The organism is Holophagaceae bacterium (assembly GCA_016720465.1).
Taxonomy (GTDB): Bacteria; Acidobacteriota; Holophagae; order Holophagales; family Holophagaceae; genus JANXPB01.
Window position 1 is genome coordinate 1,716,843 of the sequence record JADKKO010000004.1, and the last position, 56,630, is coordinate 1,773,472.

The window sequence follows — 56,630 nt, forward strand, 5'->3', positions numbered from 1 at the left end:
GTCAAGACTCGTCAAACAGCCACGACAGAGCTGGATTTCAAATGGTTGGTGCCCCCCGGCGGATGGGCGTTCCCGGGGTGGCGGCATTGGTGGGGATTTTTTCCGCAGGCGCCGGAACCACCGGGCCATCCGGGCGCCTCCAGAGGCGCCAGCCAGCCTTCCCCTCCAACCCCTTTCCATCCACGAGGTCACCATGTCCCTTGTCCTGAAACAGCGCCCCAAGAATGTCGGGATGGCGCGAGAATCGCTTTTCGAGGACCCCCTCCGCATGCTGAGGGAGGCCAACCGCTGGGATCCATTCCAGGATCTCGGCCTGCGCACCAGCAATAAAATGGAAACCTTCCTGCCCGCCTTCGACTTGAAGGAGACTCCCAACGAGTTTTCCCTGAAGGCCGATCTTCCGGGGATGAAGGAAAACGATATTGAGATCTCCGTCTCCGGCAACCGCCTGACCATCAGCGGGAAGCGCGAGGAAGAAATCACGCGGGACGACGAGGTCTGCTACGCCTATGAGCGCACCTTCGGCAGCTTCAGCCGCGCCATCGCCCTTCCGGAGGATGTCGACGCCAACAAGGTGAAGGCCGAATTGAAAAATGGCGTGCTCTCAGTGACCGTGCCCAAGAGTCCCGAGATCCGTCCCAAGAAGGTGGAAGTGAAGACATCATGAATTCCCTAGCGCCGTTTCTGAATGAATCCGCGCACCCGTTTCTCCGGGATTCGGCGAATCCCCAGGCGCGGCGGGTGCGCATCAAAACCACCGCCAGGATCGACCGCAACCGGTTCAGGGGGATGGTCGCCTCCGCCAGGGCGATCCGGTCCGCCAAGCGGAAGCGCTCCGTGAGCGGTCACTGACAAACCACGCATCCATTCCATAGTCTGGAATCCTTCGCCCGCACTTGATTCCTCCGCGCCGTCCCAACGGGCGGAGGGCATCGAGGCGGGCGAAGCAGCGCAGGCGCGCAGGCTTTTTTAGGAAAAATCCCCGTGCTTGAGAGTTGTGATCTCGGACACGCGGATTTCGGACCACATTCTAGGAACGAACAAGGGGGACCAGGATGCTCTGGATGGCTGCTGCTTTGGTGATGACCCTTTCCGGAGCCGGGGCACTGGGGACCGGCACTCCGCCCGCCCAGCCCGCCAGAGCCCAAAAGAAGGAGCAACTGGTGGAGGCCAAGGCGCCGCCCCTCACGGACGGGATCTTCCCTTGCAGCCAGTGCCACAACGAAAAAGTGAACGGGAAACTCAACCCCGCGCGCCGGGAACTCCAGTTCCACGACGACATCCAGGCGGAATTCCACCACGACAGCGAAAACCGCTGGTGCCTGGACTGCCACGACGCGAAGAACCGCGATGTGCTCCATCTCACCAGCGGCGCGCCGGTGGCGTTCAGCGAGTCCTACAAGCTTTGCGGCCAGTGCCACGGGGACAAGTACCGGGACTGGAAACGGGGCGTCCACGGCAAGCGCATCGGCCAATGGAACGGAGAGAAGACCTACCTGCTGTGTGTCCATTGCCACAATCCCCACACCCCGCGATTCAAGCCCATCAAGCCACTTCCCCCACCCGTCCGCCCCAGTGAGATGAAGCGAGGAGCCCGATGAATCCTTCCAGCAAATCCGGCGGGTGCGGTTCCGGGGCGATGGACCCCGGACGCCGCGATGTCTTGAAATTCCTGGCCGTCGGCGCCACCGTCGCCTCCGGCGCAGCCTGCGACCTGGAAGGGTTCTTCCGGAAGTCCTTCCGGGAACTCTCCCCGGCGGATGTCCGGCGGATGGTCACGAGCTGGGAGCGGAAGTATTCCCGGCAATACGGGAAGTCGGTCACCGTGAGCGAAGCTGGCCCCATGGACGGCGTCAAGTTCGGGTACGGCCTCGACCTTTCCCGCTGCGTGGGCTGCCGGCGCTGCGTCTACGCCTGCGTCGAAGAGAACAACCAGTCCCGGAAGGAGCCGCAGATCCAATGGATCCGGGTGCTGGAGATGGACAAGGCCCACGGCATCGACATCAATCATTCCGATGTCTATTACGACGCGGCGGAGGTGCCCCGCCCGGGCAAGTTCTACATGCCGGTGCAGTGCCAGCAATGCGATGATCCGCCCTGCGTGAAAACCTGCCCGGTCGGCGCCACCTGGAAGGAAAAGGACGGCATCGTGGTCGTGGACTACGACTGGTGCATCGGCTGCCGCTGCTGCATGTCCGCCTGCCCCTACGGCGCCCGCCATTTCAATTGGGCCGAGCCGAGCCTTCCGGCGGAGGAAATGAACCCCAAGACGCATGTGCTGGGCAACCGCCCGCGGCCCAAGGGCGTGGTGGAAAAGTGCACCTTCTGCATCCAGCGCACCCGTGAAGGCCTTTATCCAGCCTGCGTGGAAATCTGCCCCGTGGGGGCGCGCAAATTCGGCAATCTCCTGGATCCTGATAGCGAGATCCGCCAGGCCATGGACACCAAGCGCGTGTTCATCCTGAAAGAGGAACTTGCCACCCACCCGAGCTTTTTCTACTTCTACGCGACTTAGGGCGGAACCATGGCCATCTCCTTCCTCCGCGGCTCCGGCCGCATCATCGCTTCGGGCGACCGGGCCTACAAAATCTGGGTGGGCGCCCTCCTGACCCTCATCGCCATCGGCCTTTTCGCCTATTCCTTCCAGCTGCGCCACGGGCTCATCGCCACCAATATGCGGGACCAGGTCTCCTGGGCCTTCTACGTGGGCAATTTCACCTTCCTGGTGGGCATCGCCGCCGCGGCCGTGATGCTGGTGATCCCGGCCTACGTCTACAACTGGGGCCCGATCAAAGAGGTGGCCATCCTGGGCGAACTGCTGGCCATCTCGGCCATCATCATGTGCCTTCTTTTCGTGCTGGTGGACATGGGGCGTCCGGACCGGTTCCTCCACATCGCGCCACTGCTCGGCAGCCCGAATTTCCCGATATCCATCATGGCCTGGGATGCCCTGGTGCTGAACGTGTACCTGGGCGTGAACCTGGCCGTGGTGGGCCACATCCTTTTCAAGGGATTCCACGGCAAGGACTACAACAAGAAGATCGTCATCCCGCTGGTGCTTTTCTCCATTCCCATGGCGGTCTCCATCCACACGGTGACGGCGTTCCTTTACAACGGCATGGCTTCCCGCCCCTACTGGAACACCGCGATACTGGCGCCCAGGTTCATCGCCTCGGCCTTCTGCTCCGGGCCCGCGGTCCTGCTGGTCCTCTTCCAGGTGCTGCGCAAGCGGACTGGGCTTCCCATCAAGGACGAGGCAATCCAGAAGGTGGCGGAACTCATGGCCTACACCATGTTCCTGAACCTCTTCCTGCTGGGCGCCGAACTGTTCAAGGAGTACTACTCCGCCACGGAGCATCTGCTTTACACCCAATATTTTTGGAGCGGCATCGGCCCGCACAAGGCCCTGGTGCCCTATGCCTGGGGCGGTCTGGTGGCAACAGTCATCGCCTTCTTCATCTTCCTGGTGCCCCGGTGGCGCCGGAACATGACGCTCCTGAATATCGGCTGCGGCCTCATCTATTTCGGCGTCTACATCGAGAAGGGCATGGGGCTCGTCATGCCGGGCATGACGCCGGACACGCTGGGCGAGATCTATGAATACCGGCCGACCTTCGTGGAATGGGGCGTCACCGCTGGGATTTACGGCATCGGATTCCTGGTGTTCACCTTCCTGGTCAAACTGGCCGTGCCCATCATGTCGGGCCATTTCAGCGCGGGCCATCTCGAACCTGCCACGCCGGCTCCCGATGGACTAGAGGCGGAAGCCCACTGAGACTGGAGCCTGGGAGCCAAACTTGCGCGTCCTCGTGACCGGAGCCACGGGATACATCGGTGGGAGGTTGGTGCCGAGACTGATGGCCAAGGGGCATCAGGTGCGTTGCATCGCCCGGAACCCCGCCCGGCTGCAAGGACACCCCTGGCCGGGTGTGGAAATCGTCCAGGGGGATCTGGGGGACCCGGCTGCCTCGTCAGATGCGCTCCAAGGCATCGAAGTGGCTTACTACCTGGTGCATTCGATGGCCGCGGGCCAAGCCTTCAGCGAGCGGGACCGCCTCATGGCCTTGGCCTTCGGCGAAGCCGCCGCCAGCGCCGGCGTGAAGCGGATCATCTATCTGGGGGGGCTGGGGGATCCCGAGATCGTCCGCAGCAAGCATCTTGTGTCCCGGCAGGAGGTGGGCCGCTGCCTGGCGGAGGGCGGGGTTCCCGTGATCGAGTTCCGCGCCGCGGTGATTGTGGGCTCCGGCAGCGCCAGCTTTGAAATGATCCGCCACCTCACCGAACGGCTGCCCATCATGATCACGCCGAAGTGGGTGGATACCCGCTGCCAGCCCATCGGCATCCGGTCGGTGCTGGAATACCTGGTGGAGGCCCTGGACCATCCGGACGCGGCAGGCATCTACGAGATCGGCGGCCAGGACATCCTGAGCTACCGGGAGATGATGCTGCGCTATGCCCGGATCCGGGGGCTGCGCCGCATCATCCTGTCCCTGCCGGTGCCGAAGCCGGAACTCAGCAGCCGTTGGGTGGACCTGGTCACGCCCATCCCCTTCCGCATCGCGCATCCGCTGGTGGAAAGCCTGCAGACGGAGGTGGTGGTGCGGGACGACCGGGCGTTGCGAGTTTTCGGCGTGCGGCCCACCGGCTACGACGAGGCCGTCCACCGGGCCCTGGCGCGCATGGCCTACGACGATGTGGTGACGACCTGGGCCTCCAGCCTGTCCAGTCTTTCCCTCGATAAGCCCGAGGCGGACCAGCTGGGCGCCCATGAGGGCATGCTGCTGGATCGCCGCCGACGGCGCATCAGGGCCGATCCCGCGTGGGTCTTCGACGTGATCTGCGGCCTGGGAGGGGAGGAAGGGTGGCCTGCGGGCAACGCGCTCTGGCAGTTGAGGGGCTTCATGGACCGCCTCGCGGGCGGGGTGGGGATGCGCCGCGGCCGCCGCCATCCCCGGGAGTTGCGGGTCGGGGATCCCTTGGATTTTTGGCGGGTGGAGGCCTTGGAACCCTCGCATCTGCTGCGCCTCCGGGCCGAGATGAAACTGCCCGGCCGGGCCTGGCTGCAATTCGAAGTGCTGCCCGACCCCGAGGGCGCGCGGGTGGAGCAGACCGCCTTCTTCGAGCCACGCGGGGTCCTGGGCTACCTGTACTGGTACTCCGTGCTCCCCTTCCACCGCTTCCTCTTCCCTGGCCTGATCGGCGCTGTCAAGGACAAGGCGGAGGCCTCGGAGAGTGAATAGGAAGTCAGGAGATCACATCGCCGCTGCTGGTGAGCACCGATTTCACCCGCGCCCATTCGGCATCCAGCTCAGGGAGCCTGGCGCGGACGGCGCGGAGGTCGCTCTGTGCCGATTGCTCCAGGTCGTCGCACAGGGCGGCTAGGCTTTTGGCGCCCACGGTGCCGCTGTTGGACTTCAGGTTATGGAGCTGGCGGATGACTTGGGGCGCGTCATCGGAGGCCAGGGCGGCGTGGATGGCCTGGATCCGCCTGGGGCCATCCTCCAGGTATTCACTCAGCAGGGAAGCCACCCAGCCGTCCGAGCCATCCGGATCCAGGGTTTGCAGCGCTCCCAAAGCGGCCGTGTCGACGGCGATGCCTGGACCTTCCGGCGCCGGCAGCCAGGTGGCCAGGACGGCCCGCAGGGCATCCGGGCGCAGGGGCTTGGCCAGATAGTCATCCATGCCTGCCGCCAGGCATTTTTCACGGGTGCCGCCCATGGCGCTGGCGGTCAGCGCGATGATGGGCAGGGGATCGCCGTGCCGGTCCTTCAAGGCCCGTTTGCGGATTTCCGCGGTCGTCTCGAAGCCGTCCATGCCCGGCATGTTGCAGTCCAGCAGCACCAGGTCGAAGCCCCGCCTTTCAAGCGATTCGATGGCCTGGCTGCCGCTTGGAACCACTTCGCATTCGAAGCCGAGGGATCCCACCATGGCGCGAGCCACCTTCTGGTTCATGGCATTGTCATCGGCGATGAGAATGCGGTGGCACTGGGCTCCGGGAATGGGCAAGGCCACCGCCGGAGCCGGTTCCGTGGATTGGGTCGCCAAGCCCAGCACCTTCAGCAAGGCGTCTTTCAGGCGCCGCCGACGCAGGGGCTTGGTGACAAGCACCGTATGCGGATCCTGGAGGAATTCCGAGATTCCAGCCGAGTCATGGCCGGGAGCCAACAGGACCACGGGCAGCGTGCGGGTGAGAGGTTCCAGCCGCAGAGCCTTCAATTGGGTTTGGGCCGAAGCCATCGGCAGGTCCTGCAGGAGCAGCAGGGATTGGCCCTGACCCGCCAGGGTCCGCAGATGCACCACGGCGTGTTCCCCTGGATCCAGGGGTTCCAGGTTCAGCCCCATGGATTCCATGGTCCAGGCGAGGCCTTGCAGGGTGGCCGCCCGGGCTCCCGTGCCGAACACGCGCAGTTCCTCCGGCAGGGCCGGGCCGGTCGGCTCGGCTGGCAGCATGCCGGGTTTGGCCTCGCTGAATCCCAGTTCCATCCAGAACGTTGCGCCTTTGCCGGGATCGCTCTTCACGCCGATCCGGCCGCCCATGAGTTCCACCAGCCGGTGTGAGATGGCCAGGCCCAACCCCGTGCCGCCATAGCGCCGGCTGGTGGAGCTGTCCGCCTGGTTGAAGGCCTTGAACAACCGGCCCTGGACCTCCAGCGGGATGCCGATGCCCGTATCGCGGACCTCAAACCGCAATTCCGGCCTGCCGGCGGTGCCGATAGACGTGATGGAGAGCGTGATACCGCCTTCGTGGGTGAATTTGATGGCATTGCCCAGCAGGTTGGTGAGGACCTGGCGCAACCTGCCGGGATCGCCGACCAGGGCGTCCGGGACTTCCGGCGGAATCAGGGAACAGAGTTCAAGCCCCTTGGCGCGCGCAGGCTCATAGAGGAGACCGAGGATCTCCTCCGCCGAATCCCTCAGGCTGAACGGCACCGATTCGATCTGGATCTTCCCGGCTTCGATCTTGGAGAAGTCCAGGATGTCGTTCAGGATGCCCAGCAGGTTGTCCGCAGAATGGTGGACCGTTTCGGCGTAATCCCGCTGCTGGGGCGTCAGGCCCGTATCCAACAGCAGCCCGGACATGCCGATGATGCCATTCATGGGCGTGCGGATCTCATGGCTCATGGTGGCCAGGAATTCCGATTTCATGCGCGTGGCGGTGAGGGCTTCGTCCCTGGCTTCGGCCAATTCGGAGGTGCGGGCCTCCACAGTGGCTTCCAGTGCCTCTTTTTGCGTTTGAAGGTAATGCAGCCGGACTTTGAGATAGAACCAGACGCCCCCGCCCAGCAGCAGCGCATAACTTAGATACGCCCACCAGGTGGACCAGGGCGCGCTGCGGATGCTGAACGGGAACAGCGTCGGGCCGCTGACGTTTCCGAAGTAATCCTTGGCCCACACCTTGAACACGTAGTCGCCCTTGGGCAGCGTCGGGTATTCCATCTTGGCGTCCCGGCTCCATTCCGATGGGCGGGCGTCCAACCCTTCCAGTTGCGTGCGGAAGACCGTGTCTCCCTCCCGGAAATAGCTCAACAGCGCGTAATCGAAGCGCACACGGTTCTGGTTGTAGGGCAGGGAAGCCCCCTCGCGCAGAGGCTGGCCCGTGCCCATGATGCGGGCGGATTCGAAGTGGAGCGGCTTGATCGTCCGGTCCTCGACGACGTGCCTCGGATCGAACATCGCCACGCCCAGCACGGTGCCGGTCCAGATGCGCCCCCGGGAATCGAGGATGGAGGAGCCTTGCGTGCAGCCATTGCTGGGAAGACCGTCGCCGGTCGTGAAGGTGAATGATTCATATTCCTGGCCGCTGCTTCCGAGGTCCCGGCTGGGCTGGAACCGGGTCACGCCTCCCACCGTCGTGAAATAAAGCTGCCCGACCGCATTCTGCTCCACGCGGTAGACCGTGTTGCTTCCCAAGGGCGGATGGCTCTGGGTATCGAACAGGGACCAGCCGCGTTCCGGGTGGTCGAGGTCCAGGCGGGAAGCGCCGCCGCCCATGGAGACGACCCAGAGGTGCCGCTCGCCTTTGGGTCCGCGCAGTTCCTGGATATGGCTGGCCCGGAGGCCCGGCAGCTTCTCGGAGGCAGGGTAGGGGCGCCACTTCCCGGTGGATTCTTCCAGGCAAGCGATTCCGCCCCCCCGGGTGCCCACCCAAAGTTCCGGGGCTCCCCCGGCGCTCCGGGCTTCGTGGATGGTGGTCACGAAGTTGTGGGGCAGCCCGTCGGCGGTGGTGTGGACCTTCCAGTTCCCTGCTTCGATCCGCACCAGCCCCTGGCGCGTGCCAAACCACATCACCGGTTTCCCAGCGGATGACAGGGTCTCGACCATGGCGTAGATCCAGGGATCCGGAAAACGGTTGGCGGGTTCAAATACCTTCCACTTCCCCCCCTTCAGCGTGAAGACGCCCTGCCCCCGGGTTCCCACCCATAGGGTTTCAGCTCCATCCGGGTCTTTGGTTTTGCAGAGGCTCATGATGGCGGTGACCGGTCTGCCCTCGATGTGGTCCAGGGTGGTCCAGGTCTTGCCCTGAAGCCGCGCAAGGCCTCCGCCCAGGGTTCCGAACCACATGGTTCCATCCGCCATTTCCTGGGTGGCGAAGACCACATTTTCAGGCAGTCCGGAAAGCGTGGTGTAGCTCAGCCAGCCTCCGATCGGCAGCCTCGTGAGGCCCCCGAAGGTGCCGATCCACAAGGTCGCCGACTCGCCGGGCATCTGCCTGGCTTCCAAGGACCGCACCACATTGCTGGGCATTCCGGCCCTGGTGTCGTAGGTGGTCCATTGACCATTTTCGAACCGGGCCAGGCCGCCTTCGGTGCCCGCCCAGATTTCCTGCTGGCCCAAATAATTCTTAGTCTGGGCCAGGCGGTAGAAATAGGAGCTGGAGAGCCCAGGCGCCGTGGCGGTGGGGTGCCAGGAGGCGCCATCGAAGATCGAATAGCCATGATCGGTCCCGGCCCACAGCTCCGCCATGTTGTTGCTTCGATTGTGGGTGTCGAGCAGGCAGAGGGTCAGGGGGCTCGTCAGCCCCATCTCCCGGGCGCCCCAATGGCTCCATTGGCCCTCGTGCAGCCGGTAGACGCCTTTGTCGGTGGCCATCCAAAGTTCCGAGCCGCCATCCGGGCCCTGCCGCTCCAGCAGATCGAAGACGGTATTGAATGGATCCGGGGGAACGACGGCCTGCCAGGTCCCTTTTTCAAGACGCCAGAGCCCGTGGTCCTGGGTACCGGCCCAGATGATCGACTGTTCCCCGTCGAAGGTCTCCAGCAGGCTGATGACCTGCCCATCTGGAAAATGTTCGCTAGGCCCGAAACTGGTCCACCGGCCATCCTCCAGGCGGTGGACGCCGTCGCCCCGGGTGCCGAACCAGATGCTGCCATCCCGGGCAGGGAGCACCGCTACGACCCAGGTGGATGCCTTGGGCCTGGGCATGGACACCGTGGTCCACTCCCGGCCGTTGAAGCGCACCGCCCCGTCCTGGGTGGCGATCCAGAGGTAGCCCTTGGCATCGAAGGCGACGGCTTCGACGGAATTCTGAGGTAGGCCGTCCTTGTCGGTATAGGTGCGGATGGGCAGCCGGCCCGCGGAGGCCGCATCGTAGACGGGCTTGGCCTGGGGCCAGGCCTGGGAAGGCGCGGCCGCCAGCAGGGCCAGGCAGGCGAATCGCCTGAATAGCCAAGCCCACCTGTGCAATTGGAACTTCACCGCCGGCCCTTCATTTGTGGAGTGAAGGCCAGCATAAATCAAGAATGGCTTGTGGCTAGAAGAATCCCGCTGGTCCTGGCTAGTTCACGCCGCCCATCATCCGCTTGATGCGCGGCGTCAAGGCCACCAGCACAATGGCCATGACTGTCGTAATGGCGAACAGGCCGCCGAAAAGGGTGGCGGGTTTCAAGCTTTCGCTGAATCCGCCCGCGAGTCCCGCGAGCATGTTGCCCATGCCGATGGCGAAGAAGAAAACCCCCATCATCACCCCCGAATAGCGTGCCGGGGCCAACTTCGATACGGTGGACAGGCCCACCGGACTCAAGCAGAGCTCGCCGATGGTGTGCAGGCCATAGGTTCCGATGAGCCAGTAGGGCGCGACTTTAAGGGTGGGGTCCGCCGTGTAGGCTTGGCTGGGGAGCACCAGCAGCAGCATCCCGGCTCCCACGAAGAAAAGACCCAGGGTGAATTTGATGGGGCTGCTGGGTTCCTTCTCTTTGAGGGCGATCCAAAGCCAGCTGAATATCGGCGCCAGGAAGAGCAGCCAGATGGAGTTCACGCTCTGGAACCAGGTGGAACGGATGGTGAACCCGAAGATCTCCATGCGCGTGTGCTCGTCGGCGAAGAGGTTCAGGGTGGTGCCCGCCTGCTCGAAGACGAAGAAGAAGATCATGATGAAGAAGACCAGGATCACGACCACCCACATGCGGCTGCGTTCCTCAGGGGTCAGGGGCTCGTGGACGATCTGCTCGCCATGCTCGGAGATTCCTCCGGGTTTCATGCCCACGTTCCCCAGGGAGCTCTGCCGCAGGGAGTACTGGACCAGTCCGGCCACCATGGCCAGGCCCGCGAACCCGAAGGCCCAGCGCCAGCCATTGGCTGAGGCCAGGCCCACTTTGCCCAGGGCGGCCACGAACACCGGGTCCTGGGCCATGAACCCCAGGATCAGCGGGGCGATGAGGGCGCCGATGTTGATTCCCATGTAGTAGATGGTGTAGCCGCCGTCCTGCCGTGGATCATTCTTGTCGTACAGCATTCCGACGATGGAGGTGCAATTGGTCTTCAGCAGGCCGGTGCCGACGGCGATCACGGCGAGTCCCAGGTAGAACATGGCCAGCGGGCCCGAGGCCAGGGAGAACTCGCCCAACGCGATGAGCACGCCCCCGACCAGGACGGCTTTCCGGTATCCCAGGAACCGGTCCGCGATCCATCCTCCCGGAACGCTCAGGGCATAGACGAAGAACGTATAGAGGCCGTAAAGGAGGCCGGCGAATTTGAGCGACAGCCCAAGGCCGCCCGCGGAGGCAGGCGCCGTCATGTAGAGCAACAGCAAGGCCCGCATGCCGTAGTAGCTGAACCGCTCCCACATCTCGGTGAAGAATAGGGGATTCAGGCCTTTGGGGTGGTTGCGCAGGGAGAAGAGGCCATAGCCCACGAAGCCCACCCAGAGGGCCAAAGCCACGGCCAGGGGTGTGAACGCGCTTAAGGTCACAGGGGTGGCTTGGATGGCCAGCGGAAGCAGATTCATGGGTTGATCCGGAAAAAGTCAGTATGAGTCAAAAGGGCGCTTACAGATTCTTCTGAATGAATTCCCACATGGCCTGCATGCGGGCGTAGACGTGCTGCGGGGCGCTGGGACCGTGGGCGGAGCCCGGCAGCAGCACCGCATCCGCGGTGTGGCCGGCTTTCTGCAAGGCATCCAGGAACTGGATGGTGTTCTGCGGATGCACGTTGTCGTCCAGCGTCCCGTGGAAGATCAGTGCCTTGCCGTGGAGATTATTCGCCGCCTTCAGGACCGAGGTGGCGTCATAGCCCGCCGCGTTCTCGCTGGGCAGGCCCATGAAGCGCTCGGTGTAGATGCTGTCATAGAGCCGCCAATCGGTGACAGGCGCGCCCACCAGGCCGAGCTTGTAATTTGAGCAATGCGTCAGCGCATAGGCCGTCATGAATCCGCCGTAGCTCCAGCCTTCCAGCGCCACGCGGCCCATGTCCGCCCAGGGTCTCCGGCCCAGCCACTCCAGGCCCTCCAGTTGATCCTTGAGCTCCTGTTCGCCCAGGCGCTTGTAGATGCCCTCCGCGCTGCTGAGCCCCTTGCCCGAAGCGCTGCGGTTGTCGCAGACCCACACCACATAGCCCTGCTGCGCCAGGAAGTGGTACCAGAGCATGGAAGCGGAAAAGGCATCCAGCACCTGCGGGGCCTGCGGCCCGCCATAGATGTGCTGGAAGATGGGGTACTTTTTCTTCGCATCGAAATCCGGGGGCAGCACCAACATGGTCGGCATGGGGAAACCGTCCTTGGTGAGCACCGTCTGGAAGGCCACGCGCCCGAAACGGATGTCCTTGAAGGCCTGGGTCACGCGGCCCTCCAGGGCCTTCACCACCCGGCCATCCATATCCACCAGGCCGACTTGGGTAGGGCTGTGGGCATCGCTCCAGCTATCCACCCCGAGCTGGAAATCAGGGCTGATTTTCATTCGGTGGGTCCCGCCCCGGAGGGTGTGCCGCGCCAACAGGCCATTGGGCAGGGCCCCGTCGAGATCCGCGCTGTAGCTGTCGAGGCCTGCGGGGTTGTTTTCCGTGGCGCTGAAATAGACGCGTTTCGATTTTTCATCCACGCCGTAAAAATCGCGCACCTCCCAGGTGCCCGCGGTGACGGCCCTCATCGGCTTGCCCTTCTTGTCGTAGCGGTAGAGATGGCGGTGGCCGGTGCGGTCGGACTCCCAGATGAATCCGCCGTCCTTCAGGAAGACCGGCAAGGGAAGGCGTTCCTGCCAGGCTTTTCCGCTCTCCTTGACCATCACGGAGCTGGCGGTGCCTTCGAAGCGGCGCAGTTCCAGCCAGGTCTGGAGGCGATCCTGGTAGCTGGCCAGCAACAGCCCCTTCGGATCCCAGCCCACCTGGACCAGCAAGGTCTCCTTGCCGGGGTAAGGGTCCTCCATCCAGGTCGTCTGGCCCACTAGGTCCACCACGCCGAGGCGTGCGATTGGATTGGGATCGCCGGCTTTCGGGTAGCGGGCGGTTAGCACTTTCTGGGGTTGGCTGCGGTCATCCACCAGCGTGTAAACCGGCACTTTTGATTCATCTAGACTCAGGTACGCGATCCGCTGGCTGTCCGGCGACCACCAGAAAGCGCGGAAGGTGCCGCGGCCATAGATCTCCTCCTGGTAGACCCAATCCAGGCGGCCGTTGAACAGCGTTGCGGATCCGCCGCGGGTGAGCTGGGTCTCCTTGCCCGTTGCGAGGTCCACCGCGTACAAGTCATTGCCCCGGAGATAGGCGACCTTTTTTCCGTCGGGGCTGAAGGTCGGATCGTCCTTGGGTTCCTTGGAGGAAGTGAGCCGTTGGGCCCTGGGGCCATCTTTTCCCAGCTCGATAGCGTAGAGGTCCGCATCCACCGCCACGATGAACTGGCGGAAATCCTTGTCCCAGGTGAAATTTCCGCGATTGACCGCACGCTTGGCGAGGTCCTGATCCACGCCGAGTTTCACCAGTTCCGCCACGACCTGGTCGGGCTCGACATGGGCGGAGCTCGAATTTTTTTTCAGGTCGATGCGCGTGGCGCTGAGTTTCCCCTCTTCGGTCTTGGTCGCGAGCAACGCTCCGTCCGGCATCCAATCGAAATGTGTCTTCGGCCTTTCCAGGAAGGGCAGCTTTTTCGTCGGGTGGTACAGGCTTTCAAGGCTCAGCACGGTGCTGCCTGTCAGCCTAGGCTCGCCTTGCTGGGGCGCGGTGGCTGGCATCTGGGCCGCGAGGGCTGTTGTGAAGAGCAACGTAAGCAGTCGATGGTTCATTGGTTGGTCCTAATAAAATTTCAGAATGAAATTTTAATCACTCGGGCAGATGCATCCGCGTCAGGTTCCGGTGGCCGTCCTTGGTCACCAGCACGTTGTCTTCGATTCGGATGCCTCCGAAGGGCGTGAGGGCATCAATGAGCGTCCAATTGAATTTGGCGGAATGCTGGGTTTTATCGCCGGTCCGGAAGGGGCGCAGGAGCATGGGGATGAAGTAGAGGCCTGGCTCCACGGTGAAGACGTTGCCTTCCTCGATCATGCGGGTGGTGCGCAGGAAAGGGTGTTCCGGCGGCTGCGGAGCCGGGGCGCCGTCGGGTCCCAACTGCTTGCCAGCGACATCGTGGACCTGGATTCCCAGGTGATGGCCGAGCCCGTGCGGGAAGAATGGCTTGGTATAGCCGTTGGCCACGGCGTCATCGCGATCCGTGTCCCGCAGGAAGCCCTGGTCCAGCAGGATGTCGGCGATCTTGAAATGGGCCTGGTGGTGGAATTCGCCGTAGTGCAGGCCCGGCTTCACCAGGGCGCACAGCTCCTGCTGCATTCTTTCCATCGAAGCCAGCAGGTCCACGAAACGCGGGTCGCAGCGGGGCGCGGCAAAGGTGCGCGTGATGTCGGAGGCGTAGGCCTGGTGGCGGGCGCCGGCGTCCAGAAGCAGGGTGGCGCCGTCCCGCGGCGTTTTTCGCTTGCCGTGGTAGTGGAGGATGGCGCCCATCTCATTGAGGGCCACGATGCTGGTGTAGGGCAGGTCTTCGTCCACGCAGCCCACGGCCTGGATGTAGGCCCAGTGGATTTCCAGTTCGGAAGCTCCACCCAGGAAAGCCTGCCTGGCCGCGCGATGGCCCCGCGCGCCCATCTGCTGCGCCTCATCCATGCAGGCCAGTTCGTAGGAGGTTTTGAAACTGCGGGTCCAGTCCAGATGCTTGGTGATGTTTTCAGGGTTCACTTCCAAGCCTGCCGCCTCGGCGCGCTTGGGCTCGTCGCCGATGTAGGCGCCCTTGGGACAGGCGCCGAGGGCCGCCCAGACTTCATCCACCGTGCCGCATTCGGCCAGGTCGAAGCCATCGGCCCAGAAGGGAGAGCCCAGCGGCGATTGGAGATACCAGAAATCCTCGGGCGCGTAGCGGATCAGGATGGGTTTCTTGCCCGGCTGGATCTTGAGCAGGTGCTGTGGCCCTTCCATCGGGCACCAGTGCAGGAAATGGGGCGTCCCATAGAAGGGCGCCTCGCGGTCGTCGGCGAAATAGTCGAACTGCACGCCGCTGCTGACCACCAGGGTCTCGAAGCCCGTGCGGGCCATGGCCGCTTCGCCATCTTTCATGCGCTGGGCCAGGTGTTCACGGAAGAGCGGCGCAAGATCCATGGGTTCACTCCGGAAAAAGGACGGGTCCTCAATCATGCCCGCACCCGCAGCCTCCGGTGAAGCCAGGCGCGCGGGCCGCCCTTATTCCTTCAACGCCCTCCTTGAGGATCAACAGCCCAAGCAGGATCGCCGCGGCGCCATCCAGCCACCAGAGGCCCGGGCTCAGCATGAACAGCAGGCTCCCGGCGAAGAGCACCATCGAAAGCCGGATGCAGGCCAGGCTGCAGGCCGCATCGCTTCTCAGGGCCGCGCTGTCCAGGGCGGCTGCCGCGCGGGTCTTGGCGCGCCACAGGAAGAACATGAAAGCCAGGGATAGGCTCGAGATCACGAGGCCCGGCAGAGTGGTGGGTGGATGATGGCCTGAGACAAGCTGCAGGATGGCGCCCAGTTGGATGACCATCGCGAGCAGCACGAACAGCGCGCCGATGGCGAGGACCGCGCGGCGCTCTGCTTCCGTTCCCGCCGCTTTAAATCCTTTGCGGAGCCGGGCCATCACGACCACCGCCGAGGCCACCTCGATCAGGCTGTCGAATCCGAAGCCCCAGAGCGCCACGGAATCGTCGCTCACGCCGAAGCCGATGGAGACAGCGCCTTCCATCAGGTTGTAGACCACCGTGAACCAGGCCAGGACCCAGGCTCGCCGCACCCAGCCGGCTGCCCCGGTCAAAGGAATTTCAAAGGCAGGTGTTCCGGCGCGAAACCATGGTTCACGGCCTTCTCGAAGAACAGGGAGAGGCTCCGGATCTCGGCTTCGCCCAGGCGGTAATGGATGTTTTCGGTCAGATACTCGCTCAGTTCCAGCTTGGTCCAGGGGATATGGCGGCGGGCCTCCTCCACGATGTCCGGGATATGGGCCATGCCAGTCTCCAGGCTCTTGTGGAAGAAGGCTCCGACCCCGCCGGGAAGGTCCAGCCGGGGGGCTTCATCGCGCACCGTCCACAGGGCGAAGACGAAGGGCAGGCCGGTCCACTCGAACCATTCCTCGGCCAGGTCCAGCACCATCAGGCCCTCCTTGCGGGCCCGCATGCTCTGGTCGCCGATCATCAGCGCCGCATCGTGGTCCGCCAGCATGGCCTCCATGTCAGGGGCCATGTCCGTGACCTCCGGGCTCACGCCATAGCGTTCCCGAAGGAGCAGTTGCGCCAGCACCGCCGAGGTGCGGGAGGAGGTGTCCAGCGCCAGGGACTTGATCTCCTCGGGCGGAACCTTGGAGAGCACCACGACGCTCCGCACGCGTTTGGGCGAGGCGATGCACAAGCCCGGGACGATCCGCAGCTTGGGGATGCGCAGGTATTCGATGGAGCTGATGAGCCCCGCATCCACCTCGCCATCGCGGAGCTTGTCGGCGCAGGCCGAAGGCACATGGAATTTCAGATGGAAATGCTCCCACCCCAACCCGTGTTTGAACCCGTAGTTCAAGGGGGCCGCATTCAGGTACTCGATGATGGACAAGCGGAATGGTTGCGATTCAGCCATCATTAGAGCTTAGCGGCGAAGCTTGAAGCTTGGGGGGAAGTCGAGGAGTCAAAAAGTCGAAAAGTTGAAAAGTCGATAGTCAAGAAGCGCCAGTCTGAGTGCCATCTTCTTCTGTTTCCTTGCTCCAATCGTCCTTCGAATTTCCCTCGCTCTCAGCTTCAACTTTTCAACCTTCAACTTTTTCAACTTTTCAACTCCCAAAGCCCATGTCCCACATGACCATCTGGACCCATCGCCTCGAAACACCCATCGGCACCATGGGCGCGGCCTTCGACGGAGAGGGGTATCTGACCCGTCTGGATTTCCTGATGGAGGGGCGGCCCGCCAACTGGGCGGAGCCGCAGACAAAGCGCGAAGACCAGGCTTTCGGGTTCTTGAAAGCTCAGATGGATGCCTATTTCCGGGGTTCGCTGCGGACCTTCAACGTCCCCCACAAGGCCACCGGCACCGGCTTCCAGAAGCGGGTCTGGGCCGAGTTGGAAGGCATTCCCTTCGGCCGGACCATCAGCTATCTGGAATTGGCCAATCGTTTGGGCAATCCCCAGTGCATCCGCGCGGCGGGGCGGGCCAATGGCGCCAACCCCATTTCCATCCTGATCCCATGCCACCGCGTCATCGGCAGCGATGGAAAGCTGGTGGGCTACGGCGGAGGCTTGCCGCGCAAGCAAGCCCTGCTGGAGTTGGAGGGCGCGCTGCCGAGACATGAGGCGGGGCCCTACGGTTGGGCTTAGAGCGCGTTTCCGGGTCCCGCTCAGCCCCGAACGGCCACGGACCCGACCCGAAGCGGCCCGCGCTCCAGTTCCAGCAGCTCCTCGGTCTGGGCCTGGAAGGCGTCCTTCAGATGGTCGAGGGCCTTCCGCACATCCACGCCTTTGCCGCAGGTGAAGAAATCCACGGCGGCGAAATGGTGTTCAGGCCAGGTATGGATGGCCAGGTGGCTTTCCGCGATGATCACGGCTCCGCTCACACCCTGGCCGCCGTCCTGGTCCGCGAAATGATGGAAGCTGCAGGTGACGATGGTGGCGCCGGAACTCCGGGCGGCCTCCAGCATGGAGCTTTCCACGAGCGACAAATCCGCCAGCCGGGCCGCGGTGCAGCCGCCAAGTTCCGCCAGGGTGTGCCGGCCCAATGAAGCCATCAGATAAGCTAGCAGGAGCCAGACCTCGCCGTCGTTCATAAATCATCCCCTCATTCCGAGTTAGGAACGGCATAAGCGGCCGTAACGAACCAACCAGAAAAGCACTGGTTGGTTCGAAACGGCCGCTAAACCGCACGGGGCCCGGTATGAGATACTTAAAAATATTCGGAGACTATGCATGACGGACGCAAGGACGCCCAACACCATCGATCTGCAGGGAATCATGGATCTGCTGCCGCACCGGTATCCCATGCTTCTGGTGGACCGGATCCTGGATTTCGAACCCAGCGACTGGATCCGCGGCCTGAAGAACATTTCCTTCAACGAGGAGGTCTTCCAAGGGCACTTTCCCAAGCGGCCGATCTTTCCGGGCGTCCTCATCGTGGAGGCCATGGCGCAGACCGGCGGCTGCCTGATGATGCGGGAATTCGAGGACAGGGACAAGAAAGTCATCTACTTCATGGGCATCGATGGCGTGAAATTCCGGAAGCCCGTGCTGCCAGGCGATCAGCTCGTGATGGAAGTCAAGGTGGTCAGCATGAAGGGCCGGGTCTGCAAGATGCGCGGTGAGGCTTTCGTTGAGGGCGTGAAAGTGGCCGAAGCCGAATTCATGTCCATGCTCGTGGACCTGGCGGAGGGCGGATCCAAATGAGCGCTTCGGTCCATCCTTCCGCAGTCGTGCATCCCGGCGCCCAGTTGGGCGAAGGCTCTGTCATCGGGCCATTCTGCCTGGTGGAAGGTTCCTCCATCATCGGCGCCCGCACGGTGCTGCGGAGCCACGTGGTCATCGGCCCCCACACGGAGCTGGGCGAGGACAATGTCATTTATCCCCACTCGACCCTGGGCCTCGAGCCCCAGGACCTTAAATTCAGCGGCGCGCCCACCAGGCTCGTCATCGGCCACCGCAACACATTCCGGGAAGGCGTCACGGCCCACCGCGGCACCGAGGGCGGCGGGGGCCTCACCAGCGTGGGAAGCGACAATTTCCTCATGACCGGTTCGCACATCGCCCATGATTGCCACGTGGGCGACGGCAACATCTTCGCCAACTGCGCCACTCTGGCGGGCCATGTGGTGGTGGGGGACCGCGCCAACATCGGCGCGTTCTCGGCGGTGCACCAGTTCTCCCGCGTCGGGGACCACGCGTTCATGGGGGGCTTCACCGTCGCCACCATGGATGTGCTGCCCTTCATGAAGACCGTCGGGGCCCGCGACACCAAAAGCTACGGCGTGAACACCGTGGGCCTGCGGCGCAAGGGGTTCAGCCCCGAGAGCATCGAGGCCCTGAAAAAAGCCCACCGCATCCTGTTCCACATGGACCTGCTGCGGGAGGACGCTCTCCGGCAGGTGGAATCGGAAATCGGGGAGCACCCGGAAGTCGCCTACCTCGTGAAATTCATCCGGGAATCCAAGCGCGGGATCCATCGTGGCTGAAAAAAGAAGCGCCATGGTGGCTCTGGTGGGTCTGCCGAACGCCGGCAAGAGCACCTTGCTGAACGCCCTGGTGGGTGAAAAACTCGCCGCGGTGAGCCAGACCCCCCAGACCACGCGCAGGCGCATCCTGGGGGTCGTGAACCGCGGGCCGGTGCAGCTGGTGTTCCTGGACACGCCAGGCATCCATGAGCCCCAGCATGCCTTGAACCACCGCATGATGGCCCAGGTGGAGGGCGCGCTCCAGGACGCGGAACTGGCGCTGTGGGTGGTGGACGCCGATGGCTTCCTGGGGGATGGCGAAATGGCCATCGCCAAACGCCTGAAGGCCATGAGGACGGCGCTGCCGGTCTACCTGCTGCTCAACAAAATCGATCTGCTCAGCAAGGGCAGGCTCCTGGAGACCGTTGCCCGCTACAAGGACTTGATGGATTTCCAGGAGATCGTGCCCATCAGTGCCAAGTTCGTCAAGAACCTGGATCCGCTCTGGGGCCTGCTGGAGCGGGATGCCAAGGCTGCGGGATGGGCTTTTGATGAGGAGATCTTCACGGACCAGAACGAGCGGTCCATGGCGGCGGAATTCATCCGCGAAAAGGTGCTCCGCAAGACCCGCGAGGAAGTCCCCCATGTGGCGGCGGTGGAGATCGAGCGTTGGATCGAGGAGGGCGAAGGCTATCCCGAGGATATGGAGCCGGGCGGCGTCTTCATCGCCGGGCTGATCCTGGTGGAGAAGGCCAACCACCGGAAAATCCTGCTGGGCAAACAGGGGGAGATGATCAAGAGCATCCGCCAGAGCGCCCAGCGAGAACTGAAGAAATTGCTGCAGCGTCCCGTGCGCCTTGAATTGTTCATCAAGGTCGAGGAGGACTGGCGCGACCGTCCCGACCAATTGGACCGGCTAGGGCTGTAGCCTTCTCTCCCCGAACAGCGCGGTGCCGATGCGGATCTGGTCGCTGCCTGCCTCGATGGCCGCTTCGAGGTCGTCGCTCATGCCCACGGGGCCCCCTCCGCGATCGCAAGCCGAAGGCGCAGCGGGAGCGGGAGCACAGTCCAGTGGACTGTGCGATCGGGGGGTAGTCCCCGGGGCCCCCTCCGCGATCGCAAGCCGAAGGCGCAGCGGGAGCGGGAGCACAGTCCAGTGGACTGTGCGATCGGGGGGTAGTCCGGGCCCCCTCCGCGATCGCAAGCCGAAGGCGCAGCGGGAGCGGGAGCACAGTCCAGTGGACTGTGCGATCGGGGGGTAGTCAGATGGGCAAGAGCCGCTCGCCGAACAGCGCGGTGCCGATGCGGATCTGGTCGGTGCCTGCCTCGATGGCCGCTTCGAGATCGTCGCTCATGCCCATGCTCAGGCGCAAACGCAGCCCTGTTTTCTGCTGCCAGAGATCGCGCAACCGGGCCATCTCGGAGAACGCGGCTGTTCGACCCGGTGGCGGGATGGCCATGAAGCCACGAAGCCTGAGCAGGGAACCTGCTGCCAGGTCCGAGAGGATGGCCGGGAGTTCGGATTCCGGGCAGCCGCCCGCCTTGGTGGATTCATCCCAAAGATCCACCTGGATCCAGACGCTTCGCATGGTCTGCAGTTCTTCGGCCAGGCGGGCCAGGCGGTGGCTGAGGTCCACCCGGTCCACGGTGAGGATCTCCTGGAAATTCAGCAAAGCCAGCTTGGCCTTGTTCCGCTGCAGAGGACCGATGAGATGGAACGAAAGCCCCGGCAATTCAATGTGCTTCGCCACGCCTTCCTGGACGTAGTTTTCGCCGAAGGATTGGAATCCCAGCGCCGCCGCTTCCCGGATGGCGTCCGCGGACTGGTGTTTGGAAACCGGTAGAAGCTCCACATCGGACGGGTCCCGGCCACAGCGTCCGCAGGCCTGCTCGATGCGGCCCCGCAGGGCCCTGAACCGCTCGTCCATCCCACTCACGCGACATCTCCGCGCTGGCAAACAGGCCGATCAGGCCAGGTAAACGATCCGCTGGCAGGATTCGCACCCCATGAGGCCCTTGGCCTCCTGCAACTGCATCAAGAACGGGCTTCTGAGCTTCACGCGGCAACCCGTGCAGATCCCGCCTTCGACCTTGACGACCGCCCGTCCCATGCGCTGGGACAGCAGGCGTCCGAACCGCGTGACTTCGGCGGGCGTCAACTGGGATTCGAGGATCGCGCGCTTCTTGCCGAGTTCCCCCCGGGCAGCCACCTGGTTCTCGTGCTCGGCCATGAAGATCTGGTGCAATTCATCGAATTGGGCCTGGACTTCGAGGCGCCGGGCCTTGATGTCCGTTTGTTCCTTGGCGGCGGCCGCCAGCCTGGCTTCCAATTCCTTCAGGGGCCGTTCAAGGCCGTGGCGCTGCCTTTCGCGCTCATCCACCTCGCGGATGGCCGCGGCATATTTCACTTTCTGGTCGACGGTCTTGAGATGCTTGCGGGCATGCTCTTCCAGGCGCTTGGCCAATTCCAGTTCCTTGGCCAGCTTGCCCGCCTGGGCCGTGCCCTCGGTGATCCCCCGCTCCAGCTCTCCGAGCCGCTTGTCCTGGGCTTTCATCTCGGCGTGCAAGGCCGCCAGGTCAGGCGGGAGTGCCGAAAGATCCCTTTCAATCGTTCTCAAATAATCGTGGGTGGCTTGGAGTTCGATCAGAACCGGGAGGAGAGTCATGTATTCAGCGTACATCCGCAATGGACAGCCGGCTCCCGGTTGTTACAGAAAAGAATGACGAGCACAAAATATTAGTCAAATATACTCATATTATTCGATTAATTATTAATTCTTGGTTGACCCTGTACCCAGGGAAGGTAGAATTAGCACTCGCCACACATGAGTGCTAGTGGCTTTACCACACCCATTCCCTTCGGAGGCTCCTATGGCCATCACCCCCCTGTTCGACCGCGTCATGCTCAAGCGCGTTGATCCTGCCGAGACCGTCAAGGGCGGCATCATCATCCCCGACACCGCCAAGGAAAAGCCCATGGAGGCCATCGTGGTGGCGGTGGGCGAAGGCAAGTTCGACGATAACGGAAAGCGCGTCCCCATGTCCGTCAAGGCCGGCCAGAAGGTCCTGATCGGCAAGTACACCGGCACCGAAGTGAAGCTCGACGGCGTGGACCACGTCATCGTCCGCGAGGACGAAATCCTGGCGATCCTGAGCTAAGAGCCTTCAGCCATGAGCCAACAGCTCATAGCTCACAGCTCACAGCCTTCACCCCTTTTTCCCCATCGACACAACCAGGAGACAACACATGGCTAAATCCATCATCTACGGTGAAGACGCGCGCCAGGCGATTCTGCGCGGCGTGAACAAGCTGGCCGACGCGGTCCAGGTCACCCTCGGACCCAAAGGACGCAATGTCCTGATCGACAAGAAATTCGGCAGCCCGCTCATGACCAAGGACGGCGTCACCGTCGCCAAGGAGATCGAGCTCAAGGACAAGCACGAGAACATGGGCGCCCAGCTCGTGCGTGAAGTCGCCTCCAAGACTTCCGATGTGGCCGGCGACGGCACCACCACCGCCACCGTGCTGGCCCGCGCCATCTACCGCGAGGGCATCAAGGCCGTCGTGAGCGGCGCCAACACCATGGACATCAAGAAGGGCATCGACCTGGCTGTGGATACCGTCGTGAAAGCCATCGACGATATCAAGAAGCCCGTCGAAGGCAATGCCATCGCCCAGGTCGGCACCATCTCCGCCAACGGCGACGAAGAGATCGGCAAGATCATCGCCGAGGCCATGAGCAAGGTCGGCAAGGACGGCGTCATCACTGTGGAAGAGGCCAAGGGCCGTGACACGGAGCTGACCGTCGTGGAAGGCATGCAGTTTGACCGCGGCTACCTGAGCCCCTACTTCGTCACCAATCCCGACCAGATGAAGGTCGAGCTGGAAAACCCTTACATCCTGGCCTACGAGAAGAAGATCTCGAACATGCGCGACCTCCTGCCCCTGCTGGAGCAGGTCGTCAACAGCCGCCGCCCGCTGCTCATCATCGCCGAGGACATCGACGGCGAGGCCCTGGCCACGCTGGTCGTGAACAAGATCCGCGGCACCATCAACGTGGCCGCCGTCAAGGCGCCAGGCTTCGGCGACCGCCGCAAGGCCATGCTGGAAGACATCGCCATCCTCACCGGCGGCAAGGCCATCAGCGAGGATCTGGGCCTCAAGCTCGAGAACCTGACCCTGGCCGATCTCGGCACCGCGAAGAAGGTCACCATCGATAAAGAAACCACCACCTTGGTCGAGGGCGCCGGCACCACCGAGGCCATCCAGGGCCGCGTGAAGCAGATCCGTTCGCAGGTGGACATCTCCACCTCCGACTACGACAAGGAAAAGCTCCAGGAACGCCTCGCCAAGCTCGTCGGCGGTGTTGCCGTCATCAAGGTGGGCGCGGCTTCCGAGACCGAGATGAAGGAAAAGAAGGCCCGCGTCGAAGACGCCATGCACGCCACCAAGGCGGCCGTTGAAGACGGCATCGTCGCCGGCGGCGGCGTGGCCCTGCTGCGCGCCATCGCGAAGCTTGACGCGCTGAAAGTGACGGGCGACCAGGCCACGGGCATCGCCATCGTCCGCAAGGCGCTGGAAGAACCCACCCGCCAGATCGCCAACAATGCCGGCGTCGAGGGTTCCGTCGTCGTGAACACGGTCCGCGAAGGCAAGGGCAACTTCGGCTTCAACGCCGCCACCGGCGAGTTCGGCGACATGGTGGCCTTCGGTGTGGTCGATCCCGCCAAGGTGACCAAGAGCGCCCTGCGCAACGCCGCCTCCGTGGCCGCGATGATGCTCACCACCGAAGCCATCATCAGCGAGATCCCCGAGCCGAAGCCAGCCCCCATGGGCGGCCCCGGCGGCGGCATGGGCGGCATGGAAGACATGTACTGAAAGTCGAAAAGTTAAAAAGTCGAAAAGTCGAATAGTTAAGAGTTGGAAAAGCAAGAGAAAAGGCCCCGCATCCGCGGGGCCTTTTCGTAAGGGTCGTGACCCACATTCCGCTAAGGCCCTGGTAGCGTTTTCCTATGAGTTTTCTTGATCTCCAGGGACTGGATCCGCGCAAGCGCATCGCGTCGCTGTTCCTCACGCCGCTCTGCGACATGGGTTGCCGGTTCTGCGCGAGCGGAACGGATTTTTCAGCCATGTCCTTTGATGAGGCCGCGTCGCTGATCTGCGCGCTGCGGGGGCGCGTGGATAGCGTCGTGCTGGGCGGGGGAGAACCCTTCGCCTGGCCCAACGGCCTGGAGAAACTGGCCTGCCTGGCTTGCGACCTGGGCTTGCAGGTGCAGGTCTGCACCAACGGCGTGGACATGCCCGACGGCTTCGAGCGGATCGACGCCATCACTCGGTACATCCTGCCCCTGGAGGCCATGGATCCGGATCTGCACGACAGCCTCCGGATCCGCCCAGGAGGCGGGCATCATGCCATCGTGATGGGCCGGATCCAGGCGCTGGCCAAGGCGGGCCGCGAGATCACCCTATCCACGGTGGTCACGTCGAAAAATATCGGCGAGCTGCAGGCCATCGCCGAGTGGCTGGCTTGGCAGTCCCTGGTGGGCCTGAAAGTCCATGCCTGGCATTTGTACCGCTTCCTGCCGGTGGGCCGCGGAGGCCTTCCCCATGGCCAGGAACTGGCCGTGGATCGCGAAGCGTACGTGCGGGCCTGCGCCGCCGTGAAAGCGGCCGGGTTGTCCTTCCGGGTCCTGCGCCGGGACGACATGACCAAGGCCAGCACCGTGGAATTCTGCTGGTTCGAACAGGGGCGGCTGCGCCTGGGCAGCGAATTCTCTCGGGAGCCTGTCCGAGTGTAGATCGCGAAAAAAGAAAGCCGCAGATTGCGCCGATGAATAAAGATGACCTGATCATCCCCCCAATTTCAGCCGAGGAAGCATGCCCGCGAAGGGCCGCGAAGCCGCTGCGCTCTGGCGAAGGGCCGCGAAAAGTTAATTCAACCCGGGATCGCTTCGCGGGGGCGCGCAGCGCCCGCGGGCCTGTGGGCCCGCGAATTCAGGCGGCCCGGCGCGGATCACACCTTGGTGCGAGCCCGTCGCCGGGCCGCCTGAATTCCATCCGCGAGGCTGGCCCATGATGAGTCTCCTGGTCGCCAAAGCGCTGGTGTGGCAAAAGAGATTTCGCGGCCCTTCCTTCACCCCTTCTCGGCATCAGCCGAGCTAATAGCTGGAACATGGCAACTATTCGCGGCCCTTCGCGGGATGCTTTTTCCGCCTGAGGCTTGTGGGTAATCAGGAAAGATGAATTTTTTTCTGCGTAATCTGTGGCTTCTTTTCATTTGACGGACTGGCGCTATGAACCCGCATCCACCGGCCGGTGCAGGATGGCGATGCGGTGCTCCAGGACCGCTGCGGGCGCGCGGCGGAGGTGCTCCAGCATGGTGTCGCCGCAGAGATAGCCCAGGACCCGTTCCGCTTCGGATGGGGACGGGAAGCGCAATTCCGTATCGACCGTTTCCACCAGGTGGAAGCCATCCTGGTCCATGAGCCGGCACAGGCGGGCCTCGTCTTCGGCGCCTCTTCCCCGGTAGCGCTGGAACTGGCTGTCCCAGTGGTTTTCCAGGATCCAGGTTCCGGCCCCCGCGGGGTCCAGGATGCGCGAGGCCTCCTTCAAGACGCGGGCCCGGACCTCCTCGCGAAGGTTCACCAGCACCCACGCGGCGAACACCATCCCGAAGGTTCCGGTCTTGAAGGGAAGGGACTCGCCGCGGCCACGCAACAATAAGGGCCGTCCAGGGATGCCGAAGGCAGCGGGCCGGGCCAGGGCCAGCATGTTCAGGCTCGGCTCCACGCCCAGGTAAAGCTGGGCGCACGGAGCCAATTCGCGCAGGTAGCGGCCCGTGCCGCAGCCCAATTCCAGCACCCTGCGGTTGGCCATGGGCGCCAGGGAGCGCAGGCGGCGCGCCACCAGGCCGCCGGGGTCCTCGGCCCGGGAAAAGGCATCGAAGATCTCCGGCGCCTCGCGGTAGGCCCGGACCCAGTTCTCCTTCGGCGCAGGCTCGTTCATTCTCGTAACGGTTCCCTCGCGTTGGCCATCATTGGGGCAGTTCGATTCTCGCCTCGAAACCTTCGCCCTGCCTGCTCAGGAAGACGAGGCCCCAGCCTTCCCGCTGGGCGACCTGGAAAAGCAGGCTCAGGCCGAGCCCCTGGCCTTCGTGGGAGAAGCCCTCCGCGCCGTTCCGCCGGAAGCGCATGAAGGGTTTCCCCAGTTGCTCCAATTGCTGAGGGCTCACCCCCGGTCCCCGGTCCGAGACCGAGAGCTCGAAGGTGGGACCCGCCTTCGTCCCGGTGATCCGCGTGATGCCGCCTCCGTAGACCAGGGCATTCTCCAGCAGGGTCGCCAGGGCCGCCCGCAGGGATGACAGGTGCGCATGGTGCGGAACCGGTTGGATCTCAAGGATCAGATCCCTCGATTCCTGCTCGAACAGGGATCTCAGCTCACTCACCGTCTCCTCGTAGAAGCCATCGGGCACAGGTTTGCGCTGGGATTGGCCTGGATGGATCCGCAGGCTCTTCAGGCCGTTCTCGATGAGCACCACGAGCTGGTCGACCTCTTCCCCGATGTGGAGGAACTCGGCCTGGGTCCGTTCCGGGGGCAGGTTGCCCATCCGGAGGCTGTCGCAGCGCAGCTTGAGCACCGCGAGGGGTGTCTTCAGGCTATGGGCCAGGGAGGCGATCTGGTCCGAATCCAGGCGTTCCTGCCGCCGGGCCCGGTAGCGCAGGTAGAGCCCGAAGGAAAGTCCGCCGGCCACCAGAGCGTAGGCGGACCAGGCGACTTTCTGGTGGAACCGGATGTCCGCGGTCATGATCGCCTCGTCCTCCGGGAGCGGCCTCCCGACCATTTCCCAGCCGTCTCCCATGGCATCGCCCGTGAGCAGGATTTCCGACGGGGAATGCTCTCCGCGGCGGAAACCCGCCTGCAGGTTGGGTGGCGCCGTCCAGGGGGCCGCGGCATCCTCGAATTGCTCCTTCGGCTCGGCCCTGCGCAAGCCCACCTGCAGGCGGGGCCCCTTCGACTGCAAATTGCGCAGGTGGTGCTCCACTTCGGGACTGCCGATATGCCACACCTTCACCATTCCGAAGCGGTCGCCGAGCAGGACCAGCCCCGCGGCCCTCGGGAAATCAGGATTCATCTCTTTGGGCGGGACCCACTGGAACCGTCCTTCCGTTTCGGCCTGCTTCACCCAGGCCCGCCAACGGGCGGTCAGGGCGGGATCGCGGGAAGCGATGAAGCGGTCCCCATGGCGGACCCACACGGCCCCGTCCCGGCGGGAAACCGCCGCCAGGAGCAGGGGATGCTCCTTCAGCGCGGCCCGCACATGCGGCTCATCGCCGGTCTGGAAGTCGGGGATGTTCGGCAGGACGGACCAGTTCTGCCCGATGGCCTGCATCAGCGGCATCCGGGCGTCCTGCCATTCCAGGATGTCCTGGGAGATCCGGCTGCTCACCCAGACGATGGGCAGGGTGTAGAGCAGGCTCGTGGTGGCGAGGATCGAAAGGAAGAGCAGCGTCAGCGCGCCCTTCTGCTGCATGGGGCGGAGCCAGCGGTCCAGCGCCGCGGTGAGGCGGGGCTTCGCGTGCAGGATGCGTCGGGAAGGGGTGAGCATGGCGGCCTGGGATTCCCCATCCTAGAACAACTCAGGTTCTCGAATAACCCAAGGCTGCGGCGGCTATTTCAGGAGTGAGGATCTGGAGGGTGGCAATCTTTCCAAAGTGTCTGGAGTCCCTGGTCACAAGCACAGGAATCCCGGCTTCTTGCGCAGCGGCGGCCTGGATTCCATCCTCAAGGTCATCGAGCCCCAGACGGAAAGCCCGCTCGATCACCCGTGCGGTCACGTCCGCCACTCGAACGCGCTGAAGCAGGACCTCAAGTTTGACGATGGCCTTTCGTGCCGAGTCTTTTTGGCGGATCAAATAGAAAATCGTGGGGATGGTGTTTGCCGCGATATATAGATCCACTTTCTCTTGGCGTTCTGCCTGGAACAGGGCTTTAGCTTGGGGATACCAGGGGTGGCGTTGCTGCATGTAATCCAACAGCACGTTGATATCCAGCAGATACCTGGGTTTGGGTGCTGGTTTCATCGGGCGAGCCTAGCCTTGTGCTGGGCCTTGCGAAGCTCCTTCTTGTCGAGGTTGGGCCACCCAGCCAGGAGGCCATCCAAAGGGTCGTCTTCTGCCGGATCCGTGTTCACATTCAGGCCTTGAACAGTCTGTTCCAGCGCACCCAGGAGATCATTCACAACCTGGGAGAGCGAGATATTCAGGCCTTCCGCATACCGATGGCCGAACGCCAGCTGTGCCTGTGCAAGACTCAAATTCGTGGGACGTTTTTTCTTTGGCACGGGCTGGATGGCGGTCATTGGGGTTCCCTCTACGCATAAATGTAATTAATTCTATGCGCATTGCAATGCCCATCGCGCTCACAGTTTTCTTATGATGCGCTCGATGGAAATGGCCTTTTTCCCTTTCGTTTCGATGAGCACCGCGTGGAGCTGCAGATCGCCTTCAGCCACCTCGAAGCGGGGCCGCAGGGGCGTGAGGAAGCGGGCCAGGCTGGTTTCCTTCTTCATGCCGATGACGCTGTCGTAGGGGCCGGTCATGCCGATGTCCGTCACGTAGGCGGTGCCGCCGGGCAGCACTTTGGCATCGAGCGTGGGCACATGGGTATGGCTGCCCGCCACGGCGCTGACGCGGCCTTCCAGGTACCAGCCCATGGCCTGGGCCTCGCTGGTGGCCTCGGCGTGCATGTCCACCAGCACCACGTCCGCCCTTTCCTTCATGAGGATGGAATCCGCCGCTCGGAAGGGATCGTCGCAAGTGGGCATGTGGATGCGGCCCATGAGGCACATCACCAGCACTTCCTCGCCGCTCTTGGTGTGCAATTTCACGTGGCCCAGGCCCGGTGTGCCCGGCGGGTAGTTGACGGGCCGCAACAGCCGCGGTTCCTTCGCGAAATAGGGGCCGATGTCCTTCACATCGAAAGCGTGGTTGCCCGTGCTGATGACATCCACGCCCAGATTCTCGAACCAGTCCTTGGCGATGCGCTCGGTGATGCCGTTGCCGTGGGCGGCGTTCTCGCCGTTCACCACCACGAAATCCACCGCGCATTCCCGCCGCAGCTCAGGCAGATGCGCCTCCATCAGCCGCCGCCCTGGTTCACCCACCACATCGCCCAGTATGAGAATTCGCATGGTGATACCGCCCTCAATCCAATGGGAGGTCAAGAGACATGCGCCCTGCGGACCTGAACCCCTTGATCAGGGCAATGGCTTCCTTCGCCATCTCCCGATCCGCAGATTCACCAGGATAGCGGACCTCCACGGCATAGGCGCTGAGGATTGCCAAGGCTTCCCTGTGCAGTTCCCAAAGAGGCTCCACGGGTAACGCAAGGTCCAGCAAGGTGGGAAGGCTATGGGTTCTTGGTGGCGTTATGCCGGCCTCCATGGGCCGCGCCTTGAGGTATTTCTCCGCGCACTGCTGGGCATGGAAGCAGGCAGCATCGTAATTCGGATCACGACGGCTTCTGATCTCGCGAAGGGCGGTCGCGAAGTCCCCCTCGGCCTTGCCCACCCATTCAAGGCTAAGAGGCTTCATGCAGAACTTTCCCATTTGCCAGGATGTCCAGGATGAAGGGGTCTCCAAGCTTGACTCTCGCTTCAAGCGCACTCGGATCCCGGACCAGCAGGTCTACCGAAAAGCTCGGTTTCAACCGGGATACCATTTCGCCAGCCAAACGAGCCGCGCGGCCTGCGTGGGTCATCACGATGAGCAGATCCACATCCGAATCCTCCCGCGCCTGGCCCCCCGCATAAGAACCAAAAAGCACGATGCGGTCGGGGTGATAGAGCCTTGCCAATTGATCACAAAAGGATTGGATGGCAGCGGATGTAATCATTGTATTTCCTCCCTTGCATCATGGAATCCCTAGGCGCGATTCACAAGCCTGAGCCCATGACTTGCTCACCGTTCAGCACCACGAAATCCCGCCGGCGCACAGCCAGGCGCGCCTCCCTCAACCGATACCCGGGCCCGCCCACCACATCGCCTAGGAAAAGAATCCGCATCCTTCAACCATATCGCATTGGGGAAAAAGAAAGCCCCGCAGTGGCGGGGCCTTCGGGGTCAAGCAGGATGAATTCTAGAACCGGGCGCGGACGCCAAGCTGCATTTCTCGGGTGTTGCGGTCAGGCAGATTGATGAAGCCGAAATCTGTTGTGGGCTGGCGGGTTGTGATGTTGGTTCGCTGATTCGCCCAATTGAACACATTGAACACGTCGATGAAGGTTTCCACCTGGAACCGCTTGGTGATCTCGAAATTGCGGGTCAGGCGCAAATCCATCTGTTTGACGTGGGGCTGGCGGAATCCATTGCGTTCCGTGCCGGCCAGGTAATCGTTGAATCCTCCGTCCCCATTGGTGTCGTTATTGTCAACGGAGCTGTAGGTGCTGCCGGAGTTATAGCTGAAGTTCAGGGCGCCTTTGATGCCCAGGTACACCGGGAAATACCCGGCGAATACAAACCGGAATGGGCGATCATTGTCGCTGCGCGAAATGGTGGCCAACGGATTGGCAGGATTGTTCGTGCTCGAACTGGCGCCAGCGCTGGCAGTGACACGCTCATTGGAATTGTTGTCCTCGGCCCTGGACCAGGTGACGTTGGTGGTGAACCCCCAACCGCTTTCCGTGCGCTTGGAGGCGGTCAGGATCAAGGCCCTATAGGTGCCCTCGCCATTGTTGCTGCTCAGGAAGACATCGCCGAAATTCGTGAAATTCAGCAGGTGGCCGCGGACGACCGCCTTCCCTGGACGGGATGACGACGAATTCGAGAATGAATTGAAGGGGAGAGAGTATCCGTCGTTGTAGAAGGCCCCCGCCGCAACAGGATCCGTGCCGAGGGGTCCAGTCCGTTGGGCGAGATTGATGTTCACAAAATATTGGAGGTTCTCGAACTTGGCGTAGACGCCTTGAATGCCCACGGTCAGTCCGTTGTTGTACGAATGGTCCATCCCCAAAGCTGCGCGCTTCGCCACGGTCATCTTATTATCAGGATCCCAGACCTGCCCATTGCGGCTCGCTGACCCAAGGCCCGCCAGGAGCGAGGGGTTCAAGGCGCTCAACCTGTTGCCCGTCACGCGCTGGGCGTAGGAAAGTTCTCCGGTATTGAATCGAACATTGTTCGCGGAGTTGTTTCTGTTCGCAATGAAGTAGGTGGAGGTCGTGTTGCCATTGCTGTTCATCGTGTTTGATACGGTCAGGCTCGGGTTCGGGCTGGAGAACAAGCCATAGCCTCCTCGAAGAAGGGTCTTCCCATTGCCCTTCAGGTCGTAGGTGAACCCGATGCGGGGATCGACGGAGGTGCTGCTGTTGGCCTGGTCCAGGCCGTTGAATTGCACATTGGGCCTTGGGTTGTCCGGCTGTCCCTCATGGGTGACCCGGAGGCCCAGGCTCAACATCAGCCGCCGGTCCAGCAGACCCTGGTATTGCGCCTGCACATAACCAGCCAAGAGCTGGGATTTGTAAGCGATGGATCCCCCGAAATCGCTATAGGCACCGGCATAAGTCAGAGTGTCCCCGATGGCGAGGGAGTGGCTAGCCCACTTGCTGGCGGTTTGATAGTTCCCGAACTGGAAGGATCCATTCTGGTAGCGGAAGAAGGTGTTCTTGAAATCGAAGAGCTGGAGGTCCACACCGCCCTTGACCGTCCAGTCATCCTTGGTCCAGGTAAGGTTGTCGATGAACTGCCAGCTATATTCGTCCAGGCCGTTGGGCAGGAAGTTGTTCTGGCCAGCATTGAAGCCGCTGTTTATCTGGAACTCGGGTGCGGCCGTGGTGTTCGCAAAGCGGGGACGGCGCTCGATGGCCCGTTGGATGCGGGCTTCGTTGATCAGGTTGGTTCCGAGAATGCTGTTGAGCTCCAGTACCCAGGAAAGACCGCTGTTCTTTTCCAATCCCTGGCTGGTCTGGCCTGTGCTGGGAGCGAAGGTGCTGGAGAAAGATGTGGTGCCGTTCTCGGACTTCCAGTCCTGGGCATTCACCCGCAATGAGGCTCGGTGGTTTTCGTTGATGCTCCAATCCAGGCGGCCGAAATAGACCGTGTTGTTCTTGTCGTTGGTATAGGGGCGGCCCCCCTCCTGCGCAAGGGTGCGGCCATCATTGCCCATGACGAGATTTCCAAAAGTCGCGATGAACGGCGTGAAATAGGTGAGGCTGTTGCCGCCGGTGGAACTGATCGCGAAATCAGGCGTGAAGTCCTCCTTGTACCTGAACGTTTCCACACCGACAAAGTAGAACAGCTTGTCCTTGATGATCGCGCCGCCCACGTTCACATTGAACTGGGACTGGCTGAAGTTCTTGGTCTGGGCCTGTTCGGTATTGGTGGTGCCACGCGGATCATAGGGAACCGGCCGGATCTTGGCCACCAGGGACTTGGGACGCACCTGGAGGAGCGCCGAACCCCCGAATTCATTGCTGCCGGTCTTGGAGACCGCGTTGATCACTGCGCCTGCCGCGTTGCCGTACTGAGCATCGAAGGCGTTGGTGATGATCTGCAGTTCCTTGATGGTATCGGCGCCGAAGGCGAAGGGGATGCGGGTGGAGCCCCGCTGCTCGCCGAAGAAGTTGGAGTTGTAGCTGGCGCCGTCAATGGTCAGATTGTTCTGGATGCCGCGGGCGCCCTCGACTGAGACACGGTTTTCCGCCGGGTCGTAGGCCGTGCCAGGCGTCAGGTTCACCAGGTTGGTGAAGTCCCGGCCATTCAAAGGAATGCTCTCCACCAGCTTTTCGTCGACCGCGGTGTTGGTGCTGACCTGCTGTGTGTCCAGGTTTGCCGAGACCGCGACCACTTCCACGGTGGTGGAGGCTTCGGCGGAATCCATGGTGAAGTTCAGGGTAGTGGTCTGGCCGAGGCCCACCTGCACCGCGGAATTCTTCAGCGTGCGCATGCCCGGCGCCGTGATGGACAGCTCGTAGACACCCACAGGCATCAGGCTGAACTGGTAGTTGCCCTGGGCATCCGAGGTGACGGTCCGGCTGAAGCCGGTGCTGGCGCTGCGCAGCACGAGCGCGGCGCTGGCGATGACGCCGCCCTTCTTGGCTTTCACCTGGCCGCGCACGGCGCCAGAAGTCTGCTGGGCCGCCAAGGGCGCCGCGATGAGCACGGCGATGAGTCCGGAAATGCGGATGTGCCTGTAAGTCATATGAAGTTCCTCCGAATGGAAAAGATTATAGGAGATTCAGACCGGTCAATCGTAAAGAGTCGGAAACTTTCGCACGGGAGCCCAATTCTTTTTAATGACGACTACCGGCGACTATGAAAATGAAGCTTTGAAAAATCCCGGATAATAGGTGAAAAAATTCGAGACGCGTCCTGTTGACCCTGGGACAGAAACTTCCATCTCCCTCCGCCTGGCCTGAAGAGAATCCAACTTGCTCTGCACTAAATCAGGAACGGGCGGCTTGAGCCGCCCGTCCAGGTCAAACCATGCGCACAAGTTAGAAGGCCAGACGAACACCCAATTGAACCTGCCGTGGCGAGGAAATGGCGGTCTTGGTCAAGGTGGTGGTGACCGCTGCGTCCGTTCCCGAGAGGCTCACGCGGTCAAATCTCGCGGTGTGATTGAAGATGTTGAAAACTTCGCCAGAAACAGTGAATTTCACTTTTCTCGCGAACGTCCAATCCCGGCTGATTTTGAGGTCTGCGACTGTTTGCGCGGTTTCACGGAAGGCATTCCGTTCGGTGCCGATCAGACGATCATTGAAGAAGCTGTCGTTATTGCGGTCCCCAAGGGTGGGATTGTAGGCCCTCGCGCCTAGGTAACGTAGGTTCAATCCGAACTGAATCCCGGTCCAATTTTTTTCCAGATAGCTCAGGTATCCCGTGACGACATGGCGCCGGTCATTCACGCTGTAGCCGTAGTCATCATTTAGCCGTTTGAAGTCCTGGATGGCGGAGCTGGAAAAATTCCGTTCATTGGAGTCATTGTCCCGGTCCATGGCCCATGTGTAGAAAATTTGGGCCTGGAGGGGGCTGTTTTCCTTGTTGTATTTGGCGCTGAAGGTCAGGGCGCTGTATTTGCTTTCGGCATCCGAGGCATAGACGGCCATCCGGCGGAAATTCGTATTGGGCCGCGTCGAGGGATAGACCAGGCGACCCTGCGCATTCAACGTTGGGGTTCCCAGGTTGATGTCGTTGTAGCGTTCCAGGTTTTTCGTATGGGCGAGGGCGCCGCTTAGGCCAAAGACCCAGCCGAACGAGAAGGCCCGTTCAACCCCGAGATTCAGGCGATCGGTTTTCGGATTTTTAAAATCCTGGGCGAAGGTGAAGATATCGGGCTTCGTGCCACCCGCGGTGGGAACACCCGAAAGGATGGCCGGATTCTGGGCGTTGAACCCGGCACCGAAGAGCACGCCCCCAGCCGCAGCGGCAGCGATGGTGGACGCGCTTTCCGCGCCGTTCCCGCCGATGGCGGTGAGGGTGTACGCTCCGATTCGTTTCGTGTTCTGCGTGAAGGCTTGATAGATGAATACCGAGGGCGTCCGGCTGACATAGGAACCAAGGCTGCCGCGCACCACCGTGTTGCCGTTGTCGCGCGCAGGGGTCCAGGTGAAGCTGAGCCTGGGGGAAATCTGGGAGTCGGTCGGGATTTTCGCGCTGAGCGGAGGAGCGGCGCTGAGCGGGTCGCTGTAGTCGAGTATGGAGATGTCGGCATGCTCCTGGCGGTCCCATCGCAGCCCTAGACCTACCTTCAAGCTATCGTTGAGGCGCCAATCGGATTGAAGGAAAATCGCCAGCTCTTTTTCGGTGGTTTGTAGGTCTCCGGCCTGGTATCCGGTAAGGCCATTCAAGCCGAAATTCTGGGTGAAGCTGGACCAGCGGCCGAGGCGGAAGTTCTCCAAGGCGGTCCGGGCTGGGTTGCCGCCGTTGGCCACAGTGTTGGAGAAGGTGTAGCCGCCCTCGGTGAAGGGTGCGAAGACTTCCGCGATCTTGGTCCCGTTGTAGTCGATGCCTCCCTTGATCTGCATCGTCGGCGTCACGTAGGTCAAGCTTTCCGAAATCTGGGTCCGGGTGGTTTCGAATTCGCGGGTGAAGGGATATTTCCCATACGTGCCAACGCTGTTGATCGTCACTTGCGCGGAGGTTGAATTCGGGATCCTAGGCAGCTCTTCCTTGACGAGATTGACGCGGAACTCATTCAGCCAATTCCCGCCGATGGTCCAATTCCACTGGCCGACGAGCTGAAGGGTCTTGATATCGTCTGTCGACACGTTGCTGAACGAATTGGTCACTCCAGCGTTCGTGTTGCCATTGAAGGTGGAGCGATTGATTCGGAATTGGATGCTGTGGTCCGCATTCACGAACCAGTCCAAACGCGCGAAGATCGTCAGTGAATCGGCCTTCGTCTCGTATTTGCCATCCCGCGCGACCAAGGCGGCATCGTTCGGGTACGTTGTGGGATTGAGGGCGGCGGGATTGTTGAAATCAAAAGAGGTGTTGTGCCAGAAAAAATCTGCAGGCCGGGATTCCTTCTGGGTATCGAATGCTACGAAGTAGAACAGTTTGTCCTTGATGATAGGGCCGCCCACGGAGCCGCCATATTGAATGGTCTTGAAGTCGGAAACCTCCTTGCCGGTCTGGTGATCCTTCGCAACGAGGCTTTGGGGGCGATTGTAATAAAAAATGGATCCCGAGACCGCATTGGTGCCGGATTTCGTGATGGCATTCAGATAACCACCGCCCATGCGGCCGAATTCCGCACTGGCGCCGTCGGTGATGACCTGGAACTCACGCACTGCTTCGATGGATACCGTGAATGGCGTCTTGCCCTCAGCGCCGCCGTTGGTTCCGCCGAAAAACGCATCATTATAGTCGCCTCCGTCCACATTGATGGAGGTATTGATGCCACGCTGGCCGCCAATGGCGATGTTTCCCCGTTCGGAGGAAATCGTCACCTGCGGAGACAGGAGGGCGAAGTCCAAGAATCCCCTTCCCTTCACGGGCAGCGTGTTGAGGGATTCCGGCGTGAAGAGGGTCACAGCAGCCGAGCGATCGGTGTCGACCTGCGTGGCGACAGCCACCACTTCAACGGTGGTGCTGCTCTCGGGAGCTAGCTTGATGTTCAAGGGTGCGGCATCGCCCAGGTTCAGGTTGACCTTGATGTTCGAGGCGGCATGGAATCCGGCCTTGGTGACGCTGACGCTGTAGGGGCCCACAGGCAGGGCGGTGGCCACGTAGCGGCCGGTGGCATCGGTCTGGACTGTGCGCACGAAACCAGTTTCCACGTTTCGGATCACCACTGTGGCGCCGGCCAGAGCCTGGTCCGATGCGGATCTGACGGTGCCCGAGAGCTGGGCGGAAACGCCCTGAGCCGCCAAGGGGCTTGCGAGGGGCGCCGCGATGAGCACGGCGATGAGTCCGGAAATGCGGATGTGCCTGGATGTCATATTAAGTTCCTCCGAAGAGGAAGAGGTTAACGGGGATTCAGTTCATCGCAAAGTTAAGAGTCCGTAACAATGGTCACAGGAACTAAAACTCCTTCTCAGCACACCTAAAGCCGAAGCGGGGATTCCATGGCTCCATTGGGGATCCGCCTCCCTGTCAGGCCCTGCTTGCCCCTGTTATGTTTGCATCTGCGGTTCCGGCCGTTTCATTGGGAAAAACCACATGCCCTTGGCTTCTCGCTTTTTGTTCGTCCCGGTTCTCTTGGCTTTGACAGCATCGGCGATTTCACTTCGGGCCCAGGCCACCATGCCCCTGGCCGAGGTGTTGCCCGGCATGAAAGGCACGGGACGCACGGTCTTCAAAGGCGCCCAGATCGAGACATTTGAGTTCGAGGTGCTGGGCATCCAGCGCAACATCACGCCGGGGCACAGCCTGATCCTCGTGAAGGCCAGCGGGGGGCCCCTGGCCGAGACCGGCATCCTCGCGGGCATGAGCGGCTCGCCCTGCTACGTGGATGGCAAGCTCATCGGCGCCCTGAGCATCGGTTTCGCCTTCGAGAAGGAGCCCATGGGGGGCATCACGCCCATCGGCGAGATGCTGGACCAGCTCAGGGATCTCCCCGAAACCACCTCCTCCCGCACGCCCCTGATCCTGCCCAAAGTGGAACCCCCCAAGGTGCTGAAGGCGGCGTTGCGGGGCGAGATGCTGACCCTGGCGGAATTGCTGGGTGATCAAGGCCAGGTGAGCCGCTCCGGGTCGGAAGCGCCCCTGGTGGTCACCGGGACGCCCCTATCGCCGGAAGCCCAGGCGCTTTTCGCAGGCCTGCCCCTGCGCTTCGCCAACGCTGGGAGCGGGGCGATGGTGTCCGCTTCGCCCAATGCCAAGGCCAGTCCCATCGAACCCGGCGGCATGGCCGCCATCTCGCTGGTGCAGGGCGACCTGGACATGGCTGCGTCGGGAACCATCACCTGGGTCAGCGGAAAAAAAGTGCTGCTCTTCGGCCACCAGCTTTTCAACCTGGGCGGCGTGGATCTGCCGCTCTGGTCGGCCTCGGTGGCGGGCAATGTGGCCAGCTACCAGTCCAGCTTCAAGCTCGCCCAGCCCGTGGCGCCCATCGGCGCCCTGCGGCTGGACCGCTCGGTGGGCGTGGGCGGTGTGCTGGGGGCCGAACCACGCATGGTGCCCCTGCGCATCGGCCTGAATCTCGGCGGCCGGAAGACCCTCAACTTCCGGTTCGAGCTCATGGACCACCCCTTCATCACGCCGATCCTGGCGTCTGCGGTGGTGAGCCAGACCTTGAGCGGGCATGTGCGCGGGCTCGGCCTGCAAAGCCTGTCCCTGCAAGGCAACATCAAGATCGCCGGGCATCCGGCCATCGAGATCGAAAATGTCATCGCGGATCTGAATCCCAACCGGCTGGCCGGTTTCGTGGGCGCCATGGTGCAGTCCCTGGCGATGAATCCCTTCGAGCGGCCGGTGTTCGAGGGCATCTCGCTGACCATCAAAGCCGAGGAGCGCCTGGACCTCACGGGGATTTCCGCGGTGCGGATCCTCAAGGCCCATGTGAAGCGCGGGGAATCGCTTCCGGTGCTGGTGACCCTCCAGAACATCCAGGGCGTGCGGGAGACCGCGACCCTGAACATCCCCGTGCCCCACAGCGCCCAGGCCGGGAAAGCCACCCTGCTGGTGGGGGATGGACTCAGCCTGGCGGCCGCGGATCCCGACGAGCGCGTCATCGATGTGAGCGGGCTCAACGACGTGGTCCGCCTGCTGAACGGCGCTTTGCGCAACAACCATGCTTATGCGGTGCTGGTACAGAGCCAGGCGGGGGCGGGCCTGCGGGGCAGCCGGATCGAGGGGATCCCCCCCTCCGTGGCCAGCCTGATCGCCAGTGACGGTGGCAGCTCCGACAACAAGCTGCAGCGGCGCATCATCGGCCGCGCGGTGCTGCCCTTGGAACGGGAAGTGAAGGGCCTGATAACCCTTGAAGTGGAAATCGACTGACCACCTGGATTTCTTTGAGCTGGAGTGCCTACATGCGTTCACGTGTGCTTCCGATGTTGCTGGTTTCCGCCGGATTGGCCCAGGCCCAGCAGGCGATGATCCCTTCAACGGTTTCTCCCGCCACTTTCAGCGGCTTCAATGACTGGCTCAGCGCCGAGACGCGGGGCATCCGCATCGGTGCCGACGGCCAGCTCCGCCTGGCGCCGGGACTGCGGCGCGTGGGCCAACTGCCCGAGGGCGTGGTGTGGGCGGCGGTGGCTGACGGCGCAGGTGGCGTGTACCTTTCCGCTGGAACCGAAGGAAAGCTGTTCCATTACAGCGGCGGCAACGTCAAGCCTCTGGCCCAGGTGAAGGGCGGGGTGATCTTCGCGATGGCGAGGCTGGGGAACGATCTGCTGGTGGCGCCCACGGGTGAAGGAAAACTGTTCCGTGTCACGCCTGCGGGGGAAGTGAAACCCTTTGCGGAGATCGAGGCCAAGGTGGTGTGGGGCATCTCCGCCCAGGGCGGCGATGTGGTCGTGGCGGGCGGCGGCGAGAAGGGCGCCGTGCTGCTGTTGGCGCGCGAGAACGGGGGCCGGAGGATGGCGGAATTGCCGGAGGAAACATCCTTCACCGCCATGACGGCCGATGGGCAGGGCGGTTTCTACCTGGGCACCCATGGCCGGGGCCTGGTGCTCCACTATTCCGGGGACAAGGTGGAGACTCTGATGTCCACCGGATTCGAGGAAGTCCGCGCCATCACGCTTTCAGATGGCCAGGTCTTCATCGGCGCCAACAATGGGCTGGCCAACCGGATGGTGAGCGGGAACCTTGAAAAGCGTGAAAGCTACCTTTCGGAAACGGGCACCGCCACCAAGTCCGCGGTGCTTCGCCTGGACAAGTCCAGGGTGCCCGAAACCCTGTGGCAGAGTTCCCAGGGCCATATCTACTCGCTGGCCGCCTGGCGGGGCCAGTTGCTGGTGGGCACCGGCAACCGCGCGCGCATCTTTTCCATCGCCCTGAGCGAACGCGGCCGGGACCAGGAAGCTTTCGCGGCGCTCCAGGATCTTGGCACCGCCCAGGCCAGCGCCTTCGTGGCCAGCGGCCAGGACCTGCTGGCGGTGGGCTCCAATCCCGCCGAGATCCATCAGATCACCGACAGCCAGGGCCTCGAGGGCACTCTGGAAAGCCGCGTCCTGAAGGGCAATCCGTTGGCCGACTGGGGCCGAGCCTACGTGGATTCCGAACAACCGGCGGGCACCTCGGTCGAACTGCAGGTGCGCACCGGATCCACCGAAACCCCCGACAGCACCTGGTCCACCTGGACGCCGCCCCTCCGGAGCGGCGAGCGCCCGGGCGTGCCTTCCGCGCGCTTCGCCCAGTTCCGCCTGAAACTCGCCAGCACCCGCGGCGCGGCGACGCCTGTGGTGGATTCCGTGAAGGTCTATTGGACCAGCCGCAATCTGGCTCCCCTATGGGACGGCATCGATGTGATGCCCACCGGCGTGGTCATCACCCGCAGCGCGCCGCCCGATGACATCGGCATCGAAAGGGTCCCGCTGGAAACACAGAAGCTCATTCCAGCGCTGCAATATGCGGGTTCTGAAAAACGCAGCTTCCGGCGCGCTTCCCAGGCCTTCGTCTTCCGGGTTGGCGACCCCAACAACGACACCCTCCAGTACCGCATCCGGGTGCTTCCCGACCGGGGCAGCCCCATCGAACTGGAAAAGGCCTGGAAGGAGAAATTCTTCACCTTCGACACCCTGCCGCTCCCCGATGGCCGCTACCGCCTGGAAGTCACCGCCAGCGACGCCCCGACCCAGCCCTTCAACGCTGTGCTGACCAGCACCTTCCGGACGGTGGCCTTCATGGTGGACCACACGCCGTCGTCCATCTCGGACCTCTCGGCCATCTCCGACAGCGAGGGTGTCCATGTCCGGTTCATGGCCCAGGATGCCACCTCGGTCATCCGGGAAGCGGCCCTCAGCGCCGACGGCGAAAACTGGCTCCAGGTCCTGCCTGAGGACCGGATTTTCGACAGCCAGACCGAACGGTTCGAGGTAGCGCTCCCCAAGAACCTTGTCCGTGGAGACCGCGTCCTGGTGCGGGTCACCGATGCCCATAGCAACGAACAGACAGCCTTCGCGTTCATCGCGGCCGCAGGGAAGAAATGAACCGGCCCATTTGATCGCCTCCCTCGGGCCGGCCGCGACTATTGGAGGAGAAGTCCGGCCACCGCTTCCACCCGGGTCCCGAGGGAGAACACATCCAATCTCGCGAAAAATGGCTGCCTGCGCCAAGGTTATGTGGCCACGTGTGCCGCAGGCGGGATGAACCGCTGAAATTGATGGATTCTGGGTAGCTGGGACTGGGGGAGCGGGAGAACAGGACTAGATGTCCTGTTGGTTCGGGGGGTAGTCTGAAGGAAGGCAAGGCGGCTTCGTTCACCGGCCCTTGAATTGCGCCGGGCGCTTCTCCAGGAAGGCGCCCATGCCTTCCCCCATGTCCTCGCTGGCGGCCAGCAAGCCGAAAAGCGCGGCCTCGAACTCCAGGCCTTGTTCCTGGGGCATTTCCAGGCCCTGGTGCACGGCGGTCAAGGCATGGGCCTGGGCAAGAGGGCCGCGGGTGAGCATGGTCTTGGCCAGTTTCTCGGTGCCGGCTTTCAGCTCGGCCTGGGGGAACACGCGGCTCACCAGGCCCATGCGCAGGGCGTCCGCGGCGTTCACCATTTCAGCGCTCAGGATCATGTCCAAGGCCACGCCCTTGCCCACCAGGCGGGGCAGGCGCTGGGTTCCGCCGTAGCCCGGGATGATGCCCAGGGACACTTCGGGGAGGCCGAATCTCGCGTTGTCCGAAGCCACCCTTACATGGCAGGCGAGGGCCAGCTCGCAGCCGCCGCCCAGCGCGAATCCATTGACCATGGCGATCACGGGCTTGGGCATGCGCTCGATGCGCTCGAACACGGCTTGCCCGGCCAGGCTCTGGCGCCGCGCGCTGGAACTGTCCAGATCCTTCAGTTCGGCGATGTCGGCGCCCGCCACGAAGGCCTTCTCTCCTGAGCCGGTGATGACGACCACACCCACCGCCGCGTCGTGTTCCAGCCCCGCGAAGGCCGAATCCAGTTCCTTCAGCACCTCGGTGTTCAAGGCGTTGAGCTTCTCGGGCCGGTTGATGGTCAGCCAGGCGATGCGGTCGGCGGTTTCGACGGTGATGACGGACATGGAAGCTCCAGATGGGGTTCGGGGCCAGTCTAGCGCAGGAGCTATCAGCTATCAGCTATGAGCCTTGAGCTATGAGCTTCATAGGGATGCGGCCGGAGGCCGCGACTTTACTCATGGCGCGCCGGAGGCGCCTCCAGATCAGCTGATGGCCGACGGCCGAAAGCTGAGAGCCCATACCCCCAGCCCTACTTCCTCGCATCCGGATCCAGGTACTTCCGCAGGAAATCCAGGGCCAGGGGCCAGGCCAGATGGGCGGCCTCGGAGTGGAAGCTGCTGCGCTGGTCGCAAAGAAGCCGTGGCCTGCATTTTCGAAACAAACGCTCAGGTAGCTCTTCTTGGCATCCAGAAGGGCGTCTTCCAGGGTCTTCCGCTGGTCGCTGGGGATCGATGCGTCCTGGCCTCCCCACACCAGCAGCAGGTGGCTGTTGAGGCGGTCCAGGCGGTCCAGGTGCTGGGGCATGTTGCCGCCGTAGAAGCTCGCCGAGCAGGCCAGGGGCAACGTGGTGGCCGCCAGGAAGCTCATGCGTCCCCCCATGCAGAATCCGATGCTGCCGAGCTTCCGCGAGGCGGTCTGGGCATCCGCTGCGAACCAGTCCCCGACCGCAAGGAAATCATCTTCAAGGCCTGGAAGGGTCATCTTCGCGGCTTCCTCGCGCCCAGGGGCGTAGTCATCGTAGGAGGTGATGAACCCCGGCGCGGTGCGATGGAAAAGTTCCGGCGCCATGGCCGTGAATCCCTCCATGGCGAAGCGTTCGCAGATTTCCCGGATATGGCCGTTCACCCCGAAGATCTCCTGCAGGACCAGCAGGCCCGGGGCCGTGGCCGCGTCCCTGGGGCGCGCCACAAAGGCCCTCATGGATGTGCCATCGCTCACGGACAGGTTGATCCATTGACCTTTGGCAGGATGCATGTCGGCCTCTTGTTTCCCGCATTGTGGTCCATGACCCGGGATTGGGCCAGCGCGGTTTGGAAAATAGGAACCGCAGGGCCACCCGGCCCTTCATCCATGAGCTAAGCTTTTCGCATGTTCAACCCGCCCCATCCCGAAACCTACCGCGACCAGCTCCGCGCATTCTTGCGGGAGGACTGGGGCACCAGGATTGGACTTCGGGTTCCGTGCGGGACCGGCCCATGCGCGGAGCCATCAAGGCCAAGTCGCTGCTGGTGTTGGCAGGCCTGCCCATGGCCACGGAAGTCCTCCGCATCGTCGATGAGCGCGTGAAGGCCACGCCCTGGCAGGAGGACGGCAGCATCGTGCAGCCCGGGAGTGTCGTCCTCGCCCTTGAGGGTCCGAGCCGTTCGATCCTGATGGCCGAACGGGTGATGCTCAACCTGCTCCAACGCCTGTCGGGCACCGCCACCCTCACGGGGATGTTCGTGGAGATGATCGAGGGGACCGGCGCGAAGATCCTCGATACCCGCAAGACGACGCCAGGCCTGAAGCTTCTGGAAAAGTACGCGGTCCGCTGCGGCGGGGGCTTCAACCACCGCCTCACCCTGGGCGATGGCGTGCTGCTGAAGGAAAACCATATCGCCGCCGCCGACAGCCTGCGGGACGCAGTGGAAGCCGCCCGCCGCCTGAGCCCCAGCCTCGTCCGCATCGAGGTCGAGGTCGAGCGGCTGGAGCAGCTCGCCCAGTGCCTGGAATTGCCGGAGGTGGATGGCGTGCTGCTCGACAACATGGATCTGGAAGCCCTGCGCGCCGCCGTGCAGATGCGCAATGCCTCCGGCCGCCGCCTGTTCTTGGAAGCCAGCGGCAACATCACCATTGAACGCGCCCGGGAAGTCGCCGAGACCGGCGTGGATTTCCTGAGCGTCGGCGCCCTCACCCACAGCGCCCCCGCTGCGGATCTCAGCCTGAGGCTGGAGGCCTGAGACCGAAAAAAATCAGGGTTTCCGCTTTTGTTCCGCGCGCACCACCAGCACATCGCAGGGCGCGTGCCGCACCACCCGCGCGGCGGTGCTGCCGAACAGCAGGCGCTCCCAAGTCGAATGGCCCACCTGGGCCACCACCAGCAGGGATTCCGGATCCGCGGCGGCGACCAACTCCTCGGCCGGGTTCCCCCAGCGGATCATGGCCTGGGCATTCGGAAACCCTTCGATCCACTTCTCCAACTGCTCTCCTGCCCGGCGTTCCATATCCTGGGTCCAGTCCGGGTCGGGCAGGGGCAGCTGGACTTCCGGCAGCAGCGGCGGAGGAAGCTGCAGGACATGCAAAGCGGTCAAGGGCGCCCCCAGTCTTTCTGCCAGGGACCGGGCCCGGTTCAGGGCCTGGCGGGAAGCCTCCGAAAAATCCACACCCACGAGCACCGACTGGAACATGGCATCCTCCGTCTCCAACATAGGCCGGAGCTGGAAGGAAAACACTGGGGATTGAATAATAGATGTTTAAACATATAATATCTCCAGGGCCGCTCCCCTGGCCCTGGAGGCACCGATGCTGACCTTGCGAAGATCCGGAGACCGGGGGCATTTCGATTTCGGCTGGCTGGATACGCGCCATACCTTTTCCTTCGGCGAGTATTTCGACCCTGCCCATCATCAGTTCCACGCCCTGCGGGTGATCAACGAGGACCGGGTCACGCCGGGGGCGGGCTTCGGGACCCACGGCCACAAGGACATGGAGATCCTCACCTGGGTGCTGGAGGGCGCCCTGGAGCACCAGGATTCCCTGGGCACCAAGGGCATCATCCGACCCGGCGAGGCCCAGATCATGAGCGCGGGCACCGGCATCCGCCACAGCGAATTCAATTCCTCCAAGTCCGAGTCTGTTCATTTTCTGCAGATCTGGGTGCTGCCCGAAGCCAAGGACCTGAGTCCGCGCTACGACCAGGTGGCCTTTCCCGACGAACGCTTCCGCAACACCTGGGGCCTCCTGGCCAGCCGGGATGGGGCGGAGGGTTCGGTGGTGGTGTTCCAGGATCTGAAAGTCCATGTGTCCCGTCTGGATGCCGGGGTGCAGCTCGTCCGCGACCTGGATCCCGGGCGGGTTGGCTGGCTGCACGTGGCCAAGGGTTCGGTCCTGGCCAACGGGCAAACCCTGAAAGCTGGTGATGCCCTGGCCCTGGAATCCGAATCCAAGTTGGTGGTGGAAGCCGATGACAGCAATGAAATCCTCTTTTTCGATCTGGAGTGACCATGAAGATGCGAGAGGTGAAGACCCTGATCCACGGCCAGCCCACCACGGATGGCAACAAGGTGCCCTTGGTGCGGCTGCTGCCCGGGGCGGGCATGCGGGGCAGCGAGGCCTTCCAGTTGATGGACCCCTTCCTGCTCATGGACCACTTCGGCCCCATGGTGCTGAGCCCCGGCACGGACGCGGGGTTTCCGCCCCATCCCCACCGTGGCTTCCAGACGCTCACCTACATGATGCAGGGGGCCTTCCGCCACCGCGACAGCACCGGCGGGCAGGGCCTCCTGGAACCGGGCGGCGCCCAGTTGATGAACGCAGGCAGCGGCATCGTGCATGAGGAGATGCCCGTGCCCGAGCATCTGGAGACCGGCGGTCCCATCGAAGGCGTCCAACTATGGATCAATCTGCCGAAATCCGAGAAGGGCAGCCAGCCCGGCTATACGGACCTGCACGCCGCCATGATGCCTTGGCAAGCCTTCGAAGGCGGCCGCCTGCGCGCACTGGCGGGCGAGTGGCTGGGCCGCACAGGTCCCGCGGAGACCCCGGCAAAGATCGCCTACGCCCACATCGAGCTGGAGGCCGGAAGCCGTTTCGAGCACTCGATTCCTGGAGGATTCCTGGCCGCGGTGGCGCTGCTCCACGGAGATGTTGTGGTATCAGGACAGAATCTCCGCCCGGATGATGTGGCTGTGTTCGGCGAAAAGGGCGAGGCCATCCGCGTGGAGAGCGCGCAGGGCGCAAGCCTGATGGTGCTCGCGGGGCTTCCCCTCAAGGAGCCCATCGCCCATTACGGGCCCTTCGTCATGAATACGCCTGAGGAAATCCAGCAGGCCTTCGATGACTACCAATCGGGCAAGATGGGGTTCCTGGGCTGAGGCCTTATTTCTGCTCAAATCCTTTGGCTTTGGCTTGCGCGGCCAGGGCTTCGGCCATGGCGGCATCCAACGTTTTCGCTGCGCCTTTTACCGCCAATTCCTTGCGCTTGGCCGCGATGAATTGGTCGCGCTCACCGCTGAGCTTCTGGATCTTCACCCGGAGCTCCACCCGGAGTTTGGCCTGGGCATCCACGTAGGCACGGGCTTCGGCGGGTTTCATGGCCTGCATCTCCTTCGGCAGATCCTTCTTGTCCAAGGACTCCAGTTTTTTTGAACCGGCCTTTTCCGCGTCCACCAGATCCCAGCCATCGGCCCGGTAGAAGCCCGAGGCTTTGGCCTTGGCCCTTTCATTGGCGGCGCCCGCTCCGGCTTCCATGGCATTGCGGTCCTGGACCGCCTGGTTCTGGAAGCTCGAACGGCCCTTCTCGCCGATGGGGATGTAGGTCTTGTTCAATTCCACCCCGAGGCGCTCGATCTCCGGATCCTGGGGCGATGGGATGTGGACGGCCTGGCGATCCTGGTCGATGTTCATGTAGCTGCCGCCGGCGATGCGCGCTCCGTCCGCCCAATTGGTGGAGACGCCTTCCCGGTAGGACCCGCAGAAGATGGTGTTCACCGTCAGGCCCTTCGCCCGCGCCACCTCGCAGCTTTGGTGGTAGTCCACGCGCCCCTGGGTGAAGGGCTCGTTGCCCGCGATGAAGACCACTTTCAGGTCCCGCGGCGAGGGGCTCCAATTCAATCCATCCGTGGCGGACTTGATCACCGCGCCGCAGTACTCGTCGCCGCCTCTGGTGGTAAGCGCGAACAGCTGCTCGGATACCCGATCCAGATCCGTGGTGAACGGCACCACCATGCGCAGGTGGCCCTCCCCCGCTGGGATGCTGGACTTGCCATACTCATAGAGCGCCACCTGGAGTTCCGGCGCCTGGCCGTCGCGGCGCAGCGGCGAGAATTGGTTCACGAAGGTCCAAAGCTGCGACTTCGCCTGGCCGATGAGGCCATCCATGCTGTTGCTGGTGTCCAGCAGGATCGCCACCTGGATGATGGGTTTTGGCGCGCGGGGACTGTGGATGGGGTCTGGAGATGGCGCTGCGGCCAGGGTCAAGCCGAGGCAGTTGAGCAACAGGCAGGGAGCAAGACGGCGCATGGAACCTCCTTCAGGGTTCGTGGGCCTCGGGGATGCGCGGGCGAGGGTTGCTGAAACATGCGCGGATCAGCGCAGGAGTTTCAATTCGGGATGATTTTCAACGCTCGCTCCACCCGGAAGGCCCCCGAGGCAAGGTGGTGGATCGCCCGCGCCAGGGCCTCCTTGCTGCATTCGAGGTCCCGGCACCAAGCGTCCATGGGGACTTCGCCGCCTTCGGGATTCCTGACGACCCATTGGCTCCAGAGGGAATCCAGCCGTTCCCTTTCGGGTTCTTCCTTGTCCCGCCAACTGCGCTCCTGGGGACGCTGAGGCTCATGGAAAGCCTCGCCCCGGAGCTTTTCCGGCAGGAATTGCTGCGCCTTGTCGTAGTCGCCGTGCGAGTAGTGGTAGCCCGCCCCCCGCCCGGCTTTCCGCGCGGTGCTCGTATTGGAGTCCCGCAGGGCATCCGGGATGGGCTGGTCCTCGGCGGCCAGGGCCGCGTCGATGGCTTTGATGGTGGCATTGCTTTTCTGCGCGTTGGCCACGTAGATGACCGCCTGAGCCAGGGGGATGCGGGCTTCGGGCCACCCGATGCGCTCCACGGCCCGCGACACGGTTTCGGCCAGGATGAAGGCCTGGGGATCGGCATTGCCCACGTCTTCGGCCGCTGTGACCATCAGGCGCCGGGCGATGAAGCGGGGATCCTCGCCGCCGCGGATCATGCGGCTAAGGTAGTAGAGCGCCGCGTCCGCATCGCTGCCGCGGAGGGATTTCTGGAAAGCCGAGGCCAGGTCGTAGTGGCCGTCGGCGCGGTCGAACAGCAGGCGGCCTCCCAGGGACGATTGCAGGGACGCGATATCCCGTTCCTGGGCCGGAAGGTCCGCCCACACCTCCAAGCCTGAAAGCGCCGAGCGTAGGTCCCCGCCGGCCCAGTGGGAGAGCCAGTCCAACAACTCGGACGGCGGCGGCGGATCCAGCTTTTCACGGGCCGCTGCTAGGTCCAGCACGCCCCGGATGGCGCTGGGCTCAAGAGCCTTCAGATCGAAGAGCTGGCAACGGCTGCGCAACGCGGGATTCAAATAGAAAGCCGGATTCTCGGTGGTGGCGCCGATGAGGATGGCTTCGCCGCGCTCCAGGAAGGGCAGCAAGATATCCTGCTGCGCGCGATTGAAACGATGGATCTCATCGAGAAAAATCACCGGGGGAACCGCGCGGAAAAGCGGCATGGACTTCTGGTCCAGCAGGAATTTCTTCAGCTCCGCTGCGGATCCCGTGACGCCGCTGAACTCCACGAAGCCGTGCCCGGTTTCCTTCGCCAGGATGCGCGCCAGCGTTGTTTTTCCAGTGCCCGGCGGGCCCCACATCACCATGGAGGGCAGGCGCTTCGACTGGGCCAGCCGCGTCAGCGCGCCTTTCGGACCCACTAGATGCGGCTGGCCCACGACTTCGTCCAGGGTCATGGGACGCATGCGCTCAGCCAGGGGGGCGGTCATGGCTCCAGATTAGCCCGGAGGGACCCCGTGAACAGGCAAACACCTGCGGGGGACTGCCGGTGCGAGTCGGGGATCGCTTAGAATCAAATCACCGCTGATAAAAATCCGTTGGCTAAGAAAAGCACAACCAAGCTTCACCCACCTGGAAGAAGGACGGCGCATGCGAACCCTGGATGAGAAGTCCTTTCAAACCCACGATGGGACATCCTTGTTCTACCGGCATGCGCCCGCCGCGCAGAAGCCACCCAAGGGAGCCATCGTCCTGTTCCATCGGGGACACGAGCACTCGGCCCGGATGATCCATCTGGCCGAGGAACTGGATCTCCCGGATTACGCCTTCTTCGCCTGGGATGCCCGGGGCAATGGACGCTCCCCAGGCGAGCGGGGGTTCAGCCCCAGCATCGGAACCTCCGTCCGGGATGTGCAGGCCTTCATCGACCACATCTGTCTGGAGCATGGCTTCACCCCGGCGCAGATCGCGGTGGTGGCGCAAAGCGTCGGCGCCGTGCTGGTGGCCACCTGGCTCCACGATTACGCGCCTGGGATCCGCTGCGCCGTGGTTGCCTCCCCGGCGTTCAGGGTCAAGCTCTACGTCCCCTTCGCCCGCGCCTTCCTTCGGCTCCGGATGGCCCTGTCGGGCAATTTCTTCGTCAACAGCTATGTGAAGGCCAAGTTCCTGACCCACGACCCCGAGCGCATCGCCAGCTACCAGACCGATCCGCTCATCACCCGGCCCATTTCCGTGAATCTCCTGCTCGGCCTCGATGAGGCAGCCGAGCGCGTGGTGGCCGATGCCCAGGCCATCACCACACCGGTGCAGATGCTCATCTCCGGCGCGGATTGGGTGGTGCGCCATGGGCCCCAGCATGCCTTTTTCAGCCGCTTGAGCGCATCGAGGAAGGAAAAGCATGTGTTCGAGGGGTTCTTCCATGACACCTTGGGCGAAAAAGATCGCGCCCAGGCGGTCTCCAAGGCTCGGACCTTCCTGTTGGCGGGCTTTGCGGAGCCCTTTTCACGTGCCGATTTGCGCAACTCCCACAAGGAGGGCTGGAGCAAGCGGGAAGCGGATGCCTTGGCCAAACCGCTCCTGCCGGTATCGCCGCGCGGACTCTACTGGGCCGCCACGCGGTTCGGGCTCTGGGTGGGCGGTTTCATTTCCGCAGGCATCCGGCTTGGACACGCCACTGGCTTCGATTCGGGGAGCACCTTGGACTATGTCTACCGCAACCGCCCCGAAGGCTTCACACCCATCGGGCGGATGGTGGATTGGTTCTACCTCAACTCCATCGGCTGGCGGGGAATCCGCCAGCGCAAGGTCCACCTGGAGGCTCTGCTGCAAGACGCCTTCGGAAGGCTGCATACCGCTGGACAGCCAGTCCATGTGCTGGACGTCGCTGCGGGGCATGGCCGGTATGTGCTGGAGGCCATCGAATCCCAGGCCCAGCGCCCCGAGAGCGTGCTGCTGCGGGACTTCAGCGATATCAATGTCCGCCAGGGCTCCGAACTGATCCAGGCCAAGGGCATGGAGGAATTCGCGCGTTTCGAAAAGGGCGATGCCTTCCATGGGGACAGCCTGGCCGCGGTGGAGCCCAAACCGACGGTGGCTGTTGTCTCGGGGCTTTACGAACTCTTTCCGGACAACGATAAGTTGGTGGCCTCCCTGGAGGGCCTGGCGCGGGCCGTGCCCCTGGGCGGCTATCTGGTCTACACGAACCAGCCCTGGCATCCCCAATTGGAGATGATCGCCCGGGCCCTCACCAGCCATCGCGAAGGAGCGGCCTGGGTCATGCGGCGCCGCAGCCAGGGCGAGATGGATCAACTGGTGGAGGCCGCCGGATTCAGGAAGCTCAGCCAGCGCATCGACGAGTGGGGGATCTTCACGGTATCGCTGGCTCAACGGGAAGCCTGATGGCGCATCCACCTCGGCCCTGCGGGCGGGCCGCGCTCTGGCTCGCCTTCCTGGGTCCATTCTTCTATCTGAGCTATGGCACCGCCAATTGGCTTGCTTCGCGCCGGATGGACGTCCCCTGCATCGTATTCGGCTGGGAGCGGCAGATTCCTTTCCTGCCCTGGACCATCCTGCCCTATTGGACCGAGAACCTCTTCTACGCGAGCGCCCTGTTCCTGTGCCTCGAACCTCGGGAAGTGGATATCCTCGGGCGCCGGATGCTGACCGCTCAGGTGGTGGCGGTTTCCTGCTTCATCCTTTTCCCGCTGGCCTTCAGCTTTCCCCAGCCCGCCGTCACAGGCTGGCCGGCCTTCCTGTTCGATGCGCTGCGGGGCTTCGACCGCCCCTTCAACCAGGCGCCCTCGCTGCATGTGGCGCTGGCCATCGTGCTGGGCGTCCACTTCCATCGGCTGGCAGCCCGGAGATGGCGGCCTCTCGTCGTGGGATGGTTCCTGCTGATCATCGGGTCGGTGCTCACCACCTACCAGCACCATTTCGTTGATATCCCCTCGGGCGCGCTGCTGGGATGGTTCTGCCTCTGGGCCTGGCCTGACACCGGACGCTCTCCCCTGACAACCTGGTCACTCCATCGGGATGCCAGCCGCTGGCGGCAGGCCGCGTACTACACCGGCGGCGCGTTGTTGGCGGGGACGCTCGGGATCGTTTTGTGGGGGTGGGCGGGTTGGCTGCTCTGGCCGGCCGTGTCGCTGGCCCTGGTGGCCCTGAACCACGCCTTCTTGGGTGCGGAGGGTTTCCAGAAAGGATCCGATGGGCGGCTGAGCTTGGCGGCCCGATGGCTGTTCGCGCCGTACCTCTGGGCCGCCCGCTTGAATTCCTGGCTGTGGACCCGCGCCCGGCCCCAGCCGGACGAGGTCATGGCAGGAGTCTGGCTGGGGAGGGCGCCCATCCACGGTGATGACGTGAATCGTTTCACCTGCCTGGTGGATCTCAGCGCGGAGTTATCGGTGCGACCGGAACACAAACATTACCGGAGCATCCCCATTCTGGACTTTTCCATTCCCGCTCCCTTGACCCTCGCGAGGGCAGCGGAGGCCATCGAAGGGGCGAGGAAGGAAGGGCCCGTCCTGGTGTTTTGCGCCCTGGGACGGTCCCGCAGCGCCGCGGCTGTGTGCAGCTGGTTGCTCCGCGAGGGCCGCGTCCATTCGGCGCGTGAAGCCATCGACCGCGTGGCCCGCTGCCGCCCCGTCTCGCTTTCCGATGAACATCTGCGGGCCATCGAGGGATCCCTGCACGCCACTCCCGGAGCCGCACCATGAACCCGCATCCGCCCACATCCCTGGTCACGGCCCGCCTTCTGGCTGCCTGGGCGCCGCTGGAACCCCCTGCGTGGATCCTGCTGCTGGCGGCCCTGGTCCTGCTTTGGCTTCACCCGGCCCCGCTTCCGACGGGGATGGGCGCAGCGAGCCTGCTGGCTGGAGTCTGCGGGCTCTACCTCGGCTGGCGCATCCGTTTCGATGCGGCGATATTCCTGGATCTGGCCGAGGCCCGCATCACTAATGGGGAATCCTTCGACGCAGCCATCAAGGAAATGGGTCTGCCCGGCGGTCCCGCGCGCAGCGAGGCCGAGCGGTGCCGCGGAGCGCTCCGGCTCCTGTACCAGCGCATCTTTTGGTTCCTGATCCAGGTGGCCGCCCTCGCGGTGGGCGTCTGGACGCGCTGACGGCGGGGAGATCAGTTCACACGCCGAGGAACGCAGATAATGCAGGGCCTCGCACAGAAATAAAGGAGTGTTTTCCCCGCGTTCTCCCTTTATTCTGCGAACCTCTGCGAGCGTTTTGATTTCAAAAGAACCGGAGCCACCATGGATTTCGCGCACTCACCCAAGGCCGCTGACTACATCCAGCGCGTGTCGGCCTTCATCGCCGATCACGTCTCGCCGTTTGAAGAAACCTACCTTTCGCAACTGAAGCGCGGGCCGCAGCCCTGGAATGTCCCGCCGCTGATGGAGGAGATGAAGGACAAGGCCAAGGCTGCGGGGCTCTGGAACCTGTTCCTGCCGGACGCGGAATATGGCGCGGGGCTCACCAACCTGGAGTACGCGCCGTTGGCGGAGCTCATGGGCCGCTCGCTCATCACTCCGGAGGTCTTCAACTGCAACGCGCCGGATACGGGCAACATGGAAGTGCTGGTGCAGTACGGATCCGCGGGCCAAAAAAAACAGTGGCTGAAGCCCCTGCTGGAAGGCAGGACCCGTTCGGCCTTCTGCATGACCGAGCCCGAGGTCGCCTCCAGCGACGCGACCAACATGCGCGCCACCGCGGTGGTGCAGGGCGATGAGATCGTCATCAACGGCCGCAAGTGGTGGAGCAGCGGCATCGGGCACCCCAACTGCGCCTTCGTCATCTTCATGGGGCTCACGGACCCCACCGCGCCGAAATACTCACAGCACTCCATGGTGCTGGTCCCGATCGATGCGCCGGGCTTAAAGGTGGAACGCATGGTGCCGGTGTTCGGCGCATTGGACGAGCCCTACGGCCACGGCGAAGTGAGTTTCACGGATGTGCGCGTGCCCATCGAGAACTTCATCAGCGGTCCGGGCCGCGGCTTCGAGATCGCCCAAGGGCGCCTGGGCCCTGGGCGCATCCACCACTGCATGCGCATCATCGGCGCCGCCGAGCGGGCCCTGGAACTCATGTGCCAGCGCTCCCTCACCCGCGTGGCCTTCGGCAAACCCCTGGCGCTGCTGGGCGGCAACCGGGACATCATCGCCAACGCCCGCATGGCCATCGAACAGGCGCGGCTGCTCACGCTCAAGGCCGCGTGGCTCATGGACACCGTCGGTGTGAAGGGCGCCAAGAGCGAGATCTCCCAGATCAAGGTCGTCGCGCCGAACATGGCGCAACTGGTCATCGACCAGGCCATCCAGATGCACGGCGGCGCAGGGCTTAGCGAGGATTTCCCCCTCACGGGGCTCTATGCTTACGCCAGAATGCTCCGCCTCGCCGACGGCCCCGACGAAGTGCATCGCGCCAGCATCGCCAAGGGGGAGCTCAAGGCGCAGGCGGAAAAGGCGGGGATGGAAATGTCGAAAAAATGAGAAGATTATTTTGCCGGGGATATACGGGGATGAACGGGGATAAGAACGTGATCGGTGTTTGCTTTCATCCCGGTGCATCCGTTTTTATCCCCGGCGATTGATCTTTCTCTTTGTCCCCGGCAAACGCCCATCAATTGCCCTTGGTTCGCTCTGGGATTACCTTTGGATGGCAGGGGAGTGCCCATGAAGCTACGAGTGGTTCTGGAACCGAGCGAAGAGGGTGGGTTCACGGCGATCGTTCCGGCGCTTCCCGGATGCCTAAGCGAAGGCGACACCCGCGATGAGGCCCTGGCCAACGTCCAAGAGGCGATCGAGCTATATCTCGAATCAGTGGATGACGATGCCACTTTCTCTCCGGATTCCGAGGTCTTTGAGATCGCTGTATGACCAAAGTCCCCTGCCTGAACTATGAGCAAGTAGTCCGGGCGCTGAACAGGGACGGCTGGGTTGTGGTACGCCAGCGGGGCAGCCACATCCGATTGCAGAAACACACACCCGACGAAACACTGAAACTGATTGTGCCGGCGCACAGGCCGATCAAGCGCTCCACGCTGTCACACATATTGAAACAGGCCCGCTTAACGGTGGATGAGTTGCAGAACCTCCTCTGATGTAATCGTTATTGGCCCCCAACCAAGTCCATCGTGCCAGCATCGCCGAGCAGGAACTTAAGGCCCAGGCGGCGTAGGCGGGGAAGGAGATGGCGAAAAAATGAAAAGGACTTTTTGATCAGGGATGAAGGGGATAAAGGGGATGAGAACAAGGTTGGCGCTTGCTTTCCCCTCCCTTTATCCTTGTTGTTTCGGCTCTTCCTCGGTGAGTTGCGCAGGCTCAGGGACAATGTCAAATTCAATAAGATGGTTCGCAATTTAGATGGTTTTTTCAAGTTGGTGCCGCGGAGTTCTTGTGCCCCTGATCGATGAATCCGGCCCCATCCGCAATGGCGAGGAACTGGACATCCCAGCGGTGGATGCCTTTCTCAAGCGCGTGGATCCAAGCTTGGCGGGAACGCCCGTCATCACGCAGTTCCCTGGGGGAGCATCGAATCTGACCTACCTGGTTTGCTACGACAACCGCGAGCTGATCCTGCGGCGGCCGCCGTTCGGGCACAAGGCGAAGAGCGCCCACGACATGGGGCGGGAGGCGCGCATCATGGCGGCGCTAAAAGCCCACTATCCCTACGTTCCGGATGTGCTGGCCGTTTGCGAGGACGCGAGCGTCCTGGGCAGCGAATTCTATGTGATGGAACGCATCCGGGGGCTGATCCCGCGCCAGGATCTGCCGGAAGGAATGAACCTCAATGAAGCCGAGACGCGCCAGCTTTGCCTCAACGTTCTCGACAAGCTCATCGAACTGCATCAGGTGGATTGGAAGGCCGCGGGTCTGGAGTCGCTGGGCAGGGGCGAAGGCTACGTGCAGCGCCAGATCGAGGGCTGGAGCGACCGCTACCGGAAGGCGCGCACGGACAACGCCGTGGATTTCGAGGGTGTGATGGCCTGGCTCGCCAAGAACATGCCTGCGCAGGACAGCGCCACCTGCCTGATCCACAACGATTTCCGTTTCGACAACGTCGTATTGGATCCGGAACAGCCCACGAGGGTGATCGGCGTGCTGGATTGGGAGATGGCGACGCTGGGTGATCCCTTGATGGACCTCGGCAACTCGCTTGCCTATTGGGTCCAGGCGGACGACGACGAAACCTTCAAGCGCATGCGGCGCCAACCCACGCACCTGCCGGGCATGCTGACGCGCCAGGAAGCCATCGACTACTACACCGCCCGGACCGGGCGGAAGGTGGACGACATCACCTTTTATCTGATTTACGGCCTATTCCGCCTGGCGGTGATCGTGCAGCAGATCTACTACCGCTACCACCACGGCCAGACCGCGAACCCGGCCTTCAAAGGTTTCGTCCACATCACGAACCACCTCGAACAGCGCTGCCTGAAGCTGATCGCGGCGTCGAAAGTTTAAAAAAACACCACGCGGAGGGCAGCGGAGGAGCGGAGGGAAGCGGAGAAAAACTAGAAAGCATTGGTTATGACCTTTTTCCCTCCGCTACCCTCCGCTTTTCTCCGCTGCCCTCCGCGTGGTTAGCTTTTTATAGGCATTACCGACGATTCAGGAGAACTGATGACCCCAGCGACCTTTGATCTCAGCGGCAAGATCGCCTTGGTGACGGGGGCCAGCCGGGGCATCGGCGAGGCGATTGCGAAATTGCTGGCCGCCCACGGGGCCCACGTCATCGTCTCCAGCCGCAAAGCGGAGCACTGCGCGCCCGTGGTGCAGGCGATCGAGGCGAGCGGTGGTTCGGCGGAGGCCCTGGGCTGCCACATCGGGGAGATGGAGCAGATCGAAGCCATCTTCACGGCCATCGAGGCCAAGCATGGGCGCCTCGACATCCTGGTGAACAACGCCGCGGCCAATCCCTACTTCGGACCCATTCTGGACACGCCCATGGGCGCCTTCCAGAAGACCGTGGACGTGAATATCCGGGGCTATTTCTACATGTCCGTGGGCGGCGCGAAACTCATGAAGCAGGGTGGCGCCATCGTGAACGTGGCCTCGGTGAACGGCGTCATTCCCGGCCCCTTCCAGGGCATCTACTCCATGACCAAGGCGGCGATCATCTCCATGACCCACGCCTTCGCCAAGGAGTGCGCGCCGATGAAGATCCGTGTCAACGCGCTGCTGCCGGGATTTACGGACACCAAGTTCGCCTCGGCGCTGACAGGCAATGCCGCGATCCTGGAAAAAGCCCTGGAGCACATTCCGATGCATCGCGTCGCCCAGCCCGAAGAGATGGCTGGAGCGGTGCTGTACCTGGTGTCCAGCGCCGCCGGCTACACCACGGGCACCTGCCTCAACGTGGACGGCGGATACCTGACGGTCTGATTTTTCCCATCCTTACTGGAAACCTGGCCTAGATAGCCCAACAATGAGCTTTGGAAGGAGAAGTGCCATGCCGCAGATGACCCTTGACGAGTTGATCGCCGCCTATGGCCCCGTGCTGAATGCCCGACCTTCCAGCAAGCCCAGGGATCCCGAGAAACGAGCGTTGTTGCGCCGTTTGGGAGATCCCATCATCGAGCGGGAAAGTGTCGTTGGCACGCGGTCCCTGGGAGAGCGAGCCATGCCTTCCAATTCGGTGAAAAAGACATGAACCAAGGCGAACCAGGGCGTGGGCCCGATTCCCCGCCAACGCTAAAACCCACTCCAGCATTCATCCCACCCTCTTTATTGCTGGCTTTCTCAGAACTCAATGCGGCACCTATTTTGGTGGGTGGAGCTGCTGTGCAGGTCTGGACCGGAAGAACTGATGGGTTGTTCCAAACCGAGGATTTGGATTTCATCACCCATCTTCAGGCGAGCGATTTCACGCGATTCCCAGACTTCAAGCGCGAGGGCCGTTACATCATCGTGGACGGAGTCGCTGTTGAATTTCCTTCTGGGCCATTGGGTGTTGCTGATGTGCACCTAGAC

At 63.0% G+C, this 56,630-nt stretch carries 51 protein-coding genes and 1 pseudogene (1 of these 52 only partly in view); 28 read left to right on the forward strand and 24 right to left on the reverse strand.

Annotated elements, in window-relative coordinates; genetic code table 11:
• Positions 1 to 193 precede the first annotated feature (193 nt).
• The 6 genes from IPQ13_14890 to IPQ13_14915 all read left to right on the forward strand — a co-directional run bounded on the left by IPQ13_14890 (position 194) and on the right by IPQ13_14915 (position 5,240).
• Positions 194 to 667, forward strand: coding sequence for an Hsp20/alpha crystallin family protein (locus IPQ13_14890; GenBank protein MBL0212177.1), 474 nt, complete (start codon positions 194 to 196; stop codon positions 665 to 667).
• A complete protein-coding gene (locus IPQ13_14895; GenBank protein ID MBL0212178.1) occupies positions 664 to 852 on the forward strand; it encodes a hypothetical protein in 189 nt (62 codons plus the stop codon). Before IPQ13_14890 ends, IPQ13_14895 begins: the two co-directional genes overlap by 4 nt.
• A 203-nt stretch (positions 853 to 1,055) precedes the next feature.
• Entirely contained in the window at positions 1,056 to 1,601 is a 546-nt protein-coding gene (locus tag IPQ13_14900) for a hypothetical protein (protein ID MBL0212179.1), read from the forward strand.
• Positions 1,598 to 2,515 (forward strand): 4Fe-4S dicluster domain-containing protein, encoded by a 918-nt coding sequence (locus IPQ13_14905; protein ID MBL0212180.1) that lies wholly within the window; start codon positions 1,598 to 1,600, stop codon positions 2,513 to 2,515. The genes IPQ13_14900 and IPQ13_14905 overlap by 4 nt, the downstream gene beginning before the upstream one ends.
• A gap of 9 nt (positions 2,516 to 2,524) precedes the next feature.
• On the forward strand, positions 2,525 to 3,775 hold the full coding sequence (gene nrfD / locus IPQ13_14910) for a polysulfide reductase NrfD (protein ID MBL0212181.1): 1,251 nt from the start codon (positions 2,525 to 2,527) through the stop codon (positions 3,773 to 3,775).
• A 22-nt stretch (positions 3,776 to 3,797) separates the two neighbouring features.
• Positions 3,798 to 5,240, forward strand: coding sequence for an SDR family oxidoreductase (locus tag IPQ13_14915; GenBank protein ID MBL0212182.1), 1,443 nt, complete (start codon positions 3,798 to 3,800; stop codon positions 5,238 to 5,240).
• A gap of 4 nt (positions 5,241 to 5,244) precedes the next feature.
• Here the strand turns inward: IPQ13_14915 and IPQ13_14920 are convergent, their stop codons facing one another.
• From IPQ13_14920 to IPQ13_14945, 6 genes are all read right to left on the reverse strand, one after another.
• Positions 5,245 to 9,696, reverse strand: a complete 4,452-nt coding sequence (locus IPQ13_14920; GenBank protein MBL0212183.1) for a response regulator — start codon at positions 9,694 to 9,696, stop codon at positions 5,245 to 5,247.
• Positions 9,697 to 9,775: 79 nt separating this feature from the next.
• Positions 9,776 to 11,224, reverse strand: coding sequence for a peptide MFS transporter (locus IPQ13_14925; GenBank protein MBL0212184.1), 1,449 nt, complete (start codon positions 11,222 to 11,224; stop codon positions 9,776 to 9,778).
• Between the two features lie 40 nt (positions 11,225 to 11,264).
• On the reverse strand, positions 11,265 to 13,487 hold the full coding sequence (locus IPQ13_14930; protein MBL0212185.1) for a S9 family peptidase: 2,223 nt from the start codon (positions 13,485 to 13,487) through the stop codon (positions 11,265 to 11,267).
• Between the two features lie 37 nt (positions 13,488 to 13,524).
• Complete coding sequence (pepQ, locus tag IPQ13_14935) at positions 13,525 to 14,847, reverse strand: Xaa-Pro dipeptidase (GenBank protein MBL0212186.1); 1,323 nt, start codon at positions 14,845 to 14,847, stop codon at positions 13,525 to 13,527.
• A gap of 28 nt (positions 14,848 to 14,875) precedes the next feature.
• On the reverse strand, positions 14,876 to 15,445 hold the full coding sequence (locus IPQ13_14940) for a cation transporter (protein ID MBL0212187.1): 570 nt from the start codon (positions 15,443 to 15,445) through the stop codon (positions 14,876 to 14,878).
• A gap of 65 nt (positions 15,446 to 15,510) precedes the next feature.
• Positions 15,511 to 16,326 (reverse strand): menaquinone biosynthesis protein, encoded by an 816-nt coding sequence (locus tag IPQ13_14945; GenBank protein ID MBL0212188.1) that lies wholly within the window; start codon positions 16,324 to 16,326, stop codon positions 15,511 to 15,513.
• 203 nt (positions 16,327 to 16,529) lie between these two features.
• Here IPQ13_14945 and IPQ13_14950 point away from each other — a divergent pair, with 203 nt between their 5' ends.
• Positions 16,530 to 17,054 carry a methylated-DNA--[protein]-cysteine S-methyltransferase gene (locus IPQ13_14950; protein MBL0212189.1) on the forward strand — a complete coding sequence of 175 codons (525 nt, stop codon included), beginning with the start codon at positions 16,530 to 16,532 and terminating at the stop codon, positions 17,052 to 17,054.
• Between the two features lie 20 nt (positions 17,055 to 17,074).
• Here the strand turns inward: IPQ13_14950 and speD are convergent, their stop codons facing one another.
• On the reverse strand, positions 17,075 to 17,461 hold the full coding sequence (gene speD, locus IPQ13_14955) for an adenosylmethionine decarboxylase (protein MBL0212190.1): 387 nt from the start codon (positions 17,459 to 17,461) through the stop codon (positions 17,075 to 17,077).
• Between the two features lie 178 nt (positions 17,462 to 17,639).
• Between speD and fabZ the strand changes: the two genes are divergently transcribed.
• The 3 genes from fabZ to era are packed head-to-tail and all read left to right on the forward strand — an operon-like array spanning position 17,640 to position 19,802.
• Positions 17,640 to 18,113, forward strand: coding sequence for a 3-hydroxyacyl-ACP dehydratase FabZ (gene fabZ, locus IPQ13_14960; protein ID MBL0212191.1), 474 nt, complete (start codon positions 17,640 to 17,642; stop codon positions 18,111 to 18,113).
• Positions 18,110 to 18,895, forward strand: a complete 786-nt coding sequence (gene lpxA / locus IPQ13_14965) for an acyl-ACP--UDP-N-acetylglucosamine O-acyltransferase (protein ID MBL0212192.1) — start codon at positions 18,110 to 18,112, stop codon at positions 18,893 to 18,895. Before fabZ ends, lpxA begins: the two co-directional genes overlap by 4 nt.
• Positions 18,888 to 19,802, forward strand: a complete 915-nt coding sequence (gene era / locus IPQ13_14970; GenBank protein MBL0212193.1) for a GTPase Era — start codon at positions 18,888 to 18,890, stop codon at positions 19,800 to 19,802. Before lpxA ends, era begins: the two co-directional genes overlap by 8 nt.
• Here the strand turns inward: era and IPQ13_14975 are convergent.
• The 3 genes and pseudogenes from IPQ13_14975 to IPQ13_14985 form a co-directional block, all read right to left on the reverse strand.
• A pseudogene (locus tag IPQ13_14975) lies at positions 19,791 to 19,889 on the reverse strand (YggS family pyridoxal phosphate enzyme). The gene era and the pseudogene IPQ13_14975 sit on opposite strands and share 12 nt — an antisense overlap.
• A gap of 247 nt (positions 19,890 to 20,136) precedes the next feature.
• On the reverse strand, positions 20,137 to 20,811 hold the full coding sequence (locus IPQ13_14980; protein MBL0212194.1) for a YggS family pyridoxal phosphate-dependent enzyme: 675 nt from the start codon (positions 20,809 to 20,811) through the stop codon (positions 20,137 to 20,139).
• Between the two features lie 30 nt (positions 20,812 to 20,841).
• Positions 20,842 to 21,540, reverse strand: coding sequence for a hypothetical protein (locus IPQ13_14985; protein ID MBL0212195.1), 699 nt, complete (start codon positions 21,538 to 21,540; stop codon positions 20,842 to 20,844).
• Positions 21,541 to 21,745: 205 nt separating this feature from the next.
• Here IPQ13_14985 and IPQ13_14990 point away from each other — a divergent pair, with 205 nt between their 5' ends.
• From IPQ13_14990 to IPQ13_15000, 3 genes are all read left to right on the forward strand, one after another.
• Positions 21,746 to 22,033, forward strand: a complete 288-nt coding sequence (locus IPQ13_14990; protein MBL0212196.1) for a co-chaperone GroES — start codon at positions 21,746 to 21,748, stop codon at positions 22,031 to 22,033.
• A gap of 88 nt (positions 22,034 to 22,121) precedes the next feature.
• Positions 22,122 to 23,753, forward strand: coding sequence for a chaperonin GroEL (gene groL, locus IPQ13_14995; GenBank protein ID MBL0212197.1), 1,632 nt, complete (start codon positions 22,122 to 22,124; stop codon positions 23,751 to 23,753).
• A 134-nt stretch (positions 23,754 to 23,887) separates the two neighbouring features.
• Entirely contained in the window at positions 23,888 to 24,673 is a 786-nt protein-coding gene (locus IPQ13_15000) for a radical SAM protein (protein MBL0212198.1), read from the forward strand.
• A 493-nt stretch (positions 24,674 to 25,166) separates the two neighbouring features.
• Here IPQ13_15000 and IPQ13_15005 read toward each other — a convergent pair whose 3' ends face one another.
• From IPQ13_15005 to IPQ13_15045, 9 genes are all read right to left on the reverse strand, one after another.
• On the reverse strand, positions 25,167 to 25,880 hold the full coding sequence (locus IPQ13_15005; GenBank protein MBL0212199.1) for a class I SAM-dependent methyltransferase: 714 nt from the start codon (positions 25,878 to 25,880) through the stop codon (positions 25,167 to 25,169).
• Between the two features lie 28 nt (positions 25,881 to 25,908).
• Positions 25,909 to 27,480, reverse strand: coding sequence for a HAMP domain-containing histidine kinase (locus IPQ13_15010; protein MBL0212200.1), 1,572 nt, complete (start codon positions 27,478 to 27,480; stop codon positions 25,909 to 25,911).
• A 31-nt stretch (positions 27,481 to 27,511) separates the two neighbouring features.
• Positions 27,512 to 27,955 carry a PIN domain-containing protein gene (locus tag IPQ13_15015; GenBank protein ID MBL0212201.1) on the reverse strand — a complete coding sequence of 148 codons (444 nt, stop codon included), beginning with the start codon at positions 27,953 to 27,955 and terminating at the stop codon, positions 27,512 to 27,514.
• Positions 27,952 to 28,233 (reverse strand): hypothetical protein, encoded by a 282-nt coding sequence (locus IPQ13_15020; protein MBL0212202.1) that lies wholly within the window; start codon positions 28,231 to 28,233, stop codon positions 27,952 to 27,954. Before IPQ13_15020 ends, IPQ13_15015 begins: the two co-directional genes overlap by 4 nt.
• A gap of 60 nt (positions 28,234 to 28,293) precedes the next feature.
• Entirely contained in the window at positions 28,294 to 29,064 is a 771-nt protein-coding gene (locus IPQ13_15025) for a TIGR00282 family metallophosphoesterase (GenBank protein ID MBL0212203.1), read from the reverse strand.
• Positions 29,065 to 29,077: 13 nt separating this feature from the next.
• A complete protein-coding gene (locus IPQ13_15030) occupies positions 29,078 to 29,467 on the reverse strand; it encodes a HEPN domain-containing protein (GenBank protein MBL0212204.1) in 390 nt (129 codons plus the stop codon).
• The gene (locus IPQ13_15035; GenBank protein ID MBL0212205.1) at positions 29,454 to 29,768 is read right to left on the reverse strand and encodes a nucleotidyltransferase domain-containing protein; all 315 of its coding nucleotides are present in this window, start codon (positions 29,766 to 29,768) and stop codon (positions 29,454 to 29,456) included. Before IPQ13_15035 ends, IPQ13_15030 begins: the two co-directional genes overlap by 14 nt.
• A gap of 243 nt (positions 29,769 to 30,011) precedes the next feature.
• On the reverse strand, positions 30,012 to 33,068 hold the full coding sequence (locus tag IPQ13_15040) for a TonB-dependent receptor (protein MBL0212206.1): 3,057 nt from the start codon (positions 33,066 to 33,068) through the stop codon (positions 30,012 to 30,014).
• Between the two features lie 295 nt (positions 33,069 to 33,363).
• Positions 33,364 to 36,312, reverse strand: a complete 2,949-nt coding sequence (locus IPQ13_15045; protein MBL0212207.1) for a carboxypeptidase regulatory-like domain-containing protein — start codon at positions 36,310 to 36,312, stop codon at positions 33,364 to 33,366.
• Positions 36,313 to 36,616: 304 nt separating this feature from the next.
• On the opposite strand from IPQ13_15045, the gene IPQ13_15050 reads away from it, so the two are divergent.
• Positions 36,617 to 38,314, forward strand: a complete 1,698-nt coding sequence (locus tag IPQ13_15050) for a hypothetical protein (protein MBL0212208.1) — start codon at positions 36,617 to 36,619, stop codon at positions 38,312 to 38,314.
• Between the two features lie 32 nt (positions 38,315 to 38,346).
• Positions 38,347 to 40,467 carry a hypothetical protein gene (locus tag IPQ13_15055; GenBank protein ID MBL0212209.1) on the forward strand — a complete coding sequence of 707 codons (2,121 nt, stop codon included), beginning with the start codon at positions 38,347 to 38,349 and terminating at the stop codon, positions 40,465 to 40,467.
• Between the two features lie 270 nt (positions 40,468 to 40,737).
• Here IPQ13_15055 and IPQ13_15060 read toward each other — a convergent pair whose 3' ends face one another.
• Together IPQ13_15060 and IPQ13_15065 are read right to left on the reverse strand one after the other, a co-directional pair.
• Complete coding sequence (locus IPQ13_15060) at positions 40,738 to 41,514, reverse strand: enoyl-CoA hydratase/isomerase family protein (protein MBL0212210.1); 777 nt, start codon at positions 41,512 to 41,514, stop codon at positions 40,738 to 40,740.
• A gap of 55 nt (positions 41,515 to 41,569) precedes the next feature.
• Positions 41,570 to 42,424 (reverse strand): dienelactone hydrolase family protein, encoded by an 855-nt coding sequence (locus IPQ13_15065; GenBank protein ID MBL0212211.1) that lies wholly within the window; start codon positions 42,422 to 42,424, stop codon positions 41,570 to 41,572.
• 161 nt (positions 42,425 to 42,585) lie between these two features.
• Here IPQ13_15065 and nadC point away from each other — a divergent pair, with 161 nt between their 5' ends.
• Positions 42,586 to 43,389, forward strand: a complete 804-nt coding sequence (nadC, locus tag IPQ13_15070) for a carboxylating nicotinate-nucleotide diphosphorylase (protein ID MBL0212212.1) — start codon at positions 42,586 to 42,588, stop codon at positions 43,387 to 43,389.
• Between the two features lie 12 nt (positions 43,390 to 43,401).
• Here the strand turns inward: nadC and IPQ13_15075 are convergent, their stop codons facing one another.
• Positions 43,402 to 43,836 (reverse strand): universal stress protein, encoded by a 435-nt coding sequence (locus tag IPQ13_15075; GenBank protein ID MBL0212213.1) that lies wholly within the window; start codon positions 43,834 to 43,836, stop codon positions 43,402 to 43,404.
• A 115-nt stretch (positions 43,837 to 43,951) separates the two neighbouring features.
• On the opposite strand from IPQ13_15075, the gene IPQ13_15080 reads away from it, so the two are divergent.
• Together IPQ13_15080 and IPQ13_15085 are read left to right on the forward strand one after the other, a co-directional pair.
• Positions 43,952 to 44,650 (forward strand): pirin family protein, encoded by a 699-nt coding sequence (locus IPQ13_15080; protein MBL0212214.1) that lies wholly within the window; start codon positions 43,952 to 43,954, stop codon positions 44,648 to 44,650.
• A 2-nt stretch (positions 44,651 to 44,652) separates the two neighbouring features.
• On the forward strand, positions 44,653 to 45,522 hold the full coding sequence (locus IPQ13_15085; GenBank protein MBL0212215.1) for a pirin family protein: 870 nt from the start codon (positions 44,653 to 44,655) through the stop codon (positions 45,520 to 45,522).
• 4 nt (positions 45,523 to 45,526) lie between these two features.
• On the opposite strand, the gene IPQ13_15090 is transcribed toward IPQ13_15085, so the two are convergent.
• Complete coding sequence (locus tag IPQ13_15090) at positions 45,527 to 46,669, reverse strand: VWA domain-containing protein (GenBank protein ID MBL0212216.1); 1,143 nt, start codon at positions 46,667 to 46,669, stop codon at positions 45,527 to 45,529.
• Between the two features lie 80 nt (positions 46,670 to 46,749).
• Positions 46,750 to 48,141, reverse strand: coding sequence for a replication-associated recombination protein A (locus IPQ13_15095; GenBank protein MBL0212217.1), 1,392 nt, complete (start codon positions 48,139 to 48,141; stop codon positions 46,750 to 46,752).
• 160 nt (positions 48,142 to 48,301) lie between these two features.
• Here IPQ13_15095 and IPQ13_15100 point away from each other — a divergent pair, with 160 nt between their 5' ends.
• From IPQ13_15100 to IPQ13_15145, 10 genes are all read left to right on the forward strand, one after another.
• On the forward strand, positions 48,302 to 50,050 hold the full coding sequence (locus IPQ13_15100; protein ID MBL0212218.1) for a bifunctional alpha/beta hydrolase/class I SAM-dependent methyltransferase: 1,749 nt from the start codon (positions 48,302 to 48,304) through the stop codon (positions 50,048 to 50,050).
• Positions 50,050 to 51,366, forward strand: coding sequence for a phosphatase PAP2/dual specificity phosphatase family protein (locus IPQ13_15105; protein MBL0212219.1), 1,317 nt, complete (start codon positions 50,050 to 50,052; stop codon positions 51,364 to 51,366). The genes IPQ13_15100 and IPQ13_15105 overlap by 1 nt, the downstream gene beginning before the upstream one ends.
• The gene (locus tag IPQ13_15110; GenBank protein ID MBL0212220.1) at positions 51,363 to 51,770 is read left to right on the forward strand and encodes a hypothetical protein; all 408 of its coding nucleotides are present in this window, start codon (positions 51,363 to 51,365) and stop codon (positions 51,768 to 51,770) included. The genes IPQ13_15105 and IPQ13_15110 overlap by 4 nt, the downstream gene beginning before the upstream one ends.
• 141 nt (positions 51,771 to 51,911) lie before the next feature.
• Positions 51,912 to 53,147, forward strand: coding sequence for an acyl-CoA dehydrogenase family protein (locus IPQ13_15115; protein ID MBL0212221.1), 1,236 nt, complete (start codon positions 51,912 to 51,914; stop codon positions 53,145 to 53,147).
• A gap of 183 nt (positions 53,148 to 53,330) precedes the next feature.
• A complete protein-coding gene (locus tag IPQ13_15120) occupies positions 53,331 to 53,534 on the forward strand; it encodes a type II toxin-antitoxin system HicB family antitoxin (GenBank protein MBL0212222.1) in 204 nt (67 codons plus the stop codon).
• Complete coding sequence (locus tag IPQ13_15125; protein MBL0212223.1) at positions 53,531 to 53,758, forward strand: type II toxin-antitoxin system HicA family toxin; 228 nt, start codon at positions 53,531 to 53,533, stop codon at positions 53,756 to 53,758. The genes IPQ13_15120 and IPQ13_15125 overlap by 4 nt, the downstream gene beginning before the upstream one ends.
• Positions 53,759 to 54,053: 295 nt before the next feature.
• Complete coding sequence (locus IPQ13_15130) at positions 54,054 to 55,121, forward strand: phosphotransferase family protein (protein MBL0212224.1); 1,068 nt, start codon at positions 54,054 to 54,056, stop codon at positions 55,119 to 55,121.
• 159 nt (positions 55,122 to 55,280) lie between these two features.
• Complete coding sequence (locus IPQ13_15135; GenBank protein ID MBL0212225.1) at positions 55,281 to 56,042, forward strand: SDR family oxidoreductase; 762 nt, start codon at positions 55,281 to 55,283, stop codon at positions 56,040 to 56,042.
• Between the two features lie 67 nt (positions 56,043 to 56,109).
• Entirely contained in the window at positions 56,110 to 56,310 is a 201-nt protein-coding gene (locus tag IPQ13_15140; protein MBL0212226.1) for a hypothetical protein, read from the forward strand.
• Positions 56,307 to 56,630: the start of a hypothetical protein gene (locus tag IPQ13_15145; GenBank protein ID MBL0212227.1), read on the forward strand. It continues 333 nt past the right edge of the window; only the first 324 of its 657 coding nucleotides appear in the window; it begins with the start codon at positions 56,307 to 56,309; the stop codon falls past the right edge of the window. The genes IPQ13_15140 and IPQ13_15145 overlap by 4 nt, the downstream gene beginning before the upstream one ends.

Excerpts from the sequence above, each read along its gene's own strand:
- IPQ13_14890 (MBL0212177.1), top strand. The coding sequence starts at position 194 with ATGTCCCTTGTCCTGAAACAGCGCCCCAAGAATGTCGGGATGGCGCGA.
- IPQ13_14895 (MBL0212178.1), top strand. The coding sequence starts at position 664 with ATGAATTCCCTAGCGCCGTTTCTGAATGAATCCGCGCACCCGTTTCTC.
- IPQ13_14900 (MBL0212179.1), top strand. The coding sequence starts at position 1,056 with ATGCTCTGGATGGCTGCTGCTTTGGTGATGACCCTTTCCGGAGCCGGG.
- IPQ13_14905 (MBL0212180.1), top strand. The coding sequence starts at position 1,598 with ATGAATCCTTCCAGCAAATCCGGCGGGTGCGGTTCCGGGGCGATGGAC.
- nrfD (MBL0212181.1), top strand. The coding sequence starts at position 2,525 with ATGGCCATCTCCTTCCTCCGCGGCTCCGGCCGCATCATCGCTTCGGGC.
- IPQ13_14925 (MBL0212184.1), bottom strand. The coding sequence starts at position 11,224 with ATGAATCTGCTTCCGCTGGCCATCCAAGCCACCCCTGTGACCTTAAGC.
- IPQ13_14930 (MBL0212185.1), bottom strand. The coding sequence starts at position 13,487 with ATGAACCATCGACTGCTTACGTTGCTCTTCACAACAGCCCTCGCGGCC.
- pepQ (MBL0212186.1), bottom strand. The coding sequence starts at position 14,847 with ATGGATCTTGCGCCGCTCTTCCGTGAACACCTGGCCCAGCGCATGAAA.
- IPQ13_14940 (MBL0212187.1), bottom strand. The coding sequence starts at position 15,445 with ATGGAAGGCGCTGTCTCCATCGGCTTCGGCGTGAGCGACGATTCCGTG.
- IPQ13_14945 (MBL0212188.1), bottom strand. The coding sequence starts at position 16,326 with ATGATGGCTGAATCGCAACCATTCCGCTTGTCCATCATCGAGTACCTG.
- IPQ13_14950 (MBL0212189.1), top strand. The coding sequence starts at position 16,530 with ATGTCCCACATGACCATCTGGACCCATCGCCTCGAAACACCCATCGGC.
- speD (MBL0212190.1), bottom strand. The coding sequence starts at position 17,461 with ATGGCTTCATTGGGCCGGCACACCCTGGCGGAACTTGGCGGCTGCACC.
- fabZ (MBL0212191.1), top strand. The coding sequence starts at position 17,640 with ATGACGGACGCAAGGACGCCCAACACCATCGATCTGCAGGGAATCATG.
- lpxA (MBL0212192.1), top strand. The coding sequence starts at position 18,110 with ATGAGCGCTTCGGTCCATCCTTCCGCAGTCGTGCATCCCGGCGCCCAG.
- IPQ13_14985 (MBL0212195.1), bottom strand. The coding sequence starts at position 21,540 with ATGACTCTCCTCCCGGTTCTGATCGAACTCCAAGCCACCCACGATTAT.
- IPQ13_14990 (MBL0212196.1), top strand. The coding sequence starts at position 21,746 with ATGGCCATCACCCCCCTGTTCGACCGCGTCATGCTCAAGCGCGTTGAT.
- groL (MBL0212197.1), top strand. The coding sequence starts at position 22,122 with ATGGCTAAATCCATCATCTACGGTGAAGACGCGCGCCAGGCGATTCTG.
- IPQ13_15000 (MBL0212198.1), top strand. The coding sequence starts at position 23,888 with ATGAGTTTTCTTGATCTCCAGGGACTGGATCCGCGCAAGCGCATCGCG.
- IPQ13_15005 (MBL0212199.1), bottom strand. The coding sequence starts at position 25,880 with ATGAACGAGCCTGCGCCGAAGGAGAACTGGGTCCGGGCCTACCGCGAG.
- IPQ13_15010 (MBL0212200.1), bottom strand. The coding sequence starts at position 27,480 with ATGCTCACCCCTTCCCGACGCATCCTGCACGCGAAGCCCCGCCTCACC.
- IPQ13_15015 (MBL0212201.1), bottom strand. The coding sequence starts at position 27,955 with ATGAAACCAGCACCCAAACCCAGGTATCTGCTGGATATCAACGTGCTG.
- IPQ13_15020 (MBL0212202.1), bottom strand. The coding sequence starts at position 28,233 with ATGACCGCCATCCAGCCCGTGCCAAAGAAAAAACGTCCCACGAATTTG.
- IPQ13_15025 (MBL0212203.1), bottom strand. The coding sequence starts at position 29,064 with ATGCGAATTCTCATACTGGGCGATGTGGTGGGTGAACCAGGGCGGCGG.
- IPQ13_15030 (MBL0212204.1), bottom strand. The coding sequence starts at position 29,467 with ATGAAGCCTCTTAGCCTTGAATGGGTGGGCAAGGCCGAGGGGGACTTC.
- IPQ13_15035 (MBL0212205.1), bottom strand. The coding sequence starts at position 29,768 with ATGATTACATCCGCTGCCATCCAATCCTTTTGTGATCAATTGGCAAGG.
- IPQ13_15040 (MBL0212206.1), bottom strand. The coding sequence starts at position 33,068 with ATGACTTACAGGCACATCCGCATTTCCGGACTCATCGCCGTGCTCATC.
- IPQ13_15045 (MBL0212207.1), bottom strand. The coding sequence starts at position 36,312 with ATGACATCCAGGCACATCCGCATTTCCGGACTCATCGCCGTGCTCATC.
- IPQ13_15050 (MBL0212208.1), top strand. The coding sequence starts at position 36,617 with ATGCCCCTGGCCGAGGTGTTGCCCGGCATGAAAGGCACGGGACGCACG.
- IPQ13_15055 (MBL0212209.1), top strand. The coding sequence starts at position 38,347 with ATGCGTTCACGTGTGCTTCCGATGTTGCTGGTTTCCGCCGGATTGGCC.
- IPQ13_15060 (MBL0212210.1), bottom strand. The coding sequence starts at position 41,514 with ATGTCCGTCATCACCGTCGAAACCGCCGACCGCATCGCCTGGCTGACC.
- IPQ13_15065 (MBL0212211.1), bottom strand. The coding sequence starts at position 42,424 with ATGCATCCTGCCAAAGGTCAATGGATCAACCTGTCCGTGAGCGATGGC.
- IPQ13_15075 (MBL0212213.1), bottom strand. The coding sequence starts at position 43,836 with ATGTTCCAGTCGGTGCTCGTGGGTGTGGATTTTTCGGAGGCTTCCCGC.
- IPQ13_15080 (MBL0212214.1), top strand. The coding sequence starts at position 43,952 with ATGCTGACCTTGCGAAGATCCGGAGACCGGGGGCATTTCGATTTCGGC.
- IPQ13_15085 (MBL0212215.1), top strand. The coding sequence starts at position 44,653 with ATGAAGATGCGAGAGGTGAAGACCCTGATCCACGGCCAGCCCACCACG.
- IPQ13_15090 (MBL0212216.1), bottom strand. The coding sequence starts at position 46,669 with ATGCGCCGTCTTGCTCCCTGCCTGTTGCTCAACTGCCTCGGCTTGACC.
- IPQ13_15095 (MBL0212217.1), bottom strand. The coding sequence starts at position 48,141 with ATGACCGCCCCCCTGGCTGAGCGCATGCGTCCCATGACCCTGGACGAA.
- IPQ13_15100 (MBL0212218.1), top strand. The coding sequence starts at position 48,302 with ATGCGAACCCTGGATGAGAAGTCCTTTCAAACCCACGATGGGACATCC.
- IPQ13_15105 (MBL0212219.1), top strand. The coding sequence starts at position 50,050 with ATGGCGCATCCACCTCGGCCCTGCGGGCGGGCCGCGCTCTGGCTCGCC.
- IPQ13_15110 (MBL0212220.1), top strand. The coding sequence starts at position 51,363 with ATGAACCCGCATCCGCCCACATCCCTGGTCACGGCCCGCCTTCTGGCT.
- IPQ13_15115 (MBL0212221.1), top strand. The coding sequence starts at position 51,912 with ATGGATTTCGCGCACTCACCCAAGGCCGCTGACTACATCCAGCGCGTG.
- IPQ13_15120 (MBL0212222.1), top strand. The coding sequence starts at position 53,331 with ATGAAGCTACGAGTGGTTCTGGAACCGAGCGAAGAGGGTGGGTTCACG.
- IPQ13_15125 (MBL0212223.1), top strand. The coding sequence starts at position 53,531 with ATGACCAAAGTCCCCTGCCTGAACTATGAGCAAGTAGTCCGGGCGCTG.
- IPQ13_15135 (MBL0212225.1), top strand. The coding sequence starts at position 55,281 with ATGACCCCAGCGACCTTTGATCTCAGCGGCAAGATCGCCTTGGTGACG.
- IPQ13_15140 (MBL0212226.1), top strand. The coding sequence starts at position 56,110 with ATGCCGCAGATGACCCTTGACGAGTTGATCGCCGCCTATGGCCCCGTG.